This is a genomic window from Blautia fusiformis (genome assembly GCF_020686995.1).
GTDB classification, from domain to species: domain Bacteria; phylum Bacillota; class Clostridia; order Lachnospirales; family Lachnospiraceae; genus Blautia_A; species Blautia_A fusiformis.
The window spans coordinates 288,358-343,567 of sequence record NZ_JAJEPT010000002.1 but is presented as its reverse complement, the minus strand read 5'-3'; the positions used below and the strand labels follow the sequence as shown (position 1 = coordinate 343,567).

Here is a 55,210-nt window from a genome sequence, read left to right as displayed (position 1 = left end):
TTGATTGTTTTGTTTACATCCGCCAAGATGCAACTCAATCATACCTTGAGGTTCTTTTTTATTCAATTGGCGCTTTTAATGAATTACAGGAATGCTCCTTATTATATTTTTCAATCTCGTCATCAATAATTGAATCTACATGAGGGAACAGACAACCGGGACCTCCATAGGTAATACATGGAATGAAATGTCCATGTGGTGCATACTCCTCACATGCTCTTCTGACCTCCTTACGGATCTCTTCTTCTGTGGAATCCACACGGTCTACGATCGAAGCATCGATTCCGCCCATAAGTGTCATTCTTCCGTTCAGCTGTTTCTGGAGCTTCGGAATATCATTCTGCGGAAGTGTTCCCTGCCAGATGTCAATCCCAAGATCAACCATATCCTCTATGATCGGTTCCATGAAGGAATCTGCGTGATGCATGATGATCACTCCATGGTCTTTCATATATTTATAGGATCTTTCATACTGTGGTTTGATAAATTCTCTCCATGTGTCCGGACTGATGAACAGGGACTGCTTGGAACCCCAGTCATCATGGGAAAGGATGATATCCGGGTGGAGATTATCAACGATCAGCTTTGTAAGCTGGAAACGGTACTCCCCAATGGCATTGCAGAGATCCATCATATCCTCCGGCTCAAGAAGGAAGTTCACCAGCATATCCTCAAATCCCATCAGGAAGTGAAGCCTCTCAAAAACACCTGTAGGCATAAATGCCATGAAAAGGCTTCCTGAATCCTTTATCTCCTGTGCCTTCTGTTTAAATGGTTCCCATAAAGCCGGATCCGAGCACTGACCGACAATATCCGGAATCACCAGCTGCTCTTTCCATTCTGTGATATCATCAATGACCTTGTTGTCCTCTGTTACATGTGGCATTGCAGCCAGCTGTTCCTGGGGCCAGAGGATCTCAGTTCCGAAAAGATCCTTCATAGGCTCCATACCACGGTGACGGTTTCCACGCACATAATTATTTGCCGGGTTCGGCGGGTAAAAGGTCGCACCCTCATACTGTCTCAGAAGTCGTTCTGGCCTGCCGTCCTTTTTTATCGTTTCAAGTAAAATCTCCGATGCTTTCAACATAATGCTTCCTCCTTTATTATCCTGTGATCTTTCAAAATACCCGATCACTTATCTTTATGATCTTGCGTCAATCTCAGCCTGATACTGAAGAACCTTTTCCTTTGTGATCTTAAATCCAAACACCAGAAGTAGAAGACCTGCCAGACAGAAAATAGCCGGAACAAGTGCAAAGGAAATCGTCATTCCCTGACGAGCCGTCCCCTCAAGAACAACTCCAGATTTCCAGCCTACCGCCACAAGACAGGCGCTGAGGATCGTTCCTCTTAAGAATACGGCAATCTTCAGCGGAAGATTCTGTAATCCCATGATCCATCCGGATGCATCTTTTCCGCTCTTCCATGTTGCATACACTACAGTGTCCGCATAAAGTGCAGGTGAAGCTGCAAAAGCCATACCATAGAAGAACTGGGCAAGTGTCATAAGGGCGATCACTGTCATTGCATTTCCATAGAAAATATATACAAGGAACAGTGATACTGCCATTCCTGCATAAGCAATGATCATAGTTGTACGGGACGATATTGCTTTTGCAATGTATCTCATGGAAAAAGCTCCGATGATGGCACCGATAGCAACACAGAGAAGATAAGTGGTCATCAGTCCCGGATTTCCCATTGCATCCCTGAAATAGTAAATAGCAGATGCTGCTGTTACAAATTTCACACACCATTTTGCAAGGTCTGCCAGCATCAGGACCATAAGAGGTGGATTCTGAAACAGGGAAGCAAACATCTCTCTGATCGTGATCTTTGTTTTGTCATTTTTCTTTCCTGCTGTTTCCGTTTCAATCTCTTCATAGCCTTCCGTCATCTTGAAATGGGCAAAATAGGTTACGACCATCAGAATACCCAGGCAGAAAGCTGCTGCTGCAAATTTATTTTTCTCACCGACATATCCGGCAAGAAGTGTTGCAAATGGAAGACCCATATAGGAAAACAACAGACCGCCTATGTTATTCCAGGTTGCCCTGGAGGATGCAAGCGTTGCTTTGTCTTCCGGTGTTTTACCAACAACACTGATCAGGGTTGCGTTGGCAACATAGCTGAAATTCCATGCCACATGAGATGCGATGGATGCGGCAATGATCACCACTGCCGAAAGCCATTCATTATCACTGACACGTATGAACATGAATGCGTACAGAAACGGCACCATCCACGGAACCATGATCAGCCAGGAACGATAACGCCCCCATTTCTTTGCTTTTGTGCCATTGATGATTCCTCCGTAAAGCCAGGACAGACATGCATCAACAATGGTAAATACGGAATTGATCACACCAGCTACACCAGCTGCAAAGCCTGCCAGATCCGTCAGAAATGTCATAAAGTAAAATGTCTCGATATTACTCATAAGAACAAATCCGGCATCACCAACACCAAAGAAATATTTCAGGGCATTTGTAAGACCCTTTTTCTGTTTCGGATCTTGTTTCGGTATTTCATTTTTACTCATTTTCTTTCCCCCTTCGCTGTTTTTTGTGGGGCCGGCCATTTCCACAACTTCACGTTACCTTTGATGATTACAGTATAGTTGTTTTTTTCTTGTTCGTAAATCCGCACACTTCTTCATTCTTTCTCCAATGCTTCATACTTTTTGTACAGTTATTATTGTAAATATGCACAAATAATTCCCTCTCTGTTTTCTTTTTATTTTCCGTCTAATATGTTATAATTTCCTATAAATACAAGGCTTTTATGAATTGGAGGAAATATTTTGAACAAAAGAGAGCATTTCGTGAATAGCCCGCATACAGGCTTCCATCTTAATCTCCAGATCATTGCTGACGATTTTGCGGAGAAAAAAGAGGATGTTTCCATCCTCTGCCGTGAAGACCCCCTGACGCTGGATGGTCTTCGCATATATCAGGCAGGAGCCCTGCTAAAGCCATGCTACCTTTATCTTGTCTTCGGCAATTCTCTTTCCGAAAGCTTCCTGCGATACCAGAACATCGCATTTGTAGTGGTGGGCTCCGGTGATCTTTCCTGCTTTTCCGAAAGCTGCAGGATCCTTCACATTAAGGGAACCCTTTCTTTTTCTGAGGTCTTCAACCAAATACAGCAGACCTTTGACAGATATTCTGACTGGGACAGTAAACTCCAGCTTGCACTTGGAAGTATCGATCCGCTGAATGAGATGCTGGAAGCCAGTCTGGATATATTTCATAATCCGGTTTTTGCCCACGACACCAACTTTTATATCCTTTCTTCTCCCCGGCACGTAACCGGTATGTCCGAATGGGTCCATGACCAGCGTACAGGTAGACTCATCGCACCTTTAAGCCTGATTCAGGATTTCAAGCTTGATGCCGAATACCAGCGCACACTTATCACCCACGGCGCCAATATTTATTCCGAAGAGCTCCGCGGTTACCGTATCCTCTACATGAATCTCTGGGTCAGCGGCAATTATCAGGGCAGGCTTTGTGTAGATGAGCTCCAGACGGAGATACAGCCCGGACATTTTTCTGCTCTTGAGTATCTTGGCTCCTTTATCGAGCTATGCATCCGTCGGCACAATCTGTTCCAAATCTCAATGGGAAATGACTCCCGGCAGTTCTTCACGGAGTATCTTTCCGGAAAGCTCACAGAACTACAGGCAGTTACCGATCAGATCCAGTATCTGAACTGGAATCGCCATGACCGGTATCTTGTACTTCGTCTGGAAACCCAGCAGCAGGATGACCGTATGCACTCTTCCATCGCCACACTGGGACACATTGAAGCCCAGATCCCGGAAGGTCTGGCTTTTACCTATCAGCAGGGAATCGTTGTGATCGTTAATCTGTCCTTTAAGCACTCTGTATCTTCCGATGTTATCAGTTCACTTGCGATCATCCTGCGCGAAGGGCTTTTTAAAATGGGAGTAAGCTCTGAATTTCGTGATTTTCTCCTGATCCCTCAGGGATATATTCAGGCTGTTTCCGCCTTGCGCCTGGGCAAAAAAAGTCAGAGCATGGCCTGGTGCTATCATTTTGATGCTTATCTTCTGGAATATATGCTTTCCCAGATCAGCCATCAGATCAGTCCCGAGCTTCTGGTCTCTTCACGGCTGGATGCACTGCAGAATTATGACCGAAAAAACAATACTGAGCTGTATCACACACTCAAGGTCTATCTGGAGCATGAACGCAATTCTCTTCAGACAGCCCGTGAGCTTTTTATACATAGAAGTTCCCTGACCTACCGTCTGGAGCGCATCCAGAAACTCACAAAGGTTGATCTGGATAATCCGAAAGACCGGCTTCTTCTGCAGCTCTGCTTTCTTCTGCAGGAAAAGGACCAGACTGTCACCTGACAACCTGGTCCTTTTTTCTGCTTATATCTGTAAAAACTCCAATCCGAAATAATGTTCCATCCATAGCCTGATGGTTTCTTCCGAATCGCTTATTTTCGTTTCAATGGATCCATCTTCCTTCTGGATTGTAAGAACATCCCCGGTCAGCGCAACACTTCCTTCCGGTCTGCAGATGCTCACCACTCTTTTTCTGGTAATTAATACATCTGGAGATTTTGCACAATAGAAATTCAGCAGTTCAAAATCTGCTTCTACTGTAGGAGTCTGTGAAAATCTGAGTATTGGCAGATATTTTTCTTCTTTCCTTCGTTCAACAAGTATCTCTCCGTTTGTATTTCCCGGCTTCATGTTAACACGGTACCATCCGTTTTTTTCTCTGTGGATACCATCCTTCATAAGAACCGGCTTCTTGGGTCCGGGACCTCCGTATCCTACATCACAGTAATAGCTTCCTTCCTCAAAAATAACAAGGGTTGCCCGGTGCAGGACCGGCGGAAGCTCTTCCCGGTTCCACAATATCCTTACCGCCACAGGGATCACACGGAAATCCAAAGCTTTCAGAAGCTCATAAAACAATTTATTCAGCTCAAAGCAATATCCGCCTCGTTTTCTGACAATGATCTTCTCATAAATATCTTCCGACCTCAGAGAAGGAATCCTTCCCTCGTCAAAAACTTCCAGATTTTCAAAGGGAATACTGCAAAGATGAAGGTCCATTATCTTTTCCAGACATTTTTTATCTGTTCTTAATTCACCCTCATATCCGATCCTGTTCAGATATGCCTCCCGTTCTCTGTCATTCATTTTTTCACTCCTGTTCTATTCAAGAAGATAACAGCTGGTATAGGCGATCGTACAGGGACCATAATAGTATTCCAGACCATTTGCCTGGCATACCTGTGTTACCAGCATTCCATAGGCTTCCATCGAAGAAAATGCCTGTTCGGGGAAACGGCATGGAGCATCCGGATATGTACACGTTTTACATTTTGTACAGCACCCGGCCCCTATGGGGAGCATGCCCGGCCATCTTTCTCTGAGCATTTTTTCAAATTCATAAAAATTCTGTTTATGAACCGCTTCGGTCTCCATCATCGTCTCTCCGTCCAAAGGATCCTCCAGTTTCCCCACTGTCTGGACAATAATGCCTTCCCTGTACTTTTCTATCTTTTTTCTGCATACTTCAAGATCTCCGCATCCGGGAGGACAGCTCCAGCGTTTTGCATACATATGGCAGGTATTATTTTTGCACATTTCCCTTACCTCCGGCATAAGCTGGATCGAATCGCTCTTCAGAAGTGCTACATAAGAAAATCCTGCCTTTTTTCCCATCTCTTCCAGTTCTTTTATATTAAGCATATCCATTCTCCTCGCATTACGGAAAGCATAAGCCATCCACAAAACAGTCCTGGAACTCCGGCGAAGCTGCCAGCTCCACAAAATCCATATTTTTGACAGTCCGATCCATTTCTTTTCTTTCCTCTTCATTCAGAAGCGCGATCCTTGCACCTTCGCCTGCCGCATTTCCCACCGGCTGTATCCTGGGCAGCAGTCCGGCCGGGAACATCCCGATCGCTGCCGCACTTTCCGGATTCATGTAATTGCCGAATGCACCGGCAAGATAGACCCGTTTAATATCCTTTTCTGTGATCTCCAGTCTTTTCATAAGAAGAAAGATTCCCGCTGCGATAGCCGCTTTTGCCAGCTGTACCTCTCCGATATCCTTCTGTGTCAGATAAACGCCCCTGTCATTTCCCGACTTTTCCGGAGGTACCAGCACAAACACTCCCGCCTTTTCCTGGCCGCTTTCCAGATGACCACTTTCATCAATAAAGCCAGCCAGGTACAGCTGTGCCACAAGATCGATCAGACCTGAACCGCATAAGCCTGCCGGAGCCTTATTTCCTATAGTCGTGTATTCCCATTTTCCATTTTTGTATACTACATGATCTACTGCTCCTGCTCCTCCACGCATCCCGCACTCGATCTTTGCACCTTCAAATGCCGGACCGGCAGCTGTTGAACAACAGGCTAATCTCGTTTTATTTCCAAGGACCATCTCCCCGTTCGTTCCAATATCGATCATAAGGCTGATCTCGTTCTGCTGATCCTGTCTGAGCGTCAAAATGCAGCCACAGGTATCTGCCCCTACATACCCGGCTATATCAGGCAGCATAAGCAGCTGCCCCTTTCTGTGGATATGGAGCCCATATTGCTCTGCATTCAGTGTAAGCCCCTGACTGATCGCCGGATTATACGGTGCATGGACCAGCGATGCCGGAGAAATCCCAAGAAAAAGATGATGCATGCAGGTATTTCCTACCACAGATACCTGACAGATATCTAATGTGCTTCTTCCTGCTTCCTCTGCCAGTTCCTGGAGCATTTCATCAACCGCATTCCGTATGCAGCCGGTCAGCTGCTCTACGCCATGCTCCAGAGCATGATCCGCCCGCATGATCACATCTGCTCCATACTGAGTCTGTGGGTTCATTCTACTCTTGAGAGCCAGCTGCTTCCCGGTCAATGCATCCATAAGATAGCCGACCACCGTCGTTGTACCTATATCAAAAGCCGCAAAACAGATTTTTTTCTCTTCTCTGCTGATATCCAGGATCTTATTTCCTGCACAGATCACATACCATTCTTCTGCTTCTTTTCTGCAGCCATAAAGCTTCGATGCAATTTCAGTATCAGGCAGAACAGGTTTTTCCACATCCAGCTGTTCTGTCAGCCGCTCCCATTCAGAGCGGTTGTCTCCTGTCTCCGGTTTCTTAAGAATCACTTTTTTCTGTTTCAGATCAGGCCTGAACGCAACCGGTCTCTGCATTCCTTCTGTAAGGATCTCCTCTTCCTGACATCCGGACAATGTATCTACTTCAAGGTCACTGTGGATTTCCGTCTGACATGCAAGCACCATGTGATCTTCTATTTTAACACGACATTTCCCGCACTTTCCCCGGCCTCCGCAAGGTGCATCAGGAACCAGCTTTGCTTTTCTTTCCGCCTCAAGGATCCTGGTACCCGGTTCCACCAGGATCTCCTTTTCCTCCCTAATAAATTTTATTCGGTACATTTTTATCCCTCCGATGGTCACTGTAAAGCAAAAGCCGCTCTGCCGTCTATGCCATGCACAGACAATACAGAGCGGCCTATTTTATTTTCCCTTATGCTGCCAAAGCTTTTGCAAGAACTGCTGCGCTTGCTGCATCTTCTGAATATCCATCTGCGCCGATCTCATCTGCAAACTCCTTCGTGATCGGTGCTCCTCCAACCATGATCTTAACATTGCTTCTGAAATCTTCCGCATTAAGTGCTGCAACTGTATCCTTCAGAGCCGGCATTGTAGTTGTGAGCAGCGCTGAAAGTGCAATTACCTTAACATCCGGATTTTCTTTGTAACATTCAATAACCTTCGATGCAGGTACATCAACACCGAGATCAATAACTTCAAAGCCGGCACTTTCGATCATCATTGCAACAAGATTCTTTCCGATATCATGAAGATCTCCTGCTACAGTAGCGATGATAAGTTTTCCCATACTTCCTGTAGCGCCGGATGCAAGATGTGGTTTCAGAACCTCAACACCCTTTTTCATTGCACGGGCTGCTACCAGCATTTCCGGAACAAAGATTTCTCCGTTCTTAAATCTTTCACCTACAACAGCCATTGCATCGATCATGCTGTTAAGAATCTCTGTTGCCTCACAGCCTTCATCAAGAGCTGACTGTACAGCTGCACCTACAAGTTTTGCTTTTCCTTTTTCTACCAATTCTGCTACTTCTGTGATTTTTGACATAATCAAACACCTCCGCTTTTTATTTTCTATCCGCATTCCGCATATGCGTTTTATTTATTTTTTTACAGGTCCGATCAGACCTTCTCTGTATGCTCCGATGTATTCCATACAGTAATCATCCAGACCAAGCAATGCCTCTGTTGCATATACAAGTCCAAGCATATCTCTGTTTGTAGGATCCATGATCGCACTGTCAAGGCCGGCATTCATTGCAAGTACCACAAATCCGAAATTGATAAGCTTACGTACCGGCAGATTGAAGGAAATGTTACTGATCGCCGCTGTAATGTGGATCATCGGATACTGTTTACGGACACTTGAAATTACTTCCACATTCATCGCAATACCATCTTCAGATGTACAGAGCATCTCAACCAATGGATCAATATGGATACGATCCGGTGAAATTCCGTACTCTTTCGCTTTTGCCATGATCTTGTCAAATACCTTCAGCCTGTCTTCCGCACTTTTGGGGATACCTGTATCATCGCTTAAAAGTGCGATAACCTGCCACCCTTTGTTTTCAGGCTGTGCCATGAGAGGAAAAATCTTATCGATCTTATCCCCTTCACCGGATACAGAGTTAAATATACCCGGTTTTCTGCAGAATTTGTAAGCTTCTGTAAGAACATCTGCGCTGGGACTGTCTACGGAAATCGGAAGATCTGTCACTTCCTGAATACAGTCGATCATCCATTTCAAGGTTTCTACTTCTTCTGCTTCCGGAACAGACGCGCAACAATCGATATAGCTTGCTCCTGAGTTTGCCTGAGCAAGTGCCCGCTGCTTGATGAATTCTGCATCTCTGTTTGAGATCGCCTCCGCCACAGAGGGGATGGATCCATTGATTTTTTCACCTATGATTATCATATTATTTATCCTCCCGTTAACATATTCTGGCCTGCATCAAGAATTGTTACTGTTCATTCCATTCTCAGTAACACGCTTCGCAGAATATTACCAATAAACAGTAACCAGGAATTCTTATTTCAGTTCCATGTCTTTTATATAATGATTGTATCAAAATAAATGCAAAAAACCAGCCGCATTTCATACCATAAACATTGCATTTATTCCTACATTTTGTAGGAATGTTTTTTAGGAAAGACCTTCGTAAGCAGCAATCTAAAATAAGCCCATAAATCATAGCCTTGTCTACGATTTATGAGCTTATGCTAACACTTATTTCATATTCCTTAAATTTCCCTGAAATCCGGTGTCCCGTACAGGTCATACGGAGTACTCTGGTATACGTAATAATTCAACCAGTTCGTATACAGGTTGTTGGCATGGGCCCTCCAGGTGAGGAGTGGTTTGTTGTTTGGATCGTCATCTTTGTAATAGTTCTTCGGGATTTCAATAGGCAGACCCTTGGCAAGGTCTCTTTTATATTCGCCATCCAAAGTCACGCGGTCGTATTCCGGATGTCCCATAACAAAGATTTTACGTCCTCCCTCTGCCATTGCAAGGAACAGACCAGCCTCTTCGCTTTCCGCCAGGACCGTAAGGTCTTTGCATGCATGGATATCTGCAATAGGAACTTCTGTGTGTCTGGAATGCGGCGCAAGAAATACATCATCAAAGCCCCGGACCAGCGGGATCTTACGGTTCAGTACCCTGTGCTGGAAAAGTCCGAACATTTTCTTATCCAGAGGTTTTTTCTCCAGGCCATAAAAATGATAAAGACTGGCCTGCGCTGCCCAACAGAGAAAGATCGTGGAAGTCACATGCTTCTCAGTCCAATCCATGATCTCAGTCAGCTCATTCCAGTAATCCACTTCCTCAAAAGGCATCTGCTCCACCGGTGCTCCTGTGATGATCATTCCATCAAATTTACGTTTCTTTATATCGGTGAATGTTTCATAAAACTTGTTCAGATGGCTGAGAGATGTATTCTTGGCTTCATGGCTCTCCACAGCCATAAATGTCACATCCACCTGCAGCGGTGTATTGGAAAGAGAACGCAGAAGCTGCAGCTCTGTTTCTTCTTTCAGCGGCATCAGATTCAGGATCAGAATATGGATCGGACGGATATCCTGGTGCATGGCACGTTTTTCGTCCATTACAAATATATTTTCTCTCTCCAGGATCTCCTTTACCGGAAGATCCCCCTGTGTTTTGATCGGCATTGTTTGCCCTCCTTATATATAAAGCGTCTCTTATAAAGGAGCCGCTCGGCTTTTTTCTTCAGATAAAAAGTATCTCCAGTCTGTACGGCCTTTACTGCACTCCGGCAAGTTTCCGAAAATCTTCTTCTGAAAGGATCGGAATCCCCAGTTCTCTTGCCTTTTTGTTTTTGGATGAATTGGACTGGATGTCGTTATTGATCAGATAATTGGTCTTTTTGGTAACTGAACCGGTAACCTTGCCTCCCAGGGATTCGATCAGCTCTTTGGCCTCACTTCGATTTCCAAAGTGCACCAGACTTCCTGTGATCACAAAATTCATTCCTTCAAAGATCTGTTCCTGTTTGGGACTGTCCTCCTGAATATGAAGAAATCTCATCAGATGATCCAGGCGGCGATTATTATCCTCATCTCTAAAATAAGCTACCAGATTTCCGGCAATGACCGGCCCGATGGTATCAATATCACTGACCTCTTCCAGACTGGCATGACGTATCCTGTCCAGATCATTGTCAAAATGACGGCAGATCACCTTTGCATTAGCCAAACCGATATTTGCGATCCCAAGACTGTAGATCACCCTTGGAAGTGTAGTCTCTTTCGCCCGTTCCAGACTTTCCATAAGATTATCATAGGATTTCTGCCCAAAGCCTTCCATTTCCACGATCTCATCTTTATACCGGCTGATCTCAAAAATATCGCCAAAGTCATGGATAAATCCCCTGGCAATAAATTTCTCCAGTGTTGCCTCGGAAAGTCCGTCGATATTCATGGCATCCCTGCTTGTAAAAAGCCCAAAGGATTTGATCTTCTTGGCCGGGCACCCCGGATTGACGCAGAAAAGACATTCCACATCGTTTTCTTTCTTCACTACCGTTTCCTGTCCGCAGGCCGGACAGGTATGCGGGATCGGTGCATTACCGCTTCCGGTCAGATTTTCCGCAATCTGAGGAATGATCATATTTGCTTTGTATACACGAATGGTATCTCCGATCCCCAGCTTCAGTTCCTTCATTATACTGATGTTATGCACACTGGCCCTGCTCACTGTGGTTCCTTCCAGTTCCACCGGCTCAAAAATTGCTACCGGATTGATCAGTCCGGTCCTGGACGGGCTCCACTCAATCTCCAGAAGTCTCGTATCACGCATCTCATCGGCCCATTTAAATGCCATGGCGTTCCTTGGAAACTTGGCCGTAGTTCCCAGAGATTCTCCGTAAGCAATATCATCATACAATGCCACAAGCCCATCTGACGGAAAATCATTGGTCGTAACTGCTTCCGCAAAGTAATCCATCGCTTCATCCAGAGTTTCCGCTGTGACTTTTCGATATTCCACAACTTCAAAACCCTGTTCATTCAGCCACCGAAACTGCACCTCCCTGGAATTCCGGAAATCCACGCCTTCCGCACTCACTAAAGAAAAAGCATAAAACCGTACGTTTCTCTTCGCTGTAATTTCGTTATTCAGCTGGCGGACAGAACCACTGCAGAGATTTCTGGGATTTTTGTATTTGGCATCTGCATCTCCGATGGTTTCGTTGATCTTTTCAAAATCCGAATAGGTAATGATGGCTTCTCCGCGAAGTACCAGTCTCCCTTTAAAAGAAATTTTCAGAGGTATGTTCTTAAATACTCTGGCATTATTGGTAATAACCTCTCCCACAATACCATTTCCTCTGGTAACTGCCTTTATAAGCTCTCCGTTTTCATAGGTAAGCACGATCGTTAAGCCATCCAGCTTCCAGGATAAAAGTGTAGGATGTTCCCCGATAAACTCTCTCAAAGCTTCTCTCTCTTTGGTCTTATCCAGAGACAGCATCGGTCTCTCATGTTCTTCCTTGGGGAGCTGCTCCACTGCCTCATATCCTACATTAACGGTTGGACTGTCTGCCAGAACGATCCCTGTTTCTTTCTCCAGTGCGCTCAGAGTGTCGTACAGGGCGTCGTACTCCACGTTGGACATGATCTCCCTGTCTTCCTGATAATAGGCCCTGGACGCTTCCCGGAGCTTTTCTCCCAGCTCTTTCATTTTTTTTATGGATGATTCGTTCATGGCTTCCTCCCGTCCTTTTTTCTGATTTTTCGGAGGAAAGCATCTCCTCCAGTTCTTTTCGTTCTTCCGGTCGGATCTCACGATATTTCCCCTCTTCCAGGCCATCAATATACAGATTCATGATCCGAACACGTTTAAGTGTTACGACTTTATATCCGAAATATTCACACATACGACGGATCTGGCGGTTCAGACCCTGGGTAAGGATGATACGAAAACTGTTTTTCCCTGTTTTTGTAACCTTGCAGGGACGTGTGACCGTATCAAGGATCGGCACTCCGCCGCCCATACCACGGATAAATTCTTCTGTCACCGGTTTATTCACGGTCACCTGATATTCCTTTTCATGGTAGTTCCCCGCCTTCATGATACGGTTCACCAGATCTCCTTCATTGGTAAGGAGAAGCAGTCCTTCGGAATCTTTATCCAGCCGTCCTATGGGATAGATCCGCACCGGATAATCCAGATATTCTGTTACTGTCATCTCATTCCGCTGTTGTCTGGTGCTGCAGACAATCCCTTTTGGTTTATGAAAAAGAAGCAGGATCTTTTTTTCCTGTTTTTTTACAGGCTTTCCGTCAATACAGATCTCCGCATCCGGAAGGATCTTCATTCCTGTGGGAACCAGTTCTCCATTAGCAGTAACTCTCCCCGCTTCTGTCAGTCGGTCTGCCTCTCTTCTTGAGCAGACTCCTATATCGCTTAAATATTTATTGATTCTGATTTTTTCGTCCATTGTTCTATTATATATTTTTTCCCACGTGTTCGCAACCGGTTATTTTTCTTGTATTTTCTTTCTCATTATTGTATGATAAACAGAAATATACTTAAATATCAGGAGGAAAAACATGTCAGAGCATACTCCACGTATGAACCGGCTGCTGATCTTTGTCGCTGTTTTCCTGTGTCTGATCTGCGGTATTCTCTTTACCCAGTCATCGGCCGGTCCTTTTGAAAGCAGCAGTACTTCCGTAGTTTCCATAAATACCAGCGATATTTCGGCCATTGAACCAAGTTCAGATCGCGATCACCATACAGATGCATGGATATCTTCCGGCGCTCCTTCACCTTCCGCCACACCGTCTCCTGTTCCCACAGAGATTCCCGAAACAGAAAAGGTTTCGCCAGAGGCAGAAAACGGAGTCTGGACACCGGATGGCACCAACTGGAAATTTATGGTTGACGGAACCGCCTATACCGGATGGCTTACCGACACAGATGGTCATCGATATTATTTCAATAAGGACGGAATCATGCAGACCGGCTGGATCACCCTAGGCAAAAAACGTTATTATCTGGACGAAGACGGAATCATGCAGACCGGAACCATCACCGTAAATGGAAAAAAATACACATTGGCAGCAGACGGTTCACTCAAAAAATGATCTTTCGTTATATCAGAGCAACAAAAATGCAGGTTCTTCCGGAACCTGCATTTTATTAACCCTTATTATTCTAACAGACCACTATAAACATAACCGGTCTGTCCATCATAATCAACCTGTATCCAGTCGCCTTCCTGCCCTTTCTTTTCAACTTCCGTTCCTGCAGAAAAACCACCGATAACCTCACCCTCTGAATCTGCGGAAGCACGAACATTACAATCCTCTGTAACTGTAAGCATTGTTCCTGCATCTGCGGAAGCACTGGCATCTTCACCAAGGCCCTGAAGGAATTCTGCCAGAGAGGGATCACTCTCCTGCGCAGCTTCATAGTCCGTCTTTACCTTTGTGATAAGCTCCTGCACATCCTTCTCAGATTCCAGTTTTTTCACATAGGCACTGATATCTGCATCGTCATCAGCACCACCTTTGATCTTCAGATTGCCGTCACTGCCCGTCTCCACATAAAACTGGCTCAGTGCCGGAACCGGAGTCTCAATTCCAGTACAGATATAATTAAAGACTACATAAACGACATACGAATCGTCCGTCAGTCCCTTCTTAGCGTAAACATTCTGTACCTCATACCCATCAATATAATCCCTTGAATTAATCTGCGACTCGTCAGCCGGCGTAAATCCGTCCTCAATCGTCTTAAGTGTTGCAATGTCTTTTTCCCCAAAAGCTTTATAATAGCTCTGAATCAGCTCGGTTACTTCCGTGCTGGCTTTTTCCATGGTTGTCTCCGCATCCGTATCTGCCGCGGAACTGGCGTCTTTCTTCTCGTCTGTCTCCCCATCATTTGCCGGAGAAGAAGGATCATTTTCCTGGTTACTTTGGGCTGTTGTCTGATCTTTATTGGAATTCCCCTTCTTACCTCCAACACAGGCGCGGACGCCAAAGATCAGAACAAGCACGATCACCAGAATGGCTCCGCCTAACATAAAATAGCGAAGGTTATCTGATAACCATTCTCTGAAATCATCCAAGTTCTTGTCCTCCTTATCATAACAACACGCCGGAACAATTCCCACTGTTCCGGGTAACACACCTGAAGGGAATCGAACCCCCGCACATGGTACCGGAAACCACTGCTCTATCCACTGAGCTACAGGTGCATAATGAAAAACATAACTTCTAAATTCAGGTATGAAATTATCAAAGTAGGTTTACACTGTTTATGATTTTAACACAAATCCATGAAATTGTAAAGATTTTTTTAAACAGTACATATTCATCACACATTTTATGGTTGCTGTTCACTCCGTTCTCCGTATCATTTTACGCACTTTAGTCATTTTTCCAGGCCAGAAGGGCGAACACATTCACCCTTCAAACCTGTATACCACATATTTTTCTGTCTGTGCAATAGGGGTACATCCTGCCTGACGGATATAGTCATGATTTGTAAGATCTACCGGAAGAACGAGATAATCGGTTTCCGTTCTTTTCAATACCTGCCGGAACTTATCGATCCCTACATCCATCTGATAACTGATCACATCCATGATCACTTTCTGGATCTGGTAGGCCTTGCTGTTTTCGTAGTTTCCTACCACAGTACTTCCTGCACGATACAGGATAAAATTACGATCCAGAACAAGAATCAGTGACGGATCATACTGTCTAGCCACCAGATTCAGCTCATTGTCAAAAACAACCTTGGGTTGTTCTTTATCGCAGTCCTGATGGATCACATCGCATACTGAGCGCAGCTCATTCGGGACTTTATAGATGTTTTCCGCCATCACATAATCTTTTGCAATGCCGGGAACAGGTGTCCCCGTAGTGACGATCACTGCCGCAAGGATCAGCGCTGTTACAGCCTTCAGCCATCGAAACCTTACCGCTTCTACGATCCGTACAGCATAATAGGCAGCACCCGGGATCACCGGAAGGATCCAGATAAAGCGATAATATTCACTTTCAAAATGTACCTTTGGTATCACATATTTTACAAGAACCGGATTATATACCGTAAGTGCCAGAAAGACTAGATAATACAGGAATACTCTAGATTCTTTTCTCCTGCGGTAAAAAATATCCCAGAGTATACCTGCCAGAAAAAATACAGGCAGCATACAGCCACTCCAGTAATTTTCCATACAGATCTGCACAAAACGCAGTCCCAGTTCTTCGATCGTTACTCCCGCCATTTTCTTCTCCTATCCATAGTATCTTCCCAGTTTCCTATGATGCCGGAAATGCGATCCATCCAAGCTTCGCCGAAAAATAAACCAGGGCATACAAAAATCCCGGCAGCATACAAAGCGCATAGGGAATCGCGTAGGAAAGCTTTTTCTTCAGCACCATCACCGGAAGGATCGCCGTACTGACTACCGCAGGATAAATAAGGGAGGATCCTGAAAACGTCAACGCACTGACTGCAGCAATGAAAAGCAGCACCCAGCTCTCTTTATTTCTGCCATCTTTGTTGAGCCAGAGCCGTATACTTACCAGAAGCGCTGCCGGGATAGAAATATTTGCCAGCAGGGCCTTCCCTTCATAAACCCGCATAAACGCAAAGGTTCCTGTTGTATAGATAGAAAAAGAAAACAATTGCATCAGACACACAAAAAGAACCATCAGGTCTGCTTTTTTTTCATCTCCACGAAAAAAGCTTTTTCCGATCTGGTAGATCAGAAGATTGATCATCAGCATGTTGATCACAGACATCACGACCTTGGACTGAACGATCGGGTGGATGCCCAGAAGGACACACCACACCGCATTGTTCATCGGATATGCTGAAAGATCATAGCGGAGATTAAAATTTCTCTGGATAACACCGGTAAGCGGACTGTATCGAGCAAGAGTGTCTGTATACACGGAAGTGCTTACTGCGCCAATATAATGTGTTGCATCTGCAGTAACGTCCTGATATGCAGCCACTAGAAAACACTGCAGGATCACTGCCGCAGCGATCAAAAGCAGCAGCAGTGAATGCTTCCGAAATGTTTCTCCTATCCGGTCCAGCTGTCCCTTCCAAAGTTTATGCGAAAACAGACATGCTGCCAGTACACAAGCTGCCATGATCACCATCCACAGATACGAAAAGGTACTCAGTTTTACCCATTTCAGTGTCATAGGAACTGCAAGTATCTCAAAAACCGCAAAATACAAAAGATATCCCAAGACCAGTTCCATGGTTACTTCCGTCTTCATTTTCAGTATCCGTGTCAGCAGACTTCCTGCACAGAAAAATACCAGCAGCTCCAGGATCAGTCCGGCAATTGCCAGTATCAGCTCCTGCATTTCACACCTTCTCTCCGGCGTCTCTGGCAAGGATTCCCATTGCAACCTTCTCCGGAGTGATCGGGAGCTCTCTGACACGTACACCTGTTGCATTATAAACCGCATTGGCAATAGCCGGACAAGGTGTATCGATCACAAGTTCACCAATGGATTTTGCACCGAAAGGACCTGTCTTCTCGTAGCTGCTCTCAAACTCGATCCGCACCTTCGGAATATCCATACGGTTGGGGATCTTATACTGCATAAAAGAATTGTTACGGATCTTTCCCTTATCTGTATACTGCACATCCTCATACAGAACCATTCCGATTCCCTGACCGATACCGCCTTCTGCCTGCACTCTGGCAAGATTTGGATTGATCGGAGTTCCACAGTCGATCACGCCCACATAATCAATGACATCGATCTGTCCGGTCTCTTTATCGACCTCCACTTCAGCGGCACCTACCATAAACGGTGGCGGAGAGATCGGAGAAGAATATTCTTTTACAACCTGAAGCTCACTGCAGACTCCACAGGTCGCTTTTCCTGCGATCTGCTGCAGCGTTACCTCTTTTCCGTCTTCTGTGCGGACTTTTTCTCCGTCAAAATCAGAATCCTCTGCAGATACTCCAAGCATCTGTGCGCCAAAAGCGTGGATTCTCTTTCTGAGTTCTCCGCAGGCCTGGATCACGGCATTTCCAGTTGCATAGGTTGTGGAAGATGCATAAGAACCGGAATCATAGGGAGAAATATCTGTATCCACACTGAATACCACGATATTTTTCATATCTGTATCCAGACAGTCTGCTGCCATCTGAGCAAGAATGGTATCACAGCCGGTTCCCATATCAGAACATCCAAGTGCCAGGGTATAGGAACCATCCTCATTTAATTTAATGTCTGCTCCGCCGACATCGATCCCTGCAATAGATGAGCCCTGCATGGCCATAGCGATACCGACACCCCGTACTTTGCCGTTACCCATATCACGGAACGGATATTTCTCATCCCATCCGATCATTTCCTTTGCACGGGCGAGGCATTTATCCATGGTACAGCTGCCGTTGATCGGTACATCCGGATATCCCGGAAGTGCCTCTCCCTCCATAGGCATGTTCAGCTCGCGGAATTTTACCGGATCCATCCCCATCTTATGAGCCAGCTCATCTGCTGCGGACTCCACAGCAAAAATACCCTGTGTGGCACCATAGCCACGATAAGCGCCAGCTGCCTGCATATTGGTGTAAACAACATCATAGGCAAAACGGTAGGCTTCCGTATGACGATACAGCGCAATGGATTTATGGCCTGAAAGTCCTACGGTTGTAGGCCCATGCTCTCCATAGGCACCGGTGTTGGAAAGAGTATAAAGATCGATTGCCTTTACAATACCGTTTTCGTCTGCACCCATACGGATATGGACTTCCATCTCATGACGCGGAGAAGACGCGATCATAGATTCCTTTCTGGAAAAAACGATCTTGGACGGACGCCCGGTAACCCATGTTACCAGTGCCGGGAAAACCTCACTGACAGAAGACTGTTTTGCACCAAAGCCCCCGCCGATACGAGGCTTGATCACACGAACTTTGGAAGACGGAATGTTCAGCGCATTTCCTACGATCCTTCGGATATGGAACGGGATCTGAGTGGAAGAAACCACCGTCAGTCTCTGAAAATGGTCCATATAACAGTAGGTACGGAAGGTCTCCATCATGGTCTGCTGATTTGCCTTTGTGTGGTAAACCTGATCTACTGTATACGCACATTTTTCCAGCATGGCATCCACATCACCCACTTCTTCTACATTGGAGGAACAGAGATTACGCTTATTATCTCCGCCGGCCGGGATCGGCATATACCAGTCATCCTCCGGGTGCACCAGAATGGGATTATCCTTGGCTGTGTGGATATCCAGAACTGCTTCCTCCACACGATATTTTACCTTAATGCGTTTCAGGGCTTTATCTACTGCCTCTTCTGTCTCACCGGCTACGATGGCAACCGGATCCCCTACAAAACGCACATGCTTATCTATGATATAGCGATCCCATGGACTGATCTCCGGCGCTGTCTGCCCGGCCAGGGTAAATCTTTTGTGGGAAACATCCTCATAGGTCAGAACACAGGCAATCCCCTCGATCTTCTTTGCAGCATCTGTCTTGATCTCTTCCACCCAGGCATTGGCATGAGGACTTCTTAAGAGCTTGACGATCAGACAGTCAGAAGGTGCAAGATCATCGGTATAGACCGGTTTTCCGGTTACCAGCGACATTGCATCTGTTTTTGGCACCGGCTTGTTTACGTATTTCATTTTCCTTCCTCCTGTCCTTTTTTATAGTCGAGAAATTTCAGGATACTTCTGGTCTGTCCCACAAATCCCGAACAACGGCACAGATTTCCGGAAAGATACTCCAGGATATCCTCTTCTGTGGGATCTTCCAGTTCCTTTAACATGGCAAATACATTCATGATAAATCCCGGATTGCAGAATCCGCACTGCTCTGCTCCCTCATTTGCCATAAAAGCGCCGAATTCCTTTGCTTCCTCCTGCATTCCCTCCAGAGTCACGATCCGTTTCCCGTCTGCGCGGGCAGCCAGCATGGAGCAGGACAGTACCGGACGTTCATCCATCAGCACAGTACAGAGACCACAGTTTGCAGTCTCACAGCCACGTTTTACGCTGTAACAGCTGTTTTTCCGCAGGAAATCCAGAAGCAGTTCATCCGGACGTACCTCTGCCTGCCGTTTTACACCATTCAGCCAGAAAGTGATATTCATTCTGCTCTCCCTCCGATCTCTTCCCAGGCTCTTCTTGTAAGGACTTTCACAAGAAGACTTCTGTATTCTTTTGAAGCACGCATGTTCTTGTCTGTAGAAACATGTTCCGCTGCATATGCGGCAAAAGATGCTGCTGCATCCTTTTTCTGCTGTGCATTCATCTGTACAAAATCTTTTAAGATTTCCTCTTCATCTTCCACGATCATTGCTTTTCCGGGTCTGGCCCCAATGACAGTTCTTGCTTTTCCGTCAATAAGAGCGGCCGCACAGGTGAGCACAGGAAAATCTGTGGAATTGTTCCGCTGACTTAAGTACACACTGTTCAGCGGCTGTTTTTTTACAATGATATTTACCAGGATATCGTTATCCTTTTCCATGGATGCAAACTGTGCCAGCGGAATGGTTCCGCCATTGTACAGCTCCACCCAGGTATCCAGTGCCAGAAACATGGTCAGTACATCGGAAAATCCGAATCTTCCGAAAATACTTCCGCCCACTGTGGCACAGTTTCGAAACTGCACACCCACAATGTGCCGTACACTTTCACGGATAGCACTGTTTGTATAGGCATTCAGCTCTTTGTGGGTTTCCAGCGCATGAAGTGGTGTCATACAGCCGATCACAAATGCTTCTTCTGTTTCTGTAATAGTATCCAGCCCAAGACCTGACAGATCAATGGCTGTCATGATGTTCCGGTTTCCCATTTTCAGCCAGACCATACCGCCCAGCACACAGGCTGTTCTTTTCTGGTTCAGTTCATATGCCTGTTCAAGGCTTTCTGCCTTTACGTAATTCTTTATCTTCAGCATACTTTATTCCCTTCTGAATTCTCATTCTCTTTCTTTACGGCTGTTTTTTCAGCCGAACATTTATTTTAACAGACTGTCAGCTAAATAGCTATTGTTTTTTTCTCTGCTGTTCTGACGCCGCATTAGACAGCGGTCTCCAGAACGATAAACTGATACGGTTTCAAAATGATCTCTTTTTCTGTGATCTCCACAGCTTTCTGATTATTCAGAAGCACCTCTTTTACTTCTCCCGGCAAAGATACCTTCTGTGACTGTGCCTGCATATTTCCCAGGATCAGAAGATTTTTCTCACCGTTTCTTGTATATGCGATCAGATTCTTCTGTTCTTCCTGATATGGAGCGAATGTTCCGTATACAAGCGTTTCTTTATATTCCGGAGCTTTTCTCAGTGCAGTCAGCTTTTTGTAGAAAGAAAGGAGGGAATCACTGTCCGTTAACTGGGACTTTACATTAATCTCCTTATAATTGGGATTGACCCCAAGCCACGGCTCTCCTTCTGAAAATCCCGCATTTTTCTCTGCGCTCCACTGTACCGGAGTTCTGGCATTGTCTCTGGAAAATGCGGAAGCAGCATCAAGCGCTTCTTTTTCACTGCATCCGGCACGGAGCGCTACCTGGTATTCATCGATGGTACTGATGTCATCGATCTGATCCATAGAAGTAAACTCCATATTTTCCATACCGATCTCCTGACCCTGATAAATAAACGGAATTCCCTTCAGCAGAAAATAAACACCTGCCAGGAGCTTCCTTGAATCCGGACAGCGGTCTTCCGGAGAAATATAGTGACAGACACCTCTTGGCTCATCATGATTCTCAATAATGTTGGAGATCATGCCGGTATCCCCAATCTTTTTCTGCGTATGGAAAATACACTTCTTGTACTCTTCCGGAGTCAGGTACGGTTTGGATGCATACCAGCCATCCTCGCTCTTTCCGTAACAGGTTTCTTCAAAATCAAACATGGATGAAAAATATCCGTTTTCTCCGATAAAATCTTTGATCTCATCTTCCTTTTCATTGAAGACCTCTCCTACAGTAAAAGCATCATAGGGATGAAAGCACTTCTCAGCCATCTCTCCCAGAAATTCTCCAATCCCTTCTGCCTCCTCCAGCATCCTCCCGACGCTGCAGAGCCCATCTGCACGATCGGCAGGATAATCGGAAAACGGAAGCTTCTTCTTGATATTGATAATGGCATCAATACGGAATCCGCCAAGCCCTTTTTCCATCCACCAGCGGATGTTTTTGTAGACTTCCTCTCTTACTTCAGGATTCTCCCAGTTGAGATCCGGCTGCTTCTTGTGGAATACATGGAGATACTGTTTATCCGGATGTCCCGGAAGCTCTTCCCATACCGGACCACCGAAATAGCTTCTCCAGTTGCAGGGAGCTTTATCATCCTTTTTGTCCCGGATATAAAAGAAATTTCCATACTTTCCGTCCGGATCCTTAATGGCCTGCTGAAACCACTCATGCTCATCGGAGCAGTGATTTACCACCAGATCCATAAGGATGTACATTTCTCTTTTTTTTGCTTCTGCGATCAGACGATCCATATCCTCCATGGTCCCAAACCTCGGATCAATCGCATAATAATCTGCAATGTCATATCCCTGGTCTGCAAGGGGAGATTTATAGATTGGGGAAAGCCAGAGGATATCTGCTCCCAGTTCCTTAAGATAATCAAGCTTGCTGATGATTCCTGGGATGTCTCCGATTCCGTCTCCGTTGGAATCATAAAAGCTCTTGGGGTATATCTGATATACCACTTTGTCATGCCACCATTTTCGTTTCATCGTAATTCCTCCTATGCCTGTTTGATCATGCAGTACTGCTTCAGATCAAATCCTTTTTTCTGTACAATGCCGTATAATTTAAATCCGAATTTCTCATACATGGAAACATTTGCCGGATTATGGGTTTCCAGAGAGATCATCAGCTTATGCCTGTCCGCATAATCGATCACCTCATCCATCAGCTTTTCAGCAAGACCGTGATGCTGCATCTTCGGCGCCACTGCCAGATAGATCACATGAAGCCTTTCTGCTGTATGAAGCTGGGAAGTCCAGCTGGAATTCAGATAGTCTTTTCCCTGGATGAATTTCCGCAGGGTCGCAAGACTTGGATCCTCTTTGATCAGATAGCCATCTGTTTTCAGAAGGGCAAAAAAATCCACCATCAGATTATGTAAGGCTGCTTCATGCTCCGTTCCGTCGGATACTACCAGGATACTGTTCAGCTCACTGCTGTCTGCATAGATCTCGCAGGTCTCAAAAAACTCCGTAAGATCACAGGTAAAAAGCTCCGGCATCAGCCGTTCTCTGGTATCCCTGTCCGGGATCAGTGCATGATACAGAGGATCCTCCGAAAAACATACGGTCAATATCCGGATCAGCTTATCCAGATCTTCTTCTTTCACTCGGTATAAATTATGGCTTTCCATTCTTTCCTCCAGGTATGGTTTTATTCTGTTCCTTTTTCAAACATATCACTGACCTCGCAGATCAGATTCCTGAGCTTTTCCACTGCACGGATCAGATATTCAATATCATCCGCATAATAACGCTTCTGTCTTTCCCAGGCTTCCTTGAGGCTCTGCTTTTCTGCCTCCAGGCTGTCACCCGGCTTCTTTTCCTTCAGGCTTTCCACAAGATCATAAAGGTTCTCATGGTGGATGATCCTGCCCTTTCCCCACATCAGGCGATCCGGGGACTGCTTCAAGATATATTCCGTAAAATGATAAAAGACTTCCCGCTCAAACTGAAAGGCATAACAGTTGTTGTCAATACTGTAAAAAGCCTCCAGCGCAGGTGCGATCTCTCTTTTTTCCAGATATCCCATCGCTTTCTTCAGTGCATAAAGATTGTTCTGCACTGCCTGCTGCGGAAAGATCACATTGTCATCCCAGTCCAGACGTACCAGATAATCCTGGGATTTTCGGAATACACCGAGAAGCTTTTCGGTAATGGCATCGGCTTTTTTCCAGTCACGTTTTTCTTCCGGAAGGCTGTTGAAGCGCCGTACCTGCTCTGCAAGGATGGCAGCCGCTTTTTTTGCCTCTTCTGTTTTTTTCAGAAGGAGTGTACTGTCGGCGCCGGTCTGCATACACAGATCCGTATCCAGGGTCTTAATACTTTGGTCCAGTACCCGCCCGAAATCCATTGGCGGCAGAGCAAGGCTGTCAATAGCCAGAAGAAGTTTCAGATAAAATTCATGATGGAATCTGTATACCTCTTCCTCATAAACATCCTGGTTATCGTATTGGGAATGATAATAATTTTCCATAAAGGGACCACCGCTGAAATCATTGACCATGGACGGGATCCCGGAAATAGCCATGGTAAAATCATCAGACCAGGTTTCAATGGGATACAACGTGGTCATGCCCTCCGGATAAATCCCCTCCGGCATCTGCACAGCATCCACGAAGCTGCGCACAAAATCCGCATACTCATAGGTACATCGTACTGCATCTCTGGTACTGTGTGCATGAGCCGGAAGCTCAAAATTCAGATCTGCGATCACGTGCCCCTGCCACTCCGGTCTCGCCTCAAATACCTGGCGGTAAGCACCTGTGGACCAGTCATATTTTGTGTCGGAAATCCCCCATTCTTCTGCTGCAAGAGCACATACCACAATAGTATGGCGAGGTTTATAGCCACCACGGAGCAGCGCCCTGGCAATTCCAATGATCATGGCCACTGCCGCATTATCGTCCTGAAATCCCTCAAAATAGGAATCATAGTGAGCACTTAACAGGATCATGGAATCCGAATCGGTTCCCGGGATTTTGCCAACGATATTGTAGGTATACTGGTCTTTGAGTACCTCTGTGTCCGCATCAAATTCCACGGAAAGCTCCGGAACACGATTCCCATTCTCATTTTTTTCCTCCATCAGCTGACGGATCATAAGAAAATCTGCCCGTGACATGGAAAATGCAGGCGCACAGGAAGGTCCTGCGATATCCTGTGCATTCAAAGCCGTATCATCGATCTGTGCGTATCCTCTGCTCTGTACGGCGATCAGAGCTGCTGCACCCTTCAGGTGTGCCTGATACACCGGGTAGTTGATCCACCATTCTTCTCTCTGATTGATCTCGATAAGAACCAGCTTTCCTTTCACATCGATATCCTTATATTCGTCAGCTGTACCCTTTCCAAGATATACCAGATCAAACCTCTGAAAGCCATTGGTCTTAAAATCTGTCTGATATGCGCCAAGCTGGATCTCCCGGCAGGTTCCCTCTCTGTCATGGCAGCGCATCACCGCTTTTTTAAATTTCCATGCATCCACACGGATCTTATCTTTTTCTACCTGTGTGAGACCGGCTTTTTTCATTTCTTCCAAAAGCATATCTCCGGTTTTTCGCTCTGCCAGGGAGCCTGCTGTACGGTATCCCAGAACCGGATTTGTTTTTTCCTGTTCCATGTGCCTGGCCAGATCATAAGATTCTTTTATATTCAGGCATGAAACACATTTCTCCACGATGTTCAAATTTACTGTCATCCCTTTCTCGGCAGTTCCCTGCCGGCAGTTCCGTCCTCCCGGCAGAGATATTCCTCTAACTGTTATAGATTATACCTTATCAATGTGCGGATTTCCAGATAAAAAAACGCGATTTGTTCTGACAAAAAATCCATCTCACAAATCACGTTATTATAATTTCTTTTTAGCCGGAATACCGAAGCGCATCAATAGGCTTCCTGGATGCTGCCTTGTTAGCCGGATACAGGCCAAAAAGCACACCGATCATCAAAGACATGGTGTTGGTGACACCGAACATGGCTTCCATGATCTCTGACTGATCCACAATGGAAAAAGCGTCTTCGTCCTGCTCAAAGCGTTCCATCAGGAGCTCTGTAAACGCATTTTCTGCCGGCTCCAGGCTATCCTCATCTGCTCCGGATGCGTAAAACATGGTCACATCCAGTACATTATCCGCAAGCCTGGTCATAGTAGAAAACGGGATGATCACCATAAGCCTTTTATGCCGTCGTTTCATTTTCCTTAACCTCCAAATATGCTGTGTATGTTCTCTCTGTTTTAAAAATATTTTTAAAAAAATGTGTAAAGTCTTTGTGTGATCTGTGAAAACCCGGTGAAAAAGGTATGATATTTTTCATATGCAAATACAAATAATTAATTATATTTTCTGTCTGTTGCCATTATTTTTTGTATATATTAAATATTATTTCAAAAATTATATATTATTTTCTGGTATTTTTTACCGAAATATGTTATAAAAGAAGTAAGAAAAACTACCGGAAATCAGATATTCCTGCTTCCGGTCCGAGATAAAGGAGGTATCTTTATGGCAAAACGTATTATCACCATCAATCGTATGTTTGGAAGCAACGGACGCCTTATCGGCAAGACTCTGGCTGAAAACCTGGACATCGGTTTTTATGATAAAGAACTGATCGACATGGCTGCCAAGAAAAACAATATCCCCTTCGACACCCTAGCAAAGGTAGACGAGAAAAAAGCCAGTCAGTGGGTATTTCCCGTTGACAGTGAGCTGCAGTTTACAGATAATTTCTCTTTTGTACCAATGAACGATGTGCTCTATGATCTCCAGAGAAAGATCATCCTGTCCCTTCCGCAGAGAGAGGACTGCGTAATTGTCGGCCGCTGTGCAACCAGTATCCTGAAGGATAAATCACTTAAACTTTTTATCCATGCACCTTTTGAGGAAAGAGTTCAGAATGTGATACGCCGTACCGGCAGAGAAGAAGCCAGCGCACGGAAACTGGTCAAAAAAATGGATAAAGAGAGAAAAGCTTACTATGAATACTTTACAGACAGCAAATGGCTGGATATGACACAGTATGATCTCTGTATTGACAGCAGCCGGTTTTCTATGGAGCAGATTATTGAGATTGTAAAGAGATGTCTTTAGGATTCTTTTTTTCTGAAAATTTTTTTCTGAAAAATGTTTTTACGCTTTGGAAGCGTAAGTGAAACCGCAGGGGAGGGGAAGCACTCGTAGTTGCGAAAGGCCGTTTCCCCTCCCCTGCACCCCTTCCCTCAGGCCCCGCTATGAACCGTACGTTTTGGTTATGTTACGTTGTTGACAGGGTGATGGATTCTGCGTTTGTTTAAGACGCCAGACTGTGCCAATCTCATCGGCATAACACCTTTCAACAAGAAGACGTATCCTTCCCACCATTCCAACACATTGAGCAACACCAAAATATTTATTGACCAGACGCTATTCTTCCCACACCTCCAACTGCGGACGCTCAACTCATCAAAACGTAAGGACAGGACACCACGCGTCCGCTTCCACCTCTCCGTCTGAAACGTCAGCCGGGGAAGTGACAGTCCTCCGGGCTGCTACGGAGGAGGGGTGATGATGGTTAGGTTGCGGGAGACGGCGTTATTGCGGAAGGGCCCAGCTGTTTGAGCCGAAGGCGAGTTCTGGGCCCTTCCGCAATGGTTTTAGCCGGCTCACGGAACCTTAGCAGCATCCCCCGACGGAGTCCGGCCCGGAGGACTGTCACTTCCCCGGCGTCCGTTCGCCAATATACCCCTTCAAAAACTCATATATATCCCCCTCCAACGGCGGACACCCCTCCACATAATTCTGAAACTTACAGGTACAGTGTCCCACACCAAGCACTCCCGTCTTACCACGATACCCCTGTCCGATGCAGATCTTTTCATCCAGCTTCTCAAAAAGCCCCTCTTCCTTCAACATCTCCAATGCCGGGATCAGATACCCGTAGCAGGCACTGCAGGATTCCACTTCCTCCACGGCATCCGCAAGCTCCACAACCTTTCTGGATACCGGCATCCTCTGATCCGCACCATCCTCCAGAAATCTGACATCTGCTTTAGAAATATCTGAGCAGCCCACGCCAAGCTCACCTGCCAGCTTCACATAAGGAACCTCAGCTACCTCATAATGCATCATCTGACACACATATGCATCCACAAGAACCGGATCACAGGCAGCCATCACCCGGTTCATCACGACAGGATTTCCGCCATCCTCAAAATCCAGATCCCCGCAGATATTATCCACAACAATAAAGTCCTGCTGTATCCCCATATTCAGATGAGCAATGGGTTTATGAAGCCCCAGAGAATGAAACCGTCTCTTTTCCTTATTTGGGATCAACCCCTTCATATTCTTAAGGGCACAGGTGATCTTTGTCTGACAATGGCCTTTCAGAACTGGCACATTGATCAGAAAATCAAGCTCCTTTACCCGCTCACAGACATTCAGCTCCATTCCGCCGCAGTCCACAGAAATACCCTTATCCTTCTGCATATCCCAGAACGGCACCTGATACTCTTCCTCAAGCCTGTCAAAGCCACAGGTCTCAAAAGCCTCCCTTGTCTTATCTCCTACCCAGGATCCCTCCAGCATCACCATATCCCGGAAGCCATGCTCCTTCAGATACTCGATAATTCCTGCAACCACTTCCGGATGAGTCGTTGCACCCCAGGAAGCCTCTGAAGGAGAAACCAGATTCGGCTTGATCCCGATTTTTTTCTTTCTGTCCCCGATATGGGACTGAAGATCCGCTTTTTCCAGAAGCTCCTTTGTCATTCTTTTATATTCCGTACCACTGGTAATAAAAATCTGATTTTTATCCATAATTATCAAAATTCCTTTCTTTCTGCAATGTGAATGTTGATCCAGATCCACACCAAAGCCCTGCAAAGCTTTTATCATCAGATAAGCCAGACAAAACAGCCGACAAATACAGCAGTCATCACAATCATCACAATCATAAAAAATACCCTCTCTACCGGTTTCCCGGTAAAAAGGATATTTTATCCGACACAGCAGTCTCGTATTATCTTTCGATCTTTGCCCCGTTCCACCATGGGAATTCTCGGTTCAGCCATTTTCCTGCAAGCTCACTCCATGGTTCACAGGCTCTTGCGATCCCTCTGCCGTTTTCGTTGGCAGTCAGCTCATTTGCCAGGCCGATCCCATGGGGTCCCTGCGGAAAAACATGATACTCCACTGGAATGCCCTTTTTATAGAGTGCCTGAACAAAGAGAAGTGTATTATCCAGCAGCACCGTCTGATCCTCAAAGGTATGCCAGATAAAGGTTCTGGGTGTATCTTCCGTAACCTGAAATTCCAGAGACATCCGATCTTTCAGCTCCTCATAACGATCTCCCAGAAGATTTCGAAAGCTTTCTTCATGACCAGCTTCCCCTGAAGTGATCACCGGATAATTCAGGATCATGCCATTGGGACGGATCCTCTCGTTTTCCATTCCCGTGATCCCGGCAAGCTCCTCCGTATTCCAGAATACTCCCAAAGAAGCTGCCAGATGGCCACCTGCCGAAAAACCTGACACAATAATCTTATTTTTTTCAATATGCCACTTATCGCTGTTCTCTCTGAGAAGAGCTACTGTTTTTGCCAGCTGACGGAGGGCCACCGGATATCTGGCAGGTGCCACACTGTAACGAAGCACCACTGCGTGATAGCCCATTCCCATAAACCGGACAGCAATGGCTTCTGCCTCTCTGTCTGAAGTCATGCCATAAGCTCCGCCCGGACAGATCACTATGACCGGACGCTTCTGTCCCGGATAGAGTTCTTCCGACTCCTGCCAGAAATAGGTCTCTATCCATGCCTCATTATAGTCCTTTGTTTTTTCTTCGATCACAATTCTTTCGTTGATCATTCCGACTTTCCCTTCTTCATTTCATTACTTCTCTGATCGCTGCAAGAAGTTCATCGTACTCTTCGTAAGCAGGAATTTCCGGATGATCTGCACGGATCTGTTCTGTACTGCGGAAGAGGAAGCCTGCTTTGCTTGCCTGGATCATTCCGAGATCATTGTAGGAATCTCCACTTGCGATAGTCTCAAATCCCATGGACTGCAGTGCCTTCACAGTTGTCAGCTTGGATTTTTCACAGCGCATCTTAAAGCCTGTGATCTCTCCGTTCTCTGCCACTTCCAGGGAATTACAGAAAAGTGTCGGCCGTCCAAGCTTCTCCATCAGCGGAGTTGCAAACTGTGTAAAGGTATCACTGATCAGTATCACCTGGGAAAAAGATCTCAGCTCATCCAGAAATTCCTTTGCTCCCGGAAGGGGATCGATCTTTGCAATAGTCTCCTGGATCTCTTTCAGTCCCAGACCATGCTCCTTCAGAATTCCAAGTCTCCAGTTCATCAGCTTATCATAATCCGGCTCATCACGGGTTGTTCTCTTGAGCTCCGGGATTCCGCTTGCCTCTGCAAATGCGATCCAGATCTCCGGTACCAGTACACCTTCTACGTCCAGACATGTAATATACATCTTTCATATCCTCCTCTTGATCCAACTTACCGTTGATATTTCACAGAGTCTGACTCCTTCCGGCTGTCAGAACTCTTTAATCTTTTAGCGCTTTACCCTGATATTACCATATGCTCTCAAGGTCTGTAAACAGTTTTATTTTTTCTTCTTTTCCGATTCATAGATCTTCAGCTCTTTCAGTGCTTTTTCCCCAAGAGGATACAGCATGAAAATATTAAAGATCGTCATCAGGCCGATTCCTACATCTCCCAGATCCCATACAAATGTGTAAGCCGCGATCCCACCGATAAACAGCATCACCAGTGCCAGCACCTTATATCCTGTCTGTGAACCCCAGTTATCACCAAAAAGATAAGCCACATTGCCTCTTGCATAAAACAGGATTCCCAGGAATGTGGAAAAGCTGAACATAAACAATGTTGCAGCAATAAAGATCACTCCAAACTGCCCCATATGATAATGCATGGCAGTCTGAAGAAGTTCCATTCCGGAAAGCCCCTGTACCAGATCTTCCGGGGCCAGAAGCATGATCATAGCTGTACAGCTGCAGATCACGATCGTATCCACAAATACACCCAGGGCCTGGACAAATCCGGCTTTTACCGGACTGTCACATTCTGCTGCCGCTGCTGCACAGGGAGCGGAGCCGCTTCCCGCCTCATTGGAAAAAAGGCCTCTTTTTACTCCGTTCATCAGCACGACGCCAAATCCGCCGGCAACAGCCTGACGAAATCCGAAAGCTTCTTCAAAAATCCGTTTAAATACTCCCGGCATACTTCCAAGATTTGTAAATATAATAAATAGCGTGATCACAAAATAAAGCACTGCCATCACCGGCACCAGAAGATCCAGAACTTTAACCGTTGCATTCTTCCGAAGCACGATCACAGCTGCGATCACTACCAGCACGATGGTAGTATACAGCGGCGGAATATCAAAAGCATTTTTGAAAGACGCCGTGACGGAATTGCTGATAACCTGACTGATCCCACACCAGCAGATCAGGCCGGAAATGGCAAACAGAACGGAAAGCAGAACCTTTTTTCGTTTTCTGCCCTGTTTTTCTTCCCAGTAGCGGTGGATATAGTAGGCAGGACCGCCCCTGTAGCCACCATAAAGAGGATCCTTTTCTTTATAGAGCTGTGCCAGGGTTGCTTCGATAAAAGCAGTGGAGGAACCGATCAGCGCCGTGATCCACATCCAGAATACCGCTCCTGCACCTCCTGCCGAGATCGCAGCTACCACACCGACCAGGTTTCCCATTCCCACACGGGTAGCTGTAGATACGATCAGCGTCTGAAATGCTGAAAGATTATTTTTGTCACTTTTCTTTTCTGACAGGGCTCGTACCATATCCGGAAAAAGACGGATCGGCAGAAGCTTTGTCCTGATGGTAAAATAGATACCGGTCGGAATCAGAAGCAGGATCAGAAGTGAGATTCCCAGCGTACTTCCTCCCGGAAGCGGGATCCTTATCAGATCTCCCCACAGAAATGTATAGACCTTTTCGATCATTGTTACTATCATGTTACTGTTTCCTTTCCCCAATCACCCCATGTGATCGTTTTGTTCTCTTTTTCTGCCCGTTGTTTGTATTTATTTCTGCAACGTTTTAAACGGGCAAAGCGTATCTTTCATTATAATAGCTTTCTGTTTGTATGTAAAGAAAAATCCCGAATCTTTCGATCCGGAATTTTTTTGTATTGGTAACTTTTCTGTTATTCGACAGATTTCTGATATCTGTCTGTTTTTATGAGCATAGCTGCATTTTACTCTCAGCCAGCCAGGTGGAACATCTCGATCAGGAATATCCAGCTCATTCCATAGTATGTTATCACGGCTACAAGGTCATTCATCGTAGTGATCAGAGGACCTGAGGCTACTGCCGGGTCCACACCAACCTTTTTGAAAAACAGCGGTATGCAGGTTCCCACTGCACTGGATACCAGCATGGCCACCAGCAGGGATAATCCGATACAGCCGGATACCGCATAGGCAAATACGAGTGTTTTTCCTTTGAATAAGAAAATATACAATCCGATCAGTACAAAAGACAGAATACCGAGCAGACCACCGTTGCAAAGACCGATCCGCATTTCCTTCAGCACAAGCTCTGCTTTCTGTCTGCCCGTCAGCGTCTCATCCATCAGTACACGGATGGTTACAGCCAGGGACTGGGTTCCAACATTTCCTGCCATATCCAGGATCAGAGACTGAAAGCACATGATGATCGGCAGACAGGTAACTACTTTTTCAAACATTCCCACAACAGAAGATACCACCATACCAAGGCCCAGAAGAACGATCAGCCAGGGCATTCTTTTTTTCATGCTTTCAAAAAGAGGTTCTTTCAGATCTTCCTCTGCAGTCAGACCGGCCAGCTTTGCATAATCCTCTCCCATCTCATCGTCTACCAGATCGATGATCCCTGCGGATGTGATCACTCCAAGGAAACGATTGTCATCGTCCAGTACAGGAATGGAATCTTCAGAATAATCCTTCAGCCGTTCCATACAGTCGTCGATCTGCTCAGTACCATACACATATGGATAGGAAGTTACGATCAGCTCTTCCATAGGGTGGTCCTGTCTTGCTGTGATCAGATCCTTCAGATCCAGGGCTCCATAAAACTCCCCTCTGTCCGTCACTGCAAAGATCGTAGAAATATTATCATTATCTGCCGCCTGGGAAATCAGCTCACTCATGGCCTGCTTTACGGTCAGATTTTCACGAATCACAATGCAGTTCGTTGTCATTCTGCTTCCGATCTCATCCTCATCAAAGGAGCGGATCATTTCAATATCTTTCCGCACCTGTTCATCCAGAAGCTGGATCAGAAGCTTGCGTTTTTCTTTATCGATCTGCTTTAAAACATCTGCCAGGGCATCGGTTTCCATTTTGGAAAGAATGGCTGCCGCTTTTTTTACATCCATCTCTTCCAGATATTGTACAGTTTCTTCTTCCTCCAGATATTCAAAAACATCTGCCAGCATACTGCTTTCCAGGATACGGTATAGTCTGCTGCGCTCCGCAGTGCTTAATTCTCTTAATACTTCCGCCAGATCGTTTTCGTGGAAATCCTGCAGCCTTTCACTTAAAACTGCCGGAGAAACACTGCTTCGGATCAGACTCAGAATATCTTTTGAAAAATCCTGATTTCTTTTTGTCATTTTCTCATCCTCCTCACATAGTTTCGCACAAAACACGCACACCAAAAACAGACATGTTAAAGCATGTCTATGTGCTGTTTGATTTTCGATTGTGTTTCCTTGGGATTTGAGTATAAAGCGAAATGAATTTATACATGATCGCCTTACTGTAAGATTCTCAGAATGAGAAGAATGAAAAATATATCTATCATAATCCTGCTGAAATTATAATGTAATAATACCGTACAGATTCTGATGACACCGATACATCCTGTCAAATATATCCTTCTGATATATAGATATAATATTCCCACAGATATTCCGTACACTTAAAACAGAATGGAACAGCCTCATCCCTCTCTGTTTTTTCCATCTTTCACTCCGAGAGCTACAACTTCGCCCATGAGAATCACAACTGTCCATTCTGTTCACCTGCCTTTTTTCTTAAAATATCTTATCAACCCGGCCATTATAACGTTCCCAGCCGGGTTTTGTCAACCGGATTTATGGTTAAATTTATTGTAAATCCGGTTGAAATTTTATGTTTTACAGAGGTGGATGTTTATGCAGCAGCATTTGCGTTGATCGTATCAATGACTTTTTTTATTCCAAGCCAAACACCCATATCTGTAAAGATTTCCGAAATGCCCCCACGATCCGTAAACGGAGATTCCAGCAAAACAGAAAGATCTTTCATCATTCCATTATGAACAATATACTCAATGATCTGATTTACAAAATAAATCTGCCTGCTGTCCAGATTTACATCCTCAAGATACTTTGAAAAAGCTTCCTTTGCTGCATTCATATCAAGACCTACCATTTCTCTGACAAATTCTCCCAATGGCTTTCTGCCAAATTCTGCTTCATAATCCTCTTTTGTACCAAGCTCTCTCCAGAGAATTTTTTCCAGTTCATCTACATCTTTTTCTGTAAGTGGCTGATTCTTTTTCAGCTTTGATATCACATAATTATCCTGATGCTGTCGGACATAATATTCTACTCGTACTTTATAATTTTCCAGATCATCGTTTTCCAATTCTGCTTCTTTCCATTCCGTTGAAAGAATTTCGTCTGTAAAATTGGTCATATATTTATTCCTGCTCTTATCCGGAATATACTTCATAAGATCTCTCAGATTTTTCCTGATATTTTCAAATTCATCAATTCCTGCATTTTCCACATAATCTGTATGCAAAATCTGATTGATCAGCTCTGTCTGTGCCTGAATCTCCGGTATATTTGCCACTCCGGCAATTCCGGAAACCTTTTTTAAAAGATCTTTTCGCGCACTTGTATATTTCTTTCCAACCAGAGATGCAAGTTCTATTCCATACATAAGTGCATCAAAACGTACTGCTGTTACTTCATCACTTTCAGGCAAAATCAAGGGTGCAACCTCTTCCCGTACAAGTAAAGTATCTTCATAAGTAAGCATCTGATAGTTCGACTCTTCTGAATATAATTCTACATATTTCAAATGTTGGCGAACTGTAAAACTATCTCTTGGGAGCTCTTTTACTTTTTCAGTCATGTGCTTTACAAGTGCAGTCCTGTACGCAGTTAATTTATCTGTCTGATATTTAATATCCTGAAGCTTGTACGAAATCTCAAACTGAAGATTAAAAACTGCACTTTGCAACGCCATCAGATTTGCGCTTGCTTTTCCTTTATTCATTCGGAAAAACTCAAAATTTCCACAAAAATCAAAAATGTAAAACTTTTTCTTATCTTCCCCATCCAACAATCCCGGGCATAGTCTTGTTCCTCGTCCGATCATCTGCCAGAATTTTGCTTTACTCATAACTTTCTTAAAGAATACAAGATTAAGAACTTCAGGTACATCAATTCCGGTATCTAACATATCTACAGAAATTGCGATCTGCGGTAGTTTTTTCGGATCTGAAAACTCATCAATTGCACTCTGTGCATATTTCATTCTGTTATCGATCACCATAGCATAATTCTTTAAATGCGGATATTCCTTATTAAAAATCTCAAGGATTTTTTCCGCATGATCATGATTTTTCGCAAAAATAATTGTTTTTCCAATCTTCTGTCCGTATTCAATTTTAATTCCATCACTCATCAGGACATGAAGAATTTTTTTAATGGTATCTTCGTTAAAAATCCAGGTATTCAATGCAGCCGAATTTATCGCTTCCGGAAGCTTTCCATTTTCGTCTTCAAAAGTATTTTCATAAATTTCTTTATCTGCTTCTGAAAGTTCATCATATACAATTCCCTGATCAATAAATTTCACCCTGGATTCTACCGAAAGATAATCAACCAGATATCCATCCTTAACCGCCTGCGCCAGATCATATCCATAAGTGGGATCTCCGTTTGCCAGTTCAAATACTTCATATGTATTTTTGTCAATCTCATCTTTCGGTGTTGCAGTAAGTCCTACAAGCAGTGCATCAAAATATGTAAAAATATCTTTATACTTATTATAAATAGATCTGTGCGCTTCATCACAAATGATCAGATCAAAATGACCACAGGTAAAAACTTTTCCTTCTTTATCATTTATCGTATCAATACAGTTTATCATGGTCTGATATGTGGAGAAAACACATCGCGACATATAATTATTCTTTTCTTCAACCAGATTTGTACAGGAAAAATTCTGCATCCAGTTTACAAAACTTCTTTTCGCCTGTGTTACCAGTGAATTTCTGTCCGCCAGAAAAAGTATATTCTTCACCCAGCCCGCATCAACCAGTACCTTGCACAAAGCCATTACTGTTCTGGTTTTTCCGGAACCTGTGGCCATAACAAGCAGGGCTTTTCTCCGATTCTTTTCATCAAAGCTCTGGCATACTGCTTTTATCGCGGCTTCCTGATAATAGCGTTCTGCTATCTTTTTATCTACAGAAATATTTTGCAGGCTTGTACGCATACTCAAAAGGTTAAACCATTTCTCCAGATCCCGTTTGGAATAAATAACTGAACATTTTCTTTCCGGATATTGTCCGTCTATGATCCGGGTTTCAAAACCATTGGTAAGGAAAATTACCGGACGCCGTTTGTATTCCTGTTCCAGCAGATCTGCGTAAAGTTTCGCCTGCTGCCTGCCCTCAGCAATATCCTTGCAGGTACGTTTTGCTTCTATAATTGCCAGAGGTTTATTCATATCATCATAGAGAACATAATCAATACGTCCAATCCCTGATTTATTCGGCATTCCTGTCACAGTCATCTCATTTAACCAGTCTTTTCCCTGTGTCCATCCTGCATCAATAAGCATGGAATCTATGTAAAGTTTTCTGGTTTCATATTCAGACAGATCCAGAGGTTTCGGAACATATGTCTGCTGCTGTTTCTCGTGGCGTGCGGACAGTTCTTCCCTGAGAAAAGTATTTTCTGCCATCAGTTTTTGTAGATCCAGTTCCTGCTGGGCAGTTTTTTCCTGTTCTTTCAGAAGTGTTTCCTTTGTTTTTCTGGCTGTTTCCCTGGATGCCTTTGCCTTCTCAATTCTGCCATCAATAATCGATTTGTCAAATGGATGTTCCTGATACTGTTCTCCATAACAATATGCAACGTAATCTAAAAAAATCGACAGATTTTCAAGACAGAGCATCGCTGCATCTCTGCCAGGTTTTTTATTACTATGTGCCACACTATTTCCACATCTGCGGATATAATCCATCCGTTTCCAAAGATCCGGTCCCACTAACTGTCTGAATTCCTCTGTATTCATCAAAGTGTGAAGGTTATCCTGGTACGGAATCTGCAAACTGTTCTCCACAGAATACAACCATTTCACAGCAAATTCCATAGCCCGCCGGCTGTTAAGAATACTCGCATCCGGATCTGCCAATATAATTTTCTCTGCAGAGATGGCAACATTCGCAAATGCAGAGAATTTTGATTCATTTTTTAAGTAATCAAAGTTTGTTACCATTGTGAAACCTCCCTCTTTTACTTTCACTTTACATTGACAATAAATTCATTACCAAATTAACCATAATATCTTTTTCTTTTGGATCTGACTCTGCAATCATCAATGTAATTGCTACTAATGCACCATCACTTATCCTTTTCTGTCCATCTTTGTAGAGTACATCATTGCGAGCTAAAAATTCCAAAAATAACGATGCAGCAATTCTCTTACATCCATCAGCATAGGGATGATCTTTTATCATAAAATACAAAAGATTAGCGGCTTTCTCTTCTAAAGAAGGATAAACCTCTCCTCCGAAAACATTTTGGTAAATTGCTGCAAGAATACCTTCAACTTTCCCCGTTTCTTTTTCAACACCAAAGACATCCGAATGAAATGAATCTTCCATTGCATTCACCATATTTCTACAATCCTCGTATGTAATTCTGTATATGGCTTTATTTCCTGCAGGCTTTTTAATCGACTGGTGATCATACTGGTCTAATAACATCAAGGCATTTGTATATAAATCAACAGCTTTTAGCACCTCTGCTTCATCTATTTCCAAAGTACATGCAAGCATTTTGGTTTGAATATTTACTGTTCTCTGTAAGGCTTCTAATCTTTTTTTATTGATTGCATAGCCTTGTAGGATATACTGTTTCAGAACATTATTTGCCCATTTTCTAAATTCTACACCTCTGTTAGATTTGACTCTATAGCCTATAGAAATAATCATATCTAAATTATAATGTTCTACTTGATACACTTTTCCATCTGAAGCAGTTGTCGCAAAATTTGCGACAACTGAATTATCCAGTTCTTCTTTTAATGCATTATTAATATGTTTACCAATTGTCTTTACATCTCTTCCAAATAATTTAGCTAGCTGATTTCTATTAAGCCATACGGTATTATTTTTGACAGACACAGTTAATTTTATTTCCTTATCAGCAGTTTCAAATAAGATTATTTCATTTTGCATATTTAACCCTCTTCTGAAAATATACCATTGTAAATTTCATCCCCCCTCGTAGTAAGTAATTTCTCTCACGTATCTCCGTAAAACATTTCTTTTGCTTTATTTCACTTTCTCGATTGTAACGTGACATATATAATTCCATTTTCTATAAAAGCTGATTGATAAATTTTGATTTGTTGACTTGTTTGACAAACCTAATAAAGTCCCTTTGTAACTCAATAGGCGGTATGACCTGCTTGTATGCTTTCATTATTGCTGTATTCAAATTAGGTTGCGTTCCTGCTGGAGCTATTGCTCTAAAATGCTCTGTCATTTGATTTAATGCTTGCAATAAAAATACCTTATCAAGTCTTTCATCTATACCTTCCATTGCAAGCCAACCATCGTGAATACATCCGTCAAATGTAATAATTCTTGCAAACCCAAGCGACACCCCACAATTTGCAAATATCAAACTCCCTGCTTTTACAAGTCTGCTCTTCTTTACCCCCTCTTGGATAATATGTTCTTTTGTTGAACTTAGATATATATTATCTCCATCAGTGGCATCACCTATCTTAATCCAAGGAACATCTCCACCTAAGAACTGTTCTATCGGTCTTGGTGAACCACCTCTTACTATGGTACAAAGTTCACCTAATGGCTCACACTCCCAATGCTTGTCATTAATATTAATATCACCAAACATCTCGACAAATCGGGCTTTGATAAGTTCATCCAGTTTCTGAAGTTCTTCTTTTCTTGCTTGAATAACTCCATATACTCTTTCTAATATTTCTGAAAACTCTATCTGTTTTTCCAAAGAAATTTCTGGAATCATAATCTCTTCAAGCACTTTTCGACTAATAGCCTTAAATGTACTTCCTGTTCCTTTGCTGTTTAATTCAGCATTTTTTCCTTTAAGCAACCAAAAGATAAACTCTGGTAAAGCCTTTGACTTATCAGGTGTTAATGCTGCAAGTCCTCGACCTATACAACAATTTTCCCTTGCATAGTTCATTGCTCCAATAGGTGCTCTTACAGAAATAAGAATGTCATTTGGAGCTGCCATTTTCGTTGGCTCTGAACACCATTTTCTTGTAACAGGATACCTTGCACCAAAATCTGCATTTCCTTGAAAGAATGGAACACCATCACCAGTATCGTTATAACTCTTTGAATCAGGTGACTGTCCCATATTAATAGCACAGACATCTTTTAGCATCACATAATTCATTTATTCACCCCTACAAACCCGAATTTGAATAAAATTCAGCTCATAAATTTCTGATGAGATGTTTTGACATTGTTTTGATTCACCATCGCATACTGCATCGTTGTATCAATTTGTGAATGTCCTAATATTTTTTGCACCTGTTCTATTGGCATTCCTTTATCTATTGCTCTGGTTGCCATGGTTCTTCGAAATTTATGGGGATGAATGCGTTCCAAATCAATTCGTCTTCCTAATTCCCTTAAACGAATTTCCACTCCGCTTATTTTTAGTCTGTCATGCGGTGCATCCAGGGTTACAAACAATGCAGAATTATTATCTTTTCGATGATCAATATATTTTTTTAAATGCACCTTCGCTTTTGCATCAAAATATACACGCCGCTCTTTGTCTCCCTTTCCGTATACAATGCACTCACGCCCTTCCAAATCAATGTCATCAACATTCAGATTTACCAGTTCACCTACTCGTATTCCTGTAGAATATAGCAAATCTATAATTGCCAGATCCCTGATTTCTTTGCAGTTATCTCTGAGTTGTTCAATCCCTTCATCTGTAATAACGCTTTTTATTACCGTTTTAGTTTTAATCTTATGAATCCGTTTCATAGGACTTTTTAAAATATAATCTTCTTCCTCCAACCAGGAGAAAAAGCTGGAAATGTTTCTTCGAATGTTATCCACCGTAACATTTGAACATTTATTATTCTTCTGATATTCTGCCAGATATGTCCGTATTTCCTCTGTTGTGATCTTCCTTACAGATGTTTCAATATGGGATAGCAAATGTTCTACCGTAACTTTATAATATTGAATGGTTCTTTCTGAACAGCCTTCTATTTTCTTTGCATCCAAAAACATTTTAAGAAAATCCGTATTGGATATTTCCACTTTATCAGTTTTCTTCTCTGCACACACCTTCAAAATTACTTCCTGAAGCTTTTTCATCTGTGTAATTGACAGATATTCTGACATTTCATTTAATATTTTTACTACTTTTTCTTCCATACTGGCATACTCCTTTCAAAATATACCAGCATCCTTCAACCATTTTGTTTATAGCATTTTGTTTTCCCGATACGATTCAAATATATATGACGGATTTTCGTAATATACACTGCTGTTGTAGTCATCAATCTTTGCACTGATAAAGGAATTGTATACTTTTATTAAAGCTTCTATAATTCCAATACCCTCATCTGCAGCAACCATTTTTATCAGCCGCTTATATACTTTTCCAATGTCCCAATGTGATGGAATGCTGTATTTACAATCACCCACATTGTCAAAATCTCCTTCTTTTATTCCTGCTTCTTCGATAAAATCATCGCTGACTCTGTCAATGTTGTCACAATGGTAAATATCTGCCAGGTCATAGATTTTATCAATTCTCTGCTTTCCAAGTTTATTTACAACGTCTGCCCGTGTATTCTTTGTTTTCCTGGCAATGTAATCGATCAGGCTGCATGTGTAAAATAAATCGTTATCTTTTTTGCTTTCACGTCCTTCTCCTGCCATTTATAGCACCTCACAATCTCTATACTTCAGGCATTTCAATGATTCTTTGGAACAAAATGCTATCTGATGAGTTGGATACTTGAACTTTGCCAGAACCCAGAACTGTTCTCTGGTAATCGTACCGTCCATATAATCAGAAACAAAATTATAAATCTGATCATCTGCCATTGCGCCGATTACAATATCATATTCATGATTTTTCCCGCTCCGACATGCAATTATAAAATCCAGCCATTCTTCTGTCATATCTTTGAATTCTTTTATTTTCAGATCCGGTTTTAAATACACATCATATACAGATACGACCTTCGTGTCATATCTCCTGGCCCATCTTTGAGCCTGTTCTTTTATAATCGTACAGTAAAAACCAGTTCCAAAATCTTTTGTATTACGACCTTTTCTGATTTCCGTTTTCTCTACAGCCTGATATCCACCATGGTACACCGTCATTATCGCCATTCAGCTTCTCCCCTTTCTAGCCAAAGTATTGTTGCATCAGACTATCGAATAACTTTTGTGTTTCATCCAGTGCTTTTTGCACTTTAACTTTTGATTTGTCGACTTGTTTGACGAAGTCGGAAAACTGTTCCTGCAAATCCATCGGTGGAATAATAAACTCTTTTTCCTCAAGCTTCGATTTAGACAATATACCTTTTAATGCCATATTTATATCTTCCACAAGATAATCCTTGGACATCTGAAGCAGCACATACAAAAACAAAATATTGTATTGTTCAGGTACTACTGCATTAATCTGCTGGTTAAATGCCACTGTTCTATCTGTAATGCAAACTCTACCAATACTTGCTATACTTCCAGCAATACAAGCCATAAGAATAGAATCCTTTTCAACTGTACGTCCAACATTCATACCCTTTTCAGACAAACTCTCTGTCGCTTGAGTTGGATTAAGAATTCCAGAAACAATATTATCTGTCTTTATCCATTCTATATAATCACCATAATATTCTGCTATTGCTCGTGAAGGTGTATTGCCAGTAATAACTTTGCACGTATCTTTTAACATCTTCTTCTCGAATCCAAACGGATTACTTCTAGGGTCTCCAAACAGCTCGACAAATCGGGCTTTAATGATGTTATCCAATTCAAGCAATTCTCTTTTTCGAGAGTCAATCACAAGCTTACATTTGTCAAGGATATTAACAATTTCATCTTGCTTTTTTCTATTTAAAACAGGAACCGGATACTCCGCTACACATTTAGGCTGCGCTCTTGTTAAAGATCCTCCTATACCAGTTATCTCACTTGTCATAAATTTTTGAAATTTTGGTGTTCTAAAATACCACGCTAAAAACTCAGGATTGTATTCACTATTTCTTATCACTATCCATTCTGATGAAGCAATATTTTGTTTACCTGACTCATCAGAAACCACCCAAACTCTGTTAATTCTTGGATTAATCTTACACAGCAAAATATCATTTTTCCGAACTATTGCTTTATTCGATGCAATTTCATCTCCGCGCAAATACTCAGGATGTCCTGTTGCATAAATAGGAACACTATACATTTCAAAAATAGTATCAGGTGTTTTGGCTGGATTGATACTTTTACTCTTATATTGATTTATATATTTTAATTTAGTATATTCCATCTACATCATCCCACACAAACCCGAATTTTCGAATCTGCCATCCTTTCTCTTATAATCCCAACAACCTCTCCAACTCATCCATTTCTTTTCCAATCTCTAGCTCCAGTTCCCGGATATTGGCCATGATTTCTGATGTTGGCGGATATTCCACCGGGGTGTATTCAATTTCTTTGTATTTATTGATACTGAGGTCATAGTTATTTTCCACAATATCTTTTTTCGGTACCATAAATGACTGGTCTGTTCGCTTCCGTTCTGCTTCTTTATCAAGATTTTTGAAACGCTCTATAATATCCGGAATGTCATTCTCTGTGACCGGAGTACGTTTATCGTCCAGACTGAATCCATCTGCTTTCATATCGTAGAACCATACCTGATCTGTTCCACCGTGTTCTGTTTTTGTAAAAATGAGGATCGCTGTGGATACTCCTGCATAGGGTTTAAATACACCGGAAGGCATGGATATTACAGCTTCCAGTCTTTGATTCTCAACGATTTCCTTACGGATGGATTTATGTGCCCGTGATGATCCGAAAAGTACACCATCTGGTACAATACAAGCGCATCTTCCTCCAATTTTCATAATCCTCAGGAACAAAGCCAGAAATAAAAGTTCTGTTTTCTTTGTCTTGCAAACTTTAAGAAGATCTCCTGAAACAGATTCTGCATCCAGGCTTCCTTTAAAAGGAGGGTTTGCCAGCACAAGAGAATACTGATCTTTATCTGCATTCTGATCAGATAAGCTATCCCGATACTCAATATAAGGATTTTCTATTCCGTGAGTCATCATATTCATAGCTCCAATACGAAGCATGGTGCGGTCCATATCGTATCCATGGAACATATGATTCATGTAATGATTTTTTTTCTGCTTATCATAAAAAATTTCTTCTTTTCTTTTTTCTTTCAGATATTCTCCTGCTGCAACCAGAAATCCGGAGGTTCCACATGACGGATCACAGATAATCTCATCACTGGACGGATCCATCATCTCAACCATCATCCGGATAATATGTCTTGGTGTACGGAACTGTCCATTCCGTCCGGACTGAGCTATTTTTGAAAGAAGATATTCATATACATCTCCTCTGACATCTGCTGTCTGGATTTCATTCATAAGTTTGTAAATTTCATCCAGAGAATCCACCACTTTGGATAAAAGGAGTGGTGTCGGAAGCTTAAATATCGCATCGTCCATATATTTGGAATATGCACTGTTTTTATCATTATGAAGATTTTTTATAAACGGAAATACCCATTCCTGCATGATCATATACATTCTGTCTGCCGGAAAATCATGGAATACGGACCATTTCAGCTGACTTCCGTCAATTGTTCTCTCACCTATTTTTACTTCTCCGGAAAAAATACTCTGAAATGGCAAGCCAAGCATTGCACTTTCTCTTGCACGCATATTATCGGAATCATCCAGATCATGAATAAACATCAGGTATGTAATCTGTTCGATTACTTCCAGTGGATTGACAAGTCCTCCTGCCGCAAATATATCCCATAAACCATCTATTTTGTTTTTTAATTCACCAGTGATCATTTTTTATCTCCCATCTATTACTCATTATTCCAGGTATATTTCGTATACCTTCCGCCGCCGATTTTTAAAATTTTTTCTGCTGTCAGTAATTCTGCCAGTGTTCTCTGTATCGTTACCACACTAATATCCGGACACTTTTCTGCGATTTCCTTTTTTGTAATTGTTCCCAGAGTGTTTTTTATAATCTCTTCTATTCGCTCCGGTTTTGATATATTCTGCGTTATCAGCAATTTTATTCTTGAAGAAAACTCTCTGTATGCTCCTACGATAACGCCAAGCATATATTTTACAAATGGTACATAATCATTCTTATTCTCATACCAGTTCTCAGAACTTTCCCTTAAACATTCATAGTATAATTCCTTTGAATTTTCTATCATTCTCTCGATACTGATATATTTTCCCACAATATAGCCGGATCTGTACAAAAGTAACAGTGTAAGTAAACGGCTCATTCTTCCATTGCCGTCATTAAACGGATGTATGCATAGGAAATCCAGAATAAACATTGGAATCAAAAGAAGCGGATCTATTTCTCCTGTTGCCATTGCCTCTTCAAATGCTCTGCATAGTTCTTCCATTGCTTCCGGTGTTTCCCATGCCGGTACTGGTTTAAACCGTATTTTTTTTATTCCCTGAGAATCTTCTTCCTCAATGACATTATCTGCAGTTTTATATTTCCCTCCAATATTGTAACTTTCAAATTTATACAAATCTCTGTGAAGCTGTAAAATAATCGCAGACTTTGGTGGGATATGGTCATGGCTTTCATGAATTGTATTCAATACATCTCTGTATCCGGCAATCTCCTGTTCATTTCTTGTTCTTGGCCTTGTTTTGTCTTTTACCAATTCCCGCAATCTAATGTCTGATGTATAAATACCTTCTATTTTATTGGAACTTTCCGTACTTTGAATCTTGGCGATTTCAACTAATTGTGTAAGAGTATCTGCTTTGGCCTCAATAAAAAGAGTTTGTTCTCCTTTAAATTCATGTATCTGTGTCAGGTAAGATACAATTTCAGGAGTCAACAGATTTTTCCACTTTTCCCGATAATCAAACTGTCTCATATATTTTTCATCACCTTCTTTATCACTCTTTTTGGATTTTATTTACTTCAAGTATATAAATCAATCTTATCATTGTCAACTTTAATTTGATCATTTTCGCAAGAATGATTAAATTGAAAGTGAAATGATAAAATTAAAAAGCCCAACAATAAATGCTTCTGCACGGATCTTCAGCATTTACTGTCGGACTTTTATCCTTTTTATTCCTTTTTGAAATATATCACAATATCACATTTTGGGGCAAAAGATTATTCTGCGTGGTCTTTCAGGTACTCTGCACGTCCCTCTTCGTAGAGGTTATTTCCCTCGCTGTCAATGATGACTACAAGCGGCATGTCTTCCACATAAAGCTTGCGGAGTGCTTCTGCTCCGAGGTCTTCGTAAGCGATAAGCTCTGCTTTTTTGATGCATTTTGCAAGAAGTGCACCTGCACCGCCGATGGCTCCGAAATATACGCCGTCATATTTTTTCATTGCATCTACGACTTCCGGAAGGCGGGCACCTTTTCCGATCATTCCTCTGGCGCCTACGGACATCATGGTCGGTGCATAGGCATCCATACGGCCGCTGGTTGTAGGGCCTGCGGAGCCGATGACTTCGCCTGGTTTTGCCGGAGTCGGACCTACATAGTAAATGGTAGCATCTGTAGGGTCAAAAGGAATCTTTTCTCCTTTTGCAAGGGCCTCGCACATTCTCTTGTGACCTGCATCACGGGACGTATAGATGGTTCCTGTCAGTAAAACCTGGTCGCCTGCATGGAGAGTTCTTGCCAGCTCTCTTGTCAGAGGCAGTGTGATCTTTCTTCTTTCCATATTAAAGCACCTCCGTTTTATGACGTGTTACATGGCAGTTGATATTAACTGCACATGGCATACCTGCGATATGAGTAGGCATAGTCTCAATGTTCAGACCGATAGCTGTGGTCTTTCCGCCAAAGCCCTGAGGTCCGATACCAAGCTTGTTGATCTTCTCCAGCATCTCTTTCTCAAGATCTGCATAGTAAGGATCCGGGTTCTCTGTATTCAGAGGACGCATCAGCGCTTTCTTTGCAAGAAGTGCACATTTGTCAAAAGTTCCTCCGATACCAACACCAACTACCATAGGAGGACATGGGTTCGGACCTGCAGTTTCTACAACCTCAAGAATGAAATCCTTGATTCCCTGAAGGCCTGCAGATGGCTTGAACATACGGATCTGGCTCATATTCTCGCTTCCGAAGCCTTTTGGTCCTACAGTTACTTTCACCTGATCTCCAGGAACGATCTCTGTATAGATCATAGCCGGTGTATTGTCACCTGTGTTTCCACGGCGTACCGGATCCTTGACAACGGATTTTCTCAGGTAACCTTTATCGTATCCGCGGCGTACACCTTCATTAATGGCATCATTTAAATCTCCGCCTGTAAAGTGGACATCCTGACCAATTTCAAGGAATACGCATGCCATTCCGGTATCCTGACAGATCGGAACATTCTCACTGTCCGCGATATCAAAATTCTCGATAATGTTATCAAGGACACCTTTTGCGATCTCGCCGTCCTCGCAGGCACGGCAGGTTTTGATAGCATCCTTCACATCTTCCGGGAGATGTTCATTGGCTTCGATACAGAGTTTTTCGATAATCTCTGTAAGTCTGTTTACTTCGATTTCTCTCATAATAGACTCCTTTCGCTTATCTCATATGTTTTTATTATCATAACATATTGTTAACGTTCGTGGCGGGCATATTTCGGCAGAAGCATAGGAGATACGTCTCCTGTATCAACTCCTGCATTTTTCAGTTCCTCTTCATATTTTCTGATATGATCCAGATTCATAGTGCCAAGCTCTACCTCTTTGCATTTGGCAGCTGCTTTTTTACCTGCATTTCGTCCGAATACAATTACATCAAGAAGAGAGTTGCCCATCAGTCGGTTTCTTCCGTGGATTCCGCCTGCTGCCTCTCCTGCAACCAAAAGGTTCGGGATTTCTTTTGTAAAGCCGTCTCCGTTGATCTCAAGTCCGCCGTTCTGATAATGAAGGGTCGGGTAGATCACGATCGGGACTTTTCTCATATCAATGCCGTAATTCATGTACATACGGAACATGGCAGGGATCCTCTTTTCGATAGTTCCCTCACCGCCCAGGATCTCGATCATCGGAGTATCCAGCCATACACCTTTTCGTCCACCTGGAACTTCCACGCCACGGCCTTCCTCACACTCACGGATAACACCGGAAGCATTTACGTCACGGGTTTCCAGCGGATGGATATAAGCTTCTCCGTTTGCATTTACAAGCTGTGCACCAACGGAACGAACCTTCTCTGTTACCAGGGCACCAAGGATCTGTGACGGATAGATCGCACCTGTTGGATGATACTGGATAGAATCCTGGTAAAGAAGGGAAGCGCCTGCTCTGTATCCAAGCACGAGTCCGTCAGCAGTTGCTCCGTAGTGATTGGAGGTCGGGAATCCCTGATAATGCATTCTTCCTGCACCACCGGTTGCAATTACAACTGTTTTTGCTCTTGCAACGGAATAGTCTCCGGTTTCCATGTTGAGAAGGACTGCACCGGCAGTCTGACCTTTTTCATCCTTCAGAAGTTCTACAGCGGATGTAAATTCCACTACCGGGATCTTAAGATTTAAGACCTCATCACGGATAGTACGCATGATCTCTGATCCGGAATAATCCTTTGCAGCATGCATTCTCTTTCTGGAGGTACCGCCGCCATGTGTAGTGACCATGGTTCCGTCTTCTGCTTTATCAAACTCAACACCAAGGTCGTTGAGCCATTTGATCGCATCCGGTGCTTCCATTACCAGTCTTTTTACAAGCTCCGGTTTTGCGGCAAAATGTCCGCCTCCAAAGCAGTCCAGATAATGCTGTACCGGGGAATCATTTTCTTTATCTGCTGCCTGGATCCCGCCTTCTGCCATCATGGTGTTGGCATCACCGATACGGAGCTTTGTAACGATCATAACGTTGGCACCTGCGTTGTGGGCCTCGATGGCACAGGAAGAGCCTGCTCCGCCACCGCCGATGATCAGTACATCTACATCATAATCGATTTTTGTAAGATCGATTTTTTCGTTGAGCAGACGGCTTTCTGAATGGAGCATTTTTGTCAGTTCCAGTGGTGCTTTCTGTCCCTTGTTCGGTCCTACCTTAATCTCTGCAAATGCATCCGGGTTATAATCCGGATGGAATTTTTTGAGAAGAGCATCTTTCTCATCTGCACTCAGACGTCTTGGCTCTGTTGCCATACGCTCCGCTCTTGTAGCCTCTACCTTTTTGATGGATTCCATCATATTTTCTGGATATGGTGCATACATGTTTTACGCCCTCCTACTTCTCGATTTCTCTGCTGTTGTAAAGTTCCTGCATCTCTGTGATCGGCTTCTGCATGATCTTCTCGATCATACCGTCAAATTTGCCCTCGTGGATCTCTTCCACACGTTTCTCCAGATGCTCGCTTTTCGGCGCAATATATTTTCCGGTGAGACGTCTTGCCAGAAGGCCTACCATCGGATGGGAAATTCCTGCCGGACATCTTACGGAACAGCAGCCGCAGCTTACACAGTCAAAGGATTCCTCTGCACATTTTTCAAGCTCACCTCTCTGCGCATATGCAATATACTGCATGACATTTAAGTCCTGTGTACAGGCCTTTGTGCAGGCATTGCATCCGATGCAGCTGTAGATCTCCGGATAAAGCTCCATCATTACCTGCTGGTTCGGCTTAAGATCTTCTATATTATAAAGTCTCTTGTCTGTAGGGAAGAACGGGATACTTGCCACATACATTCCTTCCTGCACCTGTGTCTGACAGGCGAGACAGGTTTTCAGCTCATTCTGTCCCTTGATCCTGTAGATGGTCGCGCAGGCGCCGCAGAATCCGTGTCTGCAGCCGCATCCTCTTTTTAATGTATAACCGGCATATTCCATAGCTGTCATAATGGTCAGATCACCGGGAACGCTGTATTTTTTACCGAAAAAATATACGTTTACCATATTATTTTCCATGTTGGTGTCCTTTCTTTTATCCAAATCGTACGCCATGTGGAACAGCCATCTCACACGTGCCCGTCGCAACGCTCTGCTGAACTAAGTACTAACTGCGACTAAGGAGTTCAGGAGAGCCTTCACTCCTAAGTCTTCGTAAGTACTGGATTTCAGCGCCGCTAAAACCGCTCCTAAAATGGGCATCTTAGCGAGATGGCTGTTCCACATGGCTGTGTACTGGCTATAACCAGCGCATATATTTGAAAGTTTCTTAAGGTGCAATCTATAACTTAGTACTCATTAGGTAATTCATCCACCTCATCACATCGGAATACCGGGCCGTCTTTGCAGACGTATTTGTCTCCGATGTTGCAGCGGCCGCATTTTCCGACACCGCATTTCATACGAAGCTCCAGTGTGGTATATACCTGATCTCTGGAGAAGCCCAGCTCTTCCAGTCCTGCCAGAACGAATTTGATCATGATCGGCGGGCCGCAGACCAGAGCGGTCTTATTGGTATCAAAACCAATCTCCTTCAGATAATTCGGAACAAATCCTACATGACCGTCCCAGCCTTCCTGCTCGCGGTCAATGGTAAGATATACATTTACACCTTCTGTTTTCATCCATACTTCCTGGATTTCCTTAAGCTGCACCAGATCATCTGCGGAACGGGAACCATAGAGAATATCTACTGTTCCGTAATCCTCACGGTTATCCAGCACATAATTGATCACAGAACGAAGAGGTGCCAGACCGATTCCACCTGCGATAAACAGGAGATTTTTTCCCTTTAACTTATCTTCCACCGGAAAATGATTTCCGTATGGTCCGCGGACTGCGATCTCATCTCCAACCTGAAGGCTGTGGAGATAATCGGTAAGGGATCCGCATTTTTTGATGCTGAATTCCTGATAATCCTTTACAGTCGGAGAAGAAGTAATGGAAAACATACCTTCACTGACTCCTGGTGCACAGACCATGGCACACTGTCCTGGCATATGCTCGAAAAGCTTTCCACCCTCCGGAGCTTCCACACGGAAGGTTTTTACATCCGGTGTCTCCTGACGGATATCTGTGATCACGCCAACCTTGGGGATCAGCGTATCCAGTGTATAATTTTTATGACAGGTACATTCACTCATTCTTTTCACCTCCCTGTTTTTCAAAGGCCTTGATGACTTTTACGATATTTAAAGATTCCGGACATTTCTCCACGCAGCGGCCGCAGCCAACACAGGAGAACATGCCGTCATTATTTAACGGATAATAAACAAGCTTATGCATAAATCTCTGACGGAATCTCTGCATCTGGCTGGTACGGTTGTTTCCGTGAGCCATCATGGTAAAATCAGAGTACATGCAGGAATCCCAGCAGCGGTAACGGTGAACACCGTGCCCTGTGTCGTAATCCTTAATGTCATAGCACTGACAGGTCGGACATACGAAGGTACAGGTTCCGCAGGCAAGACAAGGCTTGTACAGTTTCTCCCATACAGGAGAATTGAAACGGTCCATGTATTCTTCCTGCGCCCATCCTTCCAGTGAAAGATGTGTATATGGAAGAAGCTCGATAATGTCACGGATCGCCTTCTTTTCCCCTTCTACCTTTGTCTCATCAGCGTCTGCCAAAAGCTCCTTCACAGCTTCTGTCAGAGCATTTCCTTTTTCTGTGAGAGGCTTCCAGAAAAGTTCTCCCTCGATGATCCAGGCTGCAACATCTGCTTCCGGATCTGCGGCATCAATGCCAAATACTTTACAGAAGCAGCTTTCCTCCGGTTCATGACAGGCAAGAGCTACGATAGTTCCATGTTCTCTTCTTGCCTGGTAAAAAGTATCCACCGGATCCCCAAGAAACACCTTGTCGAGGACCTTCACGCCCTGTACATCACAGGCTCTCATTCCGAATACAACAAAATTCTGGTCTTTCAGCGCCTGAGGCTCAATGCTGATATTTTTTCCGTCCTTTTTACAGGTATAGAGATTTTCACTCTGCGGAAAGAAAGCATCCTTCGGTGATTTCACGGTTTTCAGTGTTTCAAGGGAAACTTCTGCATCCTCGCTCCATGCCTTGAAGTTCACCTGTTCACTTACCTTTACCGGTAAATATAATTCCTGGTCTGCGGCAATTTTCCGGAATAATGCCGGCAGATTTTCTACTGCGATCTTATACATACATTATCCCCTTTCTGCCACGATCCCTGGCTCTACATCCTCAAAGGTAAAGCTGGTAAGCGGACCCTTTGACTCCGCATCCTCGCCTGCCTGGTACTCACCGTAAAATTTATCAATATCCTTGATAAACTTACGGTTAAACAGATGAAGGGGAATTCCCTGCGGGCAGACTCTGCTGCACTCGCCACAGTCCGTACATCTTCCGGCTACATGGAAGGCACGGATCACATGGAACATCTTTTCCTCAAAGGAATCCACATTTGCCTTCTGGGCGCTGTCGAACTTGTTGCTGTCAAAAACGCATTTGCGGCAGCTGCAGGCCGGACATACATTACGGCAGGCATTACAGCGGATACATTTACTCAGCTCGCTCTGCCAGAATGCAAATTTTTCTTCCGGACTCATTGCCTCGATCCGCTCAACTTCTGCGAAACGGTCAGCGTCCTTTGTCTCCTTTGACTCACCAATCAGTTCATCGTAAATTTTATGCTCTTTTCCTTTACATACATGGCAGCGTTCCAGCATGGCATCTTTGTATGCACAGGTTTTTTCTCCGTAAACAGTATCCACAGTCAATGTCTCTGCATCTCCGGTAATCTCTGTTCCGGAAATTCCCCGGATACCCTTGATCCCCATTTTGCGGATCTTTTCAATATCCAGCTTTCCTTTACAGCCAACACCTACGATATAGGCTTTTTCTCTGTCTACACGATGCTCTTTCAAAAGCTGGTTAAAGCTATATGTATCGCAGGGCTTCAGACAGACCATGGTTTTTCCTTCCAGCTTGGAAGCTTCGATCATATATTTGCTTAAATTGGCACCGCAGAATCCATCATAGACAAAATCCTCCAGAGATTCCGGTGTTTCAAAATAGGCTGGTTCCGGATTAAAGGCAAGATCTCCGGCTTTCCACCCAAGAACCCGGACTACCGTGCCATCTGCAAGCAGTTCTTTTGCACGTTTTATCAGCTCCTGCATCTTATATCCTCCAATCTCACGTTTTTACCAAGTGAATGGATCTTCTCAACAAACTCATTCATAGTCTGTGAAAATTTCACGCCTTCTGCGGCAGATACCCATTCCACACGTGTTCTTCCGTTTTCCACCCCAATATAATCCAGCATTGAAAACAGAAGTGTCATACGTCTTCTTGCATAATAGTTTCCGGTACTGTAATGGCAGTCTCCCGGATGGCATCCGCACATGATCACACCATCGGCTCCTTTTTCAAAGGCACGGAGGATGAACATGGGATTGACACGGCAGGAACATGGAACACGGATGATCTTTACATCCGCCGGATAGCTTAAACGGCTGCTTCCGGCAAGGTCTGCTCCGGCGTAGCTACACCAGTTACAGCAGAATGCCACGATCTTTGGTCTGAATTCTTCCTTTGTTTCTATCGACATATTGCATCCACCTCCGCGATAATCTGTCTGTTGGAGAAGCCCTGAAGGTCCATGGCTCCTGACGGGCAGGCTACTGTGCAGGCACCGCAGCCCTGGCAAAGTGCTGTATTGACAACCGCAACTCTTCTTGTCTCACGGATACCGTGATCGTTGACCTGTTTCTCCTCATAGGAAATCGCTCCGTAAGGACATACATTTGCACAGGTAGAGCATCCGTTACAGAGAAGCTCGTCGGATTTTGCCGTACATGGATTGGTTGTCAGCTTGTCCTTTGCAAGAAGTCCTATGGCCTTAACAGCCGCAGCTCCTGCCTGGGCAACTGTCTCCGGGATATCCTTTGGTCCCTGGCATACACCGGAAAGGAAAATTCCTGCTGTCGGTGATTCTACAGGACGAAGCTTTGCATGAGCTTCTGTAAGGAAATTGTTGGTGTCAATACTTGCAGTAAGCATGGTAGCGATCTTACGTACATCCGGATTTGGCTCAATGGCTGTTGCAAGAACTACCATATCTGCTTTCTTGAAGATCTGCTTATTATCAAGAAGATCCGAGCCCTGAACAAGAAGTGTTCCATCCGGCTGCGGAATTACTTTTCCTACCTGACCTTTGATGTAGTTTACGTTATACTGCTCAACTGCTCTTCTGTAAAACTCATCGAAGTTTTTACCAGGTGTACGGACATCAATATAAAATACCGTCACATTGGTATCCGGATATTTATCACGGATCAGCATGGCATGCTTAGCTGTGTACATACAGCAGATCTTGGAACAGTATGGCTTTCCACGGTCATCGGAGCAACGGCTTCCAACACACTGGATAAATACGATCTCCTTCGGTGCTTTTCCATCGGAAAGACGCTCAAGATGTCCTTTTGTAGGTCCTGCAGCATTCATGATACGCTCCAGCTCCAGAGATGTGATCACATCCTTGCTCTGGCTGTATGCGTATTCATCATATTTGTCAAGCTTGATGGTATCAAATCCGGTTGCCACCACGATTGCTCCGTATTTCTGTGTTACGATCTCATCCTGCTGGTCGTAATCAATGGCTCCTGCCTGACATACTTTGGAGCAGACACCACATTTGCCTGTCTTAAATTTCAGGCAATGCTCTCTGTCGATCACAGGAACATTTGGAATCGCCTGTGCAAACGGAGTATAAATAGCTGACCGGTTGTTCAGCCCTCTGTTGAACTCATTTGGAATCTTTTTGGAAGGACATTTTTCCTGGCAGACTCCACAGCCTGTACATTTGTCCATGTTGACACTTCGCGCTTTTTTGCGGATATCAACAGTAAAATCTCCTACAAAACCTGCAACTTTTTCTACTTCACTGTATGTATAGATATTGATCTTTTCGTGAGCTGCAGCCTCTACCATTTTTGGAGTAAGGATACATGCGGAGCAATCCAGAGTAGGGAAGGTTTTGTCAAGCTGTGACATTCTTCCGCCGATACTTGGTGTTTTTTCCACAATATCAACTTCATAGCCTGCATCGGCAATATCAAGAGCCGTCTGGATTCCGGCGATACCGCCTCCGATGATCAGGGCTCTCTTTGTAACCTGGCTTTCTCCCGGCTGAAGAGGAGCATTTAAATTGACTTTTGCTACTGCTGCTCTTGCAAGGATCACGGCCTTCTCCGTAGCCTCCTGCATATCCTTGTGGATCCAGGAACAGTGCTCACGGATATTTGCGATCTCCACCATATATGGATTCAGGCCGGCCTTTTCCGCTGCTTTACGGAAAGTTGCCTCATGCATACGCGGAGAACAGGAACAGACAACCACTCCTGTGAGATTTTTTTCACGGATGGCTTCCTGGATCCTGGACTGTCCTGCTTCAGAACACATATACTGATAATCTTCTGCATGGACAACTCCTGGCTCTTTTGCAATGATCTCCACAACCTTTTTCACGTCTACCGTAGCGGCAATATTACTTCCGCAATGACAGACAAATACACCGATTCTCTGCACTTTCTCACCTCCTGTATCTTCTGAACGCACTTACAAGCAGCTGCTGAGGAAGCTCCGGATCAAGAAGCTCCGGAATTTCATTTGGTGAAAGATAGTCTCCGCCTTTTTCCCGAACAACCAGCTGTCTTGCCCCGTCAATGATCTTTCCGGGTTTTACGTCTCGCGGACAGCGCTCCACACAGGCAAAACAGGAAAGACATTTCCACAGGGATGCTGAATTTACAAGTGCTTCGATATTTTCATTGATCACGTAGGACACAAACTGATGAGGCTTGATATCCATCTCGTCAAAGGATGGGCAGGTAGCAGAGCATTTGCCACACTTCATACATTTCAGAGGATTGGTCCCGCTGATCTCCTTTATTTTTTCCGCAGCAGAATGGTTATCTCTCATTTTGCCACCTCCTCTTTGACGCCAAGGGCTTCTGCCAGAAGCTCTGTAAAATAGTAAACCGGCATTTTATTTCCGGAATTTTTATTCAGATTGTATTTGCAGAGCGGACAGGCAGTGATCAGCATATCTGCGCCAAAGCCTGCTGCGCTTTCTTCAATCTTTTCACACATATTCTGTGACATTTCTTTTTCTTTCAGGGATATATATCCTCCACAGCATTCATTTCTGTAAGGATAGATCACAGGCTCAGCGCCAAGGGCACGGATAAAATCCTCCATGATCCTTGGATTTTCCGGATCATCAAATGCCATGATCTTTCCAGGTCTCAGAAGCAGACATCCGTAATAGGCTCCGATCTTCTTTCCGGTAAAAGGATTTACTACTTTTTCTTTCAGTTTATCAAAACCGACTCTGTCCCG

The 55,210-nt window shown here is 43.8% G+C and carries 47 protein-coding genes, 1 tRNA gene and 1 pseudogene (1 of these 49 cut by a window edge); 3 read left to right on the top strand and 46 right to left on the bottom strand.

Going from position 1 to position 55,210, the window contains the following annotated elements; all coding sequences use genetic code 11:
- Window positions 1-58 precede the first annotated feature (58 nt).
- Complete coding sequence (locus LKD46_RS03490; protein ID WP_110102183.1) at window positions 59-1,090, bottom strand: uroporphyrinogen decarboxylase family protein; 1,032 nt, start codon at window positions 1,088-1,090, stop codon at window positions 59-61.
- Window positions 1,091-1,144: 54 nt separating this feature from the next.
- On the bottom strand, window positions 1,145-2,545 hold the full coding sequence (locus LKD46_RS03485) for an MFS transporter (protein ID WP_110102181.1): 1,401 nt from the start codon (window positions 2,543-2,545) through the stop codon (window positions 1,145-1,147).
- 261 nt (window positions 2,546-2,806) lie between these two features.
- Between LKD46_RS03485 and LKD46_RS03480 the strand changes: the two genes are divergently transcribed.
- Window positions 2,807-4,387: a PucR family transcriptional regulator gene (locus tag LKD46_RS03480; protein WP_022426480.1), complete on the top strand. Its 1,581-nt coding sequence runs from the start codon at window positions 2,807-2,809 to the stop codon at window positions 4,385-4,387.
- 21 nt (window positions 4,388-4,408) lie between these two features.
- On the opposite strand, the gene LKD46_RS03475 is transcribed toward LKD46_RS03480, so the two are convergent.
- The 8 genes and pseudogenes from LKD46_RS03475 to LKD46_RS03440 form a co-directional block, all read right to left on the bottom strand.
- Window positions 4,409-5,191 carry an arylamine N-acetyltransferase family protein gene (locus LKD46_RS03475; RefSeq protein ID WP_021650844.1) on the bottom strand — a complete coding sequence of 261 codons (783 nt, stop codon included), beginning with the start codon at window positions 5,189-5,191 and terminating at the stop codon, window positions 4,409-4,411.
- 15 nt (window positions 5,192-5,206) lie between these two features.
- Window positions 5,207-5,746: a DUF2284 domain-containing protein gene (locus tag LKD46_RS03470; RefSeq protein WP_110102179.1), complete on the bottom strand. Its 540-nt coding sequence runs from the start codon at window positions 5,744-5,746 to the stop codon at window positions 5,207-5,209.
- A gap of 16 nt (window positions 5,747-5,762) precedes the next feature.
- Window positions 5,763-7,463, bottom strand: coding sequence for an ASKHA domain-containing protein (locus tag LKD46_RS03465; RefSeq protein WP_227573805.1), 1,701 nt, complete (start codon window positions 7,461-7,463; stop codon window positions 5,763-5,765).
- Between the two features lie 91 nt (window positions 7,464-7,554).
- Window positions 7,555-8,187, bottom strand: a complete 633-nt coding sequence (locus tag LKD46_RS03460; RefSeq protein WP_015524728.1) for a corrinoid protein — start codon at window positions 8,185-8,187, stop codon at window positions 7,555-7,557.
- A gap of 54 nt (window positions 8,188-8,241) precedes the next feature.
- Window positions 8,242-9,057, bottom strand: a complete 816-nt coding sequence (locus tag LKD46_RS03455) for a methyltetrahydrofolate cobalamin methyltransferase (protein ID WP_110102177.1) — start codon at window positions 9,055-9,057, stop codon at window positions 8,242-8,244.
- A 326-nt stretch (window positions 9,058-9,383) separates the two neighbouring features.
- Window positions 9,384-10,316, bottom strand: coding sequence for a homoserine O-acetyltransferase MetA (gene metA / locus LKD46_RS03450; RefSeq protein WP_015524726.1), 933 nt, complete (start codon window positions 10,314-10,316; stop codon window positions 9,384-9,386).
- Between the two features lie 91 nt (window positions 10,317-10,407).
- Window positions 10,408-12,369, bottom strand: coding sequence for an NAD-dependent DNA ligase LigA (gene ligA / locus LKD46_RS03445; protein ID WP_110102176.1), 1,962 nt, complete (start codon window positions 12,367-12,369; stop codon window positions 10,408-10,410).
- Between the two features lie 85 nt (window positions 12,370-12,454).
- Window positions 12,455-13,105 (bottom strand): annotated as a pseudogene (locus LKD46_RS03440) (pseudouridine synthase); the annotation flags it as partial.
- 112 nt (window positions 13,106-13,217) lie between these two features.
- On the opposite strand from LKD46_RS03440, the gene LKD46_RS03435 reads away from it, so the two are divergent.
- Window positions 13,218-13,754, top strand: a complete 537-nt coding sequence (locus LKD46_RS03435; protein ID WP_110102174.1) for an N-acetylmuramoyl-L-alanine amidase family protein — start codon at window positions 13,218-13,220, stop codon at window positions 13,752-13,754.
- 65 nt (window positions 13,755-13,819) lie between these two features.
- Here LKD46_RS03435 and LKD46_RS03430 read toward each other — a convergent pair whose 3' ends face one another.
- From LKD46_RS03430 to LKD46_RS03380, 11 genes are all read right to left on the bottom strand, one after another.
- The gene (locus LKD46_RS03430; protein WP_022426066.1) at window positions 13,820-14,740 is read right to left on the bottom strand and encodes an SH3 domain-containing protein; all 921 of its coding nucleotides are present in this window, start codon (window positions 14,738-14,740) and stop codon (window positions 13,820-13,822) included.
- A 57-nt stretch (window positions 14,741-14,797) separates the two neighbouring features.
- Window positions 14,798-14,869, bottom strand: a tRNA-Arg gene (locus LKD46_RS03425).
- A gap of 207 nt (window positions 14,870-15,076) precedes the next feature.
- Complete coding sequence (locus tag LKD46_RS03420; protein WP_021650909.1) at window positions 15,077-15,907, bottom strand: hypothetical protein; 831 nt, start codon at window positions 15,905-15,907, stop codon at window positions 15,077-15,079.
- Window positions 15,908-15,941: 34 nt separating this feature from the next.
- A complete protein-coding gene (locus LKD46_RS03415) occupies window positions 15,942-17,006 on the bottom strand; it encodes a DUF6077 domain-containing protein (protein WP_021650910.1) in 1,065 nt (354 codons plus the stop codon).
- A 1-nt stretch (window position 17,007) separates the two neighbouring features.
- The gene (locus LKD46_RS03410) at window positions 17,008-19,302 is read right to left on the bottom strand and encodes a xanthine dehydrogenase family protein molybdopterin-binding subunit (RefSeq protein ID WP_227573804.1); all 2,295 of its coding nucleotides are present in this window, start codon (window positions 19,300-19,302) and stop codon (window positions 17,008-17,010) included.
- Entirely contained in the window at window positions 19,299-19,769 is a 471-nt protein-coding gene (locus tag LKD46_RS03405) for a (2Fe-2S)-binding protein (RefSeq protein WP_015524717.1), read from the bottom strand. Before LKD46_RS03405 ends, LKD46_RS03410 begins: the two co-directional genes overlap by 4 nt.
- Complete coding sequence (locus tag LKD46_RS03400) at window positions 19,766-20,578, bottom strand: FAD binding domain-containing protein (protein ID WP_022426069.1); 813 nt, start codon at window positions 20,576-20,578, stop codon at window positions 19,766-19,768. Before LKD46_RS03400 ends, LKD46_RS03405 begins: the two co-directional genes overlap by 4 nt.
- 122 nt (window positions 20,579-20,700) lie before the next feature.
- Window positions 20,701-22,377: an alpha-glucosidase gene (locus LKD46_RS03395; RefSeq protein ID WP_022426070.1), complete on the bottom strand. Its 1,677-nt coding sequence runs from the start codon at window positions 22,375-22,377 to the stop codon at window positions 20,701-20,703.
- 11 nt (window positions 22,378-22,388) lie between these two features.
- Complete coding sequence (locus tag LKD46_RS03390; RefSeq protein WP_015524714.1) at window positions 22,389-23,024, bottom strand: GNAT family N-acetyltransferase; 636 nt, start codon at window positions 23,022-23,024, stop codon at window positions 22,389-22,391.
- A gap of 20 nt (window positions 23,025-23,044) precedes the next feature.
- A complete protein-coding gene (locus tag LKD46_RS03385) occupies window positions 23,045-25,090 on the bottom strand; it encodes a M28 family peptidase (protein ID WP_199579952.1) in 2,046 nt (681 codons plus the stop codon).
- Between the two features lie 163 nt (window positions 25,091-25,253).
- On the bottom strand, window positions 25,254-25,586 hold the full coding sequence (locus LKD46_RS03380) for an ABC transporter permease (RefSeq protein ID WP_110102169.1): 333 nt from the start codon (window positions 25,584-25,586) through the stop codon (window positions 25,254-25,256).
- Window positions 25,587-25,895: 309 nt separating this feature from the next.
- Here LKD46_RS03380 and LKD46_RS03375 point away from each other — a divergent pair, with 309 nt between their 5' ends.
- Complete coding sequence (locus tag LKD46_RS03375) at window positions 25,896-26,483, top strand: cytidylate kinase-like family protein (RefSeq protein WP_015524710.1); 588 nt, start codon at window positions 25,896-25,898, stop codon at window positions 26,481-26,483.
- Between the two features lie 600 nt (window positions 26,484-27,083).
- Here the strand turns inward: LKD46_RS03375 and LKD46_RS03370 are convergent.
- The 25 genes from LKD46_RS03370 to LKD46_RS03250 form a co-directional block, all read right to left on the bottom strand.
- Entirely contained in the window at window positions 27,084-28,190 is a 1,107-nt protein-coding gene (locus LKD46_RS03370; protein ID WP_173762295.1) for a DUF362 domain-containing protein, read from the bottom strand.
- A 202-nt stretch (window positions 28,191-28,392) separates the two neighbouring features.
- Window positions 28,393-29,241 (bottom strand): alpha/beta hydrolase, encoded by an 849-nt coding sequence (locus tag LKD46_RS03365; RefSeq protein WP_118752953.1) that lies wholly within the window; start codon window positions 29,239-29,241, stop codon window positions 28,393-28,395.
- Window positions 29,242-29,257: 16 nt separating this feature from the next.
- Window positions 29,258-29,860 (bottom strand): bifunctional phosphoserine phosphatase/homoserine phosphotransferase ThrH, encoded by a 603-nt coding sequence (thrH, locus tag LKD46_RS03360; RefSeq protein ID WP_227573803.1) that lies wholly within the window; start codon window positions 29,858-29,860, stop codon window positions 29,258-29,260.
- A 135-nt stretch (window positions 29,861-29,995) separates the two neighbouring features.
- Entirely contained in the window at window positions 29,996-31,387 is a 1,392-nt protein-coding gene (locus LKD46_RS03355) for an alanine/glycine:cation symporter family protein (RefSeq protein ID WP_015524707.1), read from the bottom strand.
- A 248-nt stretch (window positions 31,388-31,635) separates the two neighbouring features.
- The gene (gene mgtE / locus LKD46_RS03350) at window positions 31,636-33,030 is read right to left on the bottom strand and encodes a magnesium transporter (protein WP_227573802.1); all 1,395 of its coding nucleotides are present in this window, start codon (window positions 33,028-33,030) and stop codon (window positions 31,636-31,638) included.
- 541 nt (window positions 33,031-33,571) lie between these two features.
- A complete protein-coding gene (locus tag LKD46_RS03345) occupies window positions 33,572-36,919 on the bottom strand; it encodes a DEAD/DEAH box helicase family protein (protein ID WP_227573801.1) in 3,348 nt (1,115 codons plus the stop codon).
- Between the two features lie 28 nt (window positions 36,920-36,947).
- A complete protein-coding gene (gene rhuM / locus LKD46_RS03340; protein ID WP_021651421.1) occupies window positions 36,948-37,883 on the bottom strand; it encodes a virulence RhuM family protein/type II toxin-antitoxin system death-on-curing family toxin in 936 nt (311 codons plus the stop codon).
- A gap of 142 nt (window positions 37,884-38,025) precedes the next feature.
- Window positions 38,026-39,096, bottom strand: coding sequence for a restriction endonuclease subunit S (locus LKD46_RS03335; protein ID WP_227573800.1), 1,071 nt, complete (start codon window positions 39,094-39,096; stop codon window positions 38,026-38,028).
- A gap of 35 nt (window positions 39,097-39,131) precedes the next feature.
- Window positions 39,132-40,100 carry a site-specific tyrosine recombinase/integron integrase gene (gene xerA / locus LKD46_RS03330; protein ID WP_227573799.1) on the bottom strand — a complete coding sequence of 323 codons (969 nt, stop codon included), beginning with the start codon at window positions 40,098-40,100 and terminating at the stop codon, window positions 39,132-39,134.
- A 48-nt stretch (window positions 40,101-40,148) separates the two neighbouring features.
- On the bottom strand, window positions 40,149-40,610 hold the full coding sequence (locus LKD46_RS03325) for a hypothetical protein (protein WP_227573798.1): 462 nt from the start codon (window positions 40,608-40,610) through the stop codon (window positions 40,149-40,151).
- Window positions 40,611-41,069, bottom strand: a complete 459-nt coding sequence (locus LKD46_RS03320; protein WP_227573797.1) for a DUF3990 domain-containing protein — start codon at window positions 41,067-41,069, stop codon at window positions 40,611-40,613. It abuts the gene before it with no gap.
- Window positions 41,070-41,085: 16 nt separating this feature from the next.
- Window positions 41,086-42,225 carry a restriction endonuclease subunit S gene (locus LKD46_RS03315; protein WP_227573796.1) on the bottom strand — a complete coding sequence of 380 codons (1,140 nt, stop codon included), beginning with the start codon at window positions 42,223-42,225 and terminating at the stop codon, window positions 41,086-41,088.
- Window positions 42,226-42,274: 49 nt separating this feature from the next.
- A complete protein-coding gene (locus LKD46_RS03310; protein WP_227573795.1) occupies window positions 42,275-43,777 on the bottom strand; it encodes a class I SAM-dependent DNA methyltransferase in 1,503 nt (500 codons plus the stop codon).
- A 17-nt stretch (window positions 43,778-43,794) separates the two neighbouring features.
- Entirely contained in the window at window positions 43,795-44,847 is a 1,053-nt protein-coding gene (locus tag LKD46_RS03305) for a Fic family protein (protein WP_110102142.1), read from the bottom strand.
- Between the two features lie 248 nt (window positions 44,848-45,095).
- A complete protein-coding gene (locus tag LKD46_RS03300) occupies window positions 45,096-45,659 on the bottom strand; it encodes a Fe-S-containing hydro-lyase (RefSeq protein ID WP_022426051.1) in 564 nt (187 codons plus the stop codon).
- 1 nt (window position 45,660) lies between these two features.
- Window positions 45,661-46,503, bottom strand: coding sequence for a fumarate hydratase (locus LKD46_RS03295; RefSeq protein WP_015524694.1), 843 nt, complete (start codon window positions 46,501-46,503; stop codon window positions 45,661-45,663).
- Window positions 46,504-46,553: 50 nt separating this feature from the next.
- A complete protein-coding gene (locus LKD46_RS03290) occupies window positions 46,554-48,164 on the bottom strand; it encodes an FAD-dependent oxidoreductase (protein WP_022426050.1) in 1,611 nt (536 codons plus the stop codon).
- Window positions 48,165-48,177: 13 nt separating this feature from the next.
- Window positions 48,178-48,891 carry a 2Fe-2S iron-sulfur cluster-binding protein gene (locus LKD46_RS03285; protein WP_330409178.1) on the bottom strand — a complete coding sequence of 238 codons (714 nt, stop codon included), beginning with the start codon at window positions 48,889-48,891 and terminating at the stop codon, window positions 48,178-48,180.
- A 233-nt stretch (window positions 48,892-49,124) separates the two neighbouring features.
- Window positions 49,125-49,979, bottom strand: a complete 855-nt coding sequence (locus LKD46_RS03280) for an FAD/NAD(P)-binding protein (RefSeq protein ID WP_015524689.1) — start codon at window positions 49,977-49,979, stop codon at window positions 49,125-49,127.
- The gene (locus tag LKD46_RS03275; RefSeq protein ID WP_110102140.1) at window positions 49,972-51,009 is read right to left on the bottom strand and encodes a 4Fe-4S dicluster domain-containing protein; all 1,038 of its coding nucleotides are present in this window, start codon (window positions 51,007-51,009) and stop codon (window positions 49,972-49,974) included. Before LKD46_RS03275 ends, LKD46_RS03280 begins: the two co-directional genes overlap by 8 nt.
- A gap of 3 nt (window positions 51,010-51,012) precedes the next feature.
- Complete coding sequence (locus LKD46_RS03270; RefSeq protein ID WP_118368379.1) at window positions 51,013-51,987, bottom strand: 4Fe-4S dicluster domain-containing protein; 975 nt, start codon at window positions 51,985-51,987, stop codon at window positions 51,013-51,015.
- Entirely contained in the window at window positions 51,975-52,418 is a 444-nt protein-coding gene (locus tag LKD46_RS03265; protein ID WP_015524686.1) for a hydrogenase iron-sulfur subunit, read from the bottom strand. The genes LKD46_RS03270 and LKD46_RS03265 overlap by 13 nt, the downstream gene beginning before the upstream one ends.
- Window positions 52,409-54,397, bottom strand: a complete 1,989-nt coding sequence (locus LKD46_RS03260; RefSeq protein WP_059085575.1) for a CoB--CoM heterodisulfide reductase iron-sulfur subunit A family protein — start codon at window positions 54,395-54,397, stop codon at window positions 52,409-52,411. Before LKD46_RS03260 ends, LKD46_RS03265 begins: the two co-directional genes overlap by 10 nt.
- Before the next feature lie 4 nt (window positions 54,398-54,401).
- A complete protein-coding gene (locus LKD46_RS03255) occupies window positions 54,402-54,791 on the bottom strand; it encodes a 4Fe-4S dicluster domain-containing protein (RefSeq protein WP_015524685.1) in 390 nt (129 codons plus the stop codon).
- Window positions 54,788-55,210: the 3' portion of a CoB--CoM heterodisulfide reductase iron-sulfur subunit B family protein gene (locus LKD46_RS03250; protein WP_022426047.1), read on the bottom strand. Its footprint extends 372 nt past the window's final position; 423 of the gene's 795 nt are visible here — the last part of the coding sequence; its start codon lies off the right edge, out of view; its stop codon occupies window positions 54,788-54,790. The genes LKD46_RS03255 and LKD46_RS03250 overlap by 4 nt, the downstream gene beginning before the upstream one ends.

Bases quoted from the DNA above. Each gene is read 5' to 3' on its own strand.
- LKD46_RS03490 (WP_110102183.1), bottom strand. From the start codon at position 1,090: ATGTTGAAAGCATCGGAGATTTTACTTGAAACGATAAAAAAGGACGGC.
- LKD46_RS03485 (WP_110102181.1), bottom strand. From the start codon at position 2,545: ATGAGTAAAAATGAAATACCGAAACAAGATCCGAAACAGAAAAAGGGT.
- LKD46_RS03475 (WP_021650844.1), bottom strand. From the start codon at position 5,191: ATGAATGACAGAGAACGGGAGGCATATCTGAACAGGATCGGATATGAG.
- LKD46_RS03470 (WP_110102179.1), bottom strand. From the start codon at position 5,746: ATGCTTAATATAAAAGAACTGGAAGAGATGGGAAAAAAGGCAGGATTT.
- LKD46_RS03465 (WP_227573805.1), bottom strand. From the start codon at position 7,463: ATGTACCGAATAAAATTTATTAGGGAGGAAAAGGAGATCCTGGTGGAA.
- LKD46_RS03460 (WP_015524728.1), bottom strand. From the start codon at position 8,187: ATGTCAAAAATCACAGAAGTAGCAGAATTGGTAGAAAAAGGAAAAGCA.
- LKD46_RS03455 (WP_110102177.1), bottom strand. From the start codon at position 9,057: ATGATAATCATAGGTGAAAAAATCAATGGATCCATCCCCTCTGTGGCG.
- metA (WP_015524726.1), bottom strand. From the start codon at position 10,316: ATGCCGATCAAAACACAGGGGGATCTTCCGGTAAAGGAGATCCTGGAG.
- ligA (WP_110102176.1), bottom strand. From the start codon at position 12,369: ATGAACGAATCATCCATAAAAAAAATGAAAGAGCTGGGAGAAAAGCTC.
- LKD46_RS03435 (WP_110102174.1), top strand. From the start codon at position 13,218: ATGTCAGAGCATACTCCACGTATGAACCGGCTGCTGATCTTTGTCGCT.
- LKD46_RS03420 (WP_021650909.1), bottom strand. From the start codon at position 15,907: ATGGCGGGAGTAACGATCGAAGAACTGGGACTGCGTTTTGTGCAGATC.
- LKD46_RS03415 (WP_021650910.1), bottom strand. From the start codon at position 17,006: ATGCAGGAGCTGATACTGGCAATTGCCGGACTGATCCTGGAGCTGCTG.
- LKD46_RS03410 (WP_227573804.1), bottom strand. From the start codon at position 19,302: ATGAAATACGTAAACAAGCCGGTGCCAAAAACAGATGCAATGTCGCTG.
- LKD46_RS03405 (WP_015524717.1), bottom strand. From the start codon at position 19,769: ATGAATATCACTTTCTGGCTGAATGGTGTAAAACGGCAGGCAGAGGTA.
- LKD46_RS03400 (WP_022426069.1), bottom strand. From the start codon at position 20,578: ATGCTGAAGATAAAGAATTACGTAAAGGCAGAAAGCCTTGAACAGGCA.
- LKD46_RS03395 (WP_022426070.1), bottom strand. From the start codon at position 22,377: ATGAAACGAAAATGGTGGCATGACAAAGTGGTATATCAGATATACCCC.
- LKD46_RS03390 (WP_015524714.1), bottom strand. From the start codon at position 23,024: ATGGAAAGCCATAATTTATACCGAGTGAAAGAAGAAGATCTGGATAAG.
- LKD46_RS03385 (WP_199579952.1), bottom strand. From the start codon at position 25,090: ATGACAGTAAATTTGAACATCGTGGAGAAATGTGTTTCATGCCTGAAT.
- LKD46_RS03380 (WP_110102169.1), bottom strand. From the start codon at position 25,586: ATGAAACGACGGCATAAAAGGCTTATGGTGATCATCCCGTTTTCTACT.
- LKD46_RS03375 (WP_015524710.1), top strand. From the start codon at position 25,896: ATGGCAAAACGTATTATCACCATCAATCGTATGTTTGGAAGCAACGGA.
- LKD46_RS03370 (WP_173762295.1), bottom strand. From the start codon at position 28,190: ATGGATAAAAATCAGATTTTTATTACCAGTGGTACGGAATATAAAAGA.
- LKD46_RS03365 (WP_118752953.1), bottom strand. From the start codon at position 29,241: ATGATCAACGAAAGAATTGTGATCGAAGAAAAAACAAAGGACTATAAT.
- thrH (WP_227573803.1), bottom strand. From the start codon at position 29,860: ATGTATATTACATGTCTGGACGTAGAAGGTGTACTGGTACCGGAGATC.
- LKD46_RS03355 (WP_015524707.1), bottom strand. From the start codon at position 31,387: ATGATAGTAACAATGATCGAAAAGGTCTATACATTTCTGTGGGGAGAT.
- mgtE (WP_227573802.1), bottom strand. From the start codon at position 33,030: ATGACAAAAAGAAATCAGGATTTTTCAAAAGATATTCTGAGTCTGATC.
- LKD46_RS03345 (WP_227573801.1), bottom strand. From the start codon at position 36,919: ATGGTAACAAACTTTGATTACTTAAAAAATGAATCAAAATTCTCTGCA.
- rhuM (WP_021651421.1), bottom strand. From the start codon at position 37,883: ATGCAAAATGAAATAATCTTATTTGAAACTGCTGATAAGGAAATAAAA.
- LKD46_RS03335 (WP_227573800.1), bottom strand. From the start codon at position 39,096: ATGAATTATGTGATGCTAAAAGATGTCTGTGCTATTAATATGGGACAG.
- xerA (WP_227573799.1), bottom strand. From the start codon at position 40,100: ATGGAAGAAAAAGTAGTAAAAATATTAAATGAAATGTCAGAATATCTG.
- LKD46_RS03325 (WP_227573798.1), bottom strand. From the start codon at position 40,610: ATGGCAGGAGAAGGACGTGAAAGCAAAAAAGATAACGATTTATTTTAC.
- LKD46_RS03320 (WP_227573797.1), bottom strand. From the start codon at position 41,069: ATGGCGATAATGACGGTGTACCATGGTGGATATCAGGCTGTAGAGAAA.
- LKD46_RS03315 (WP_227573796.1), bottom strand. From the start codon at position 42,225: ATGGAATATACTAAATTAAAATATATAAATCAATATAAGAGTAAAAGT.
- LKD46_RS03310 (WP_227573795.1), bottom strand. From the start codon at position 43,777: ATGATCACTGGTGAATTAAAAAACAAAATAGATGGTTTATGGGATATA.
- LKD46_RS03305 (WP_110102142.1), bottom strand. From the start codon at position 44,847: ATGAGACAGTTTGATTATCGGGAAAAGTGGAAAAATCTGTTGACTCCT.
- LKD46_RS03300 (WP_022426051.1), bottom strand. From the start codon at position 45,659: ATGGAAAGAAGAAAGATCACACTGCCTCTGACAAGAGAGCTGGCAAGA.
- LKD46_RS03295 (WP_015524694.1), bottom strand. From the start codon at position 46,503: ATGAGAGAAATCGAAGTAAACAGACTTACAGAGATTATCGAAAAACTC.
- LKD46_RS03290 (WP_022426050.1), bottom strand. From the start codon at position 48,164: ATGTATGCACCATATCCAGAAAATATGATGGAATCCATCAAAAAGGTA.
- LKD46_RS03285 (WP_330409178.1), bottom strand. From the start codon at position 48,891: ATGGCGTACGATTTGGATAAAAGAAAGGACACCAACATGGAAAATAAT.
- LKD46_RS03280 (WP_015524689.1), bottom strand. From the start codon at position 49,979: ATGAGTGAATGTACCTGTCATAAAAATTATACACTGGATACGCTGATC.
- LKD46_RS03275 (WP_110102140.1), bottom strand. From the start codon at position 51,009: ATGTATAAGATCGCAGTAGAAAATCTGCCGGCATTATTCCGGAAAATT.
- LKD46_RS03270 (WP_118368379.1), bottom strand. From the start codon at position 51,987: ATGCAGGAGCTGATAAAACGTGCAAAAGAACTGCTTGCAGATGGCACG.
- LKD46_RS03265 (WP_015524686.1), bottom strand. From the start codon at position 52,418: ATGTCGATAGAAACAAAGGAAGAATTCAGACCAAAGATCGTGGCATTC.
- LKD46_RS03255 (WP_015524685.1), bottom strand. From the start codon at position 54,791: ATGAGAGATAACCATTCTGCTGCGGAAAAAATAAAGGAGATCAGCGGG.